We start from the raw sequence: 56,010 nt of genomic DNA on the forward strand, positions 1-56,010 counted from the left end.
TCTCGATGCTGAAGGGCGATCTCGGCCAGCCTCCGTCGGGATGGCCGGAAGCGCTGCAGAAGAAGGCTCTGAAGGGCGAGCAGCCCTATACGGTGCGTCCCGGCTCGCTGCTTGACGATGCCGACCTCGATGCGGAGCGCAAGGCGATCGAGACCAAGCTGGAGCGTGAGGTCAGCGATTTCGAATTCGCCTCCTACCTCATGTATCCGAAGGTCTTCACCGATTTCGCGCTGGCTTCGGACACCTACGGTCCGGTTTCCGTGCTGCCGACGCTTGCTTACTTCTACGGTCTTGCCGATGGTGAGGAGCTGTTTGCTGATATCGAGAAGGGCAAGACGCTCGTTATCGTCAATCAGGCGATGAGCGGCACCGACAGCCAGGGCATGGTTACTGTCTTCTTCGAGCTCAATGGCCAGCCGCGCCGCATCAAGGTACCGGATCGGGCGCATGGCGCTTCGGGCGCTGCCGCCCGCCGCAAGGCGGAGCCGGGCAATGCAACCCATGTCGGGGCGCCGATGCCGGGCGTCATCTCGCGCGTTTTCGTTGTGCCGGGCCAGGTCGTCAGTGCCGGTGACGTACTCGTCTCCATCGAGGCGATGAAGATGGAAACGGCGCTGCATGCAGAAAAGGACGGAACGATCTCGGAAGTCCTGGTCAAGGCCGGCGACCAGATCGACGCAAAGGATCTGCTCGTCGTCTATGCCGGTTAGAAAGACGACGGACGGTCTTTCCGACATCACCCGATTGTGTACGATCGATCCGATAAAAAGCTGATTTTCCCACGAGTTGGCAGCCTTCTCGCCTTGCCGGGCGAGGAGGCTTTCTCATAGACTTCAGCTCCCATCACCGCCCCAAGACCAATCAGGGATCATCTCATGAGCAAGTTGAAGATTGCCGTCATCATCGGCAGCACGCGTATTGGCCGTTTCGCCGAGCATCCGGCCAAGTGGATCGCGGGGCTCACCGGCCAGCGTTCCGATCTCGAAGTCGAAGTCCTCGATCTTCTTGACTACCCGATGCATTTCTTCGGCGAAGAGCGCGCCACCACGGCGGAAAGCGAAACGGCCGAGCGCTGGAAGAAGAAGCTGCGCGAATTCGACGGCTTCATCTTCACAGTCGCCGAATATAACCATGCTCCGACGGCTGTTCTGAAGAACGCGATCGATCTAGGCGAATTCATTCAGAAGCCGGTCGGCTTCGTCGGTTACGGCGGCGTCGGCGGCGCACGCGCCGTTGAGCAGCTTCGTCTGGTCTTCGTCGAAATGAGTGCAGCGTCCGTCAGGACGGGGGTTCACATCGCGTTCAGCGAATATCTTGCCGTTCTGAAGGAAGGCAAGAACCTCGGCGATTACGCGCATCTGAACGAAGCTGCCAAGAATATGCTCGATCAGCTGACCTGGTGGGGCAATGCGCTGAAGGCAGCGCGCGCCGTCGTCACGTCTGCCTGATCGGAATTTCTATATGCCGGGATGTTCACATCCCGGCATTGCCTCAGATATCATAGGTATGCGCGGCATTGATGGTCGAGATGAAGCGTTTGGTGCGCTCCTTCTCCGGCGTGTTGAAAATCGCTCTGGCGCTGCCGGTTTCCACCACGCTGCCCGCCTCCAGAAAAACCACGTCGTTTGCGATCTTGGAGGCGAGGCGAAGATCATGGGTTGCCATGACCATGGTCGTCCCTTCGCGGGCAAGCTGGCCCAGCACGTCCACCACTTCGGCCGAAAGTTCCGGATCAAGCGCAGACGTCGGTTCGTCGCAGAGCAGGACACGCGGCGAAGGCGCAAGAGCGCGGGCGATTGCCACGCGCTGCTGCTGGCCGCCGGAGAGCGTCGAGGGCCAGGCGTCGGTCTTGTGCGCCATGCCGACCTTGGTCAGCAGTTCCATGGCGCGTTCGCGCGCCCTTTCCCTTGGCCATTTCAGGACCGTAACCAGCCCTTCCATGACATTTTCGATCGCCGTCTGATGCGGAAAGAGCTGAAAGTTCTGGAAGACCATGCCGGTCTGGCGACGGATCTTCTGGATTGCCTGCCAGCCGACACGCTTGCCGGGCGTGAAAGAGAGCGTTTCTTCGCCAAGGCGGATGGTGCCTGCGGTCGGGATCTCCAGGAGATTGATGCAGCGAAGCAGGGTGCTCTTGCCGCCGCCGGAGGGGCCGACGAGGGCGGTGACACTGCCTTCGGGGATGCGGATACTGATATCCTTCAGGATGATCGCATCGCCAAAGCGCTTTTCGATAGTGGAAAGCTCGATCATGCATTTGCCTCCAGCATCCCACCATAACGGGCGAAGCGGCGCTCCAGCCGCTGCTGCAGCGCCGAGAGTACGGAGCTCAAGGCGAGATAGATCAGCGCCGCCTCGATATAAAGGATCAACGGTTCGTAGGTTGTCGCGACGATGCGCTGCGCGGCCTGGAAGAGTTCGGGCACTGTGATGGCCGCTGCGAGCGAAGTATCCTTGACCAGCGAAATGAAGGTATTCGACAGCGGCGGAACTGCGACGCGGGCGGCCTGCGGCAGGATGGTGCGGCTCATCGCCTGGCGCCAGCTCATGCCGATCGAATAGGCCGCTTCCCATTGGCCCTTGGGCACTGAGGAGATGACGGCGCGGATAATCTCGGAGCTGTAGGCGCCGATATTCAGCGTGAAGCCGATGAGCGCTGCCGGGAAGGCGTCGAGCAGGATGCCGATGCTCGGCAGGCCATAAAAGATCACGAAGAGCTGGACGAGCAGCGGCGTGCCGCGGATGACCCAGACATAGAAGCGTGCGATGGCTGCAACAGGTGCTGGCCCGAAAAGACGGGCGATTGCGGTGATCAGGCCCAGGATCAGCCCAAAGGCGAAGGAAAGTAGGGTCAATGGGATGGTGAAGATCAACCCCGCCAAGAGGAGCGAGGGAAGCGATTCCGCCATCAGTTGGAGCCAGTGCGGCAAGGGCGTGTCCTCAAGAAAAGACGCGTCCGGTGAGTGTTCACCGGACGCTTACACATGCAGCTATAAAGGATATGGGGGCAGCGCGAAACCGCCGGTCAGGACTTACTTGGAAACGTCCTGGCCGAAATACTTGTCGGCGATCTTCTTGTAGGTGCCGTCAGCCTTGATATCGGCGAGCGCCTTGTTGATCGCTTCGAGCAGCTCCGGTTCGCCCTTGCGGATGATGATGCCGGAGTAATCGGCATTTTCCTGCTGGGCGACGATCTTCACCGGAGCATCCGGCTTGTGCTTCTTGAAGTCCAGGAAGGAAAGGCTGTCGTTGATCGTGGCATCGGCGCGCTTCGTCAGGACGAGCTGGATCGACTGGTCGAAGCCGTCGGTGCCGACCAGTTCGGCGCCTGCTTCCGTGGCGAGCTTGCCGAAGTTGCTCGTCAGCGACTGGGCGGCCTTCTTCCCCTTGAGATCGGCGAAGGATTTGATGCTGTCGTCGCCGTCACGAACGATCAGAACGGCCTTGGAAGCAATATAAGGTTCGGAGAAGTCGTACTTCTGCTTGCGCGCGTCGGTGATGCCGACCTGGTTGATGACGGTGTCATAGCGGTTGGCGTCGAGGCCGGCGATCAGGCCGTCCCACTTGCCTTCGATGAACTGAGCCTTCACGCCGAGCTTGGCTGCGACTGCTTCGCCGATCTCGACGTCGAAGCCGACGAGCTTGCCGCTTTCGTCATGATAGGTGAAGGGCGCATAGGTGCCTTCCGTGCCGATCTTGAAGATGCCGGCAGACTTGATGGAGCTGAGGTTTTCGCCGGCATGGGCGGGCAGCAGGGCTGCAGCCTGAATGAGCGCGGCGGCGGCGACGGTTTTCAACCAGTTCATTGTTCTATCCATCCTTGGGAAGATTGTGTTCGGATGGTCGATACATCGCAGAAAATTGCGGTATCGAAAGCGTAGAAAACTGCAAATAAAAGCGGCAACTGCGAATATTTTTCTCAAGCTGCCGCGCTAACCCCGAATCCGGCTGAAACCGGTATCAAGCCGCGGCCCGACGACGCAATCTTTCGCTGACGAGGATGATCAAGCCCGCGCCAAGAATCATCATCGCACCAACGACGACATTCTGCGTGGGTATATCAGCCCAAATCAGATAGCCGAGAATGAAGGCCCAGACGAGCGATGTATATTCGAAGGGCGCGAGCACCGATACTGGAGCCTGACGCATGCCTTCAAAAAGGGCGAACTGGGCGCAGCCGGCGACGACACCGGTGCCGATGAGCAGGGCGAGTTGCGTGAGGGTTGGGGTCTGCCAGGTGTAGATCACGGCAATACCGGTCATGATGAGGAAAAAGACGTTGGAGACCGCAAGCTGGATGATCGTCTTCTCATGCAGCGAGGTCTTGCGCAGCAAGACCATGGCGGAAGCCCAGAGCACGGCTGCCTGCAGCGCCAGATAGACCGGCCAGGAGATCGTGAGCCCGACGGGATTGCAGGAGATAAGCACGCCGACGAACCCGACGCCGACCGCAAGCCAACGGGCCGGGGTGACCTCTTCCTTCAGGATGAACCAGGCGAGCAACGTGCCGACGACGGGAGCTGCGTAGTAGAGCGTTGTGACCTCGGCGAGCGGAAGATGGCTTGCGGCAGTGTAATATGAAAGCCAGGCACAGAGCAGAAGAATGCTGCGGGCAATCATCGGCTTGATGATCGGTGAGGTGACCGTCTGATGGACGAGCTTGCCGCGGCCATAGGCGAGGCAGCCAACAAGGATGGTGAGGCTGCGGAAAAACAGGATCTGCCAGACGGGAATACTCGCCGTCAAAAGTTTGACGATCGCATCATGCAAAGTGAACGCCATGTAGGCCGCGATCGTGAGCAGAATGCCCAGGCTGACGGAGTTTTTCACGGGGATGTACCAGTGGCGGCGGTGCCGGCGGGAAACGAGATGCCCAATCGATAGTCCTGCCCCCGGAGTCGGTCAATATGCAAGATTTCGCCCTAGTCGTGGAGCTTTGTTTCAAAGTGTCAGAAAACGTGTGGTCGTGCATGTTGCGTGCACGCTAATCAGTGTTTATGCCTGTTTTTAGATTTTTAAGGGCGAATCCGGTATAAACATGCAAGATTTCCTGTTGCGGGAACGCCAGACCGTCATTTCCGAGCGACTGAAGACGCATGGTCGCGTGCTGGCTGCGGAACTCGCAGTCGAATTCGGCGTCTCGGAAGATACGGTACGGCGCGATCTGCGCGAGATGGCGGCGGCAGGGCTCTGCGAAAGGGTATATGGCGGAGCATTGCCGATTTCGCCGGCGCGCGGAAGCCTGACCCAGCGCATGAGCTTTGCTGCCGAGCGGAAACAGGCGCTGGCCCGCGCCGCGGCAGAGGAAATCGTTGCAGGTACGACGGTATTCTTCGATGCCGGCAGCACCAATCTGGCGATTGCCAACGCTTTACCGGCCGATCTTGCGCTGACGGCGGCAACCAATGCTCCAGCGATTGCTGCCGCGTTGATCGAAAAGCCCGGTGTCAATGTCATCCTGATCGGCGGTCTCGTCGACCGCCAAACCGGCGGTTCGCTTGGTGCCAAAGCATTGCGGGACATGGAGCAACTGGCGCCTGACCTCTGCATTCTGGGCGCTTGTGGCGTCGATATCGAGGCGGGATTGACGACATTCGGCTTCGAGGACGCGGAGTTCAAGAGGTTCGCCACATCCAGGAGCAAGCGGGTCATGGTCGCTGCGACATCGGAAAAATTCGGGACGGCTGCGCCACATAGCGTCCTGCCGGTCGCGCATTGTGAATGCCTTGTCGTCGAGCACGATGCGGATGCTGCCATGCTCGAGCAATACCGTGCACGCGGGTGCCGGACGATCATTGCGGGCAAAACGGCTTGAGACCGTTCCGCCCTTTACGGGAATCGGCAGACAAGTCCGATCGAGAGGAAAGACAAGGAAATGGATAACAATGTGAGTGCAGCGCCGCGGGTACGGAGCGGCTTCATTACCCGGAGCAGAGCGGCGGTCTCGCTGCTATTCCTCATGAACGGTTTTGTCATCGGCTCTTGGGCGCCGAAGATTCCTGATTTCGCCGAACGGCTTGGACTTACCAAGTTCGAGCTCGGACTGATGATCCTCGTCTTCGGTTTCGGCTCGCTGGTCATGATGCCAATCGCCGGAGCGCAGATCGCCAGACATGGTTCACGCGTTGTCGTGCGGGTGCTCGCCGTCTGCTTGCTGCCGACGCTTCTGGCGCTGACGCTGGCTCCCAACGTGATCACAGGGGCGATCTCTCTCTTTCTGTTCGGCGGTTTCATTGGCGGGATGGACGTGGCAATGAACGCCAATGCCGTGGCGGTGGAAAAATCCATGCGACGCGCGATCATGTCATCCTGCCACGCCTTCTGGAGCCTCGGCGGCTTGATCGGCTCCGGCCTCGGCGGCCTAGTGATCTCCAGGCTCGGCATTCTCGGGCACGCGGAACTGGCGACCGTACTGGCTGCTGTCTTCCTTGCCGTCGCCTGGCCGATGGTTCTGGCCGATCCGCCGCATCCCGATACAAAGAAGGAGAAGACGAAGCTGCCGATGGTGCCGCTGCCGTGGCTGCTCGGTCTGATGGCGCTGTTCTGCATGGTGCCGGAGGGAGCGATCCTCGACTGGGGTGCGCTTTATCTCAGGCAGGAAATGGGGGCGTCGGTCGCCCTCTCCGGCCTCGGCTTTGCGGCTTTCTCGGCGGCCATGGCGATCATGCGCTTTGCCGGCGATCTGGTCCGCGATCGTCTCGGCGGGGTCAAGACGCTGCGCATCTGCACGCTGTTTGCCATCGTCGGCATGCTGCTTACGAGCCTTGCGCCGAATGCCGAAATCGCCATCATCGGCTTCGCGCTTTGCGGTATCGGTATTTCGAACATGGTGCCGATCGCCTTTTCGGCAGCGGGCAACATTCCCGGTCTGAAGCCCGGCATCGGCATCTCCGTCGTCACGACCCTGGGCTATTCCGGCATGCTGGTGGCGCCTTCGGTGATCGGCTTCGTGGCCGAGCATGTGGGCTTTGCCGCCGTCTTCATGGCGCTGCCGGTGCTGCTGCTCGTGGTTCTCGCATTCTCACGGCTCGCGCAATATGCCGATGGAGTCTCGGACGGCGGCCGGTGAGCCGCCTCCAAACAAAAGTGATATACGGGGCGGTTGACAAGCTCGCGGGCTTGATCCACCTGAAAGGCTCTGTCTTCCGGGTGTAAGAGCTCTTTATGTCTGCTTTCGATTTCGATCCGAAACCGCGCCGCGCTTCCGTTGCTGTCGATGTCGGCGGTGTCATCGTCGGCGGGGGCGCGCCGGTGGTCGTGCAATCCATGACCAACACGGATACGGCTGACGTGGATTCCACGGTTGCGCAGGTGGCTGCACTCCATCGCGCCGGTTCGGAGCTGGTGCGCATCACCGTCGACCGCGACGAAAGCGCTGCCGCCGTGCCGAGAATCCGCGAGCGGCTGCTGCGCCTCGGCATGGATGTGCCACTGATCGGCGACTTCCACTATATCGGCCACAAGCTGCTTGCCGATCATCCGGCCTGCGCCGAAGCGCTGGCGAAGTATCGCATCAATCCAGGCAATGTCGGCTTCAAGGACAAGAAGGATAAGCAGTTCGCCGAAATCATCGAGATGGCGATCCGTCACAACAAACCGGTGCGCATCGGCGTCAACTGGGGTTCGCTGGATCAGGAGCTGCTGACGCAGCTGATGGACAAGAACCAGGCCGAGGGATCGCCGCTTTCGGCCCGGCAGGTGACGCGCGAGGCGATCGTGCAGTCGGCGCTGCTGTCGGCACAGCTCGCCGAAGAGATCGGCCTGCCGCGCAATCGTATCATCCTGTCGGCCAAGGTCAGCCAGGTTCAGGATTTGATCGCCGTCAATTCCATGCTCGCTGAGCGCTCCAACCATGCGCTGCATCTCGGCTTGACCGAAGCCGGCATGGGTACCAAAGGCATCGTCGCCTCTTCGGCTGCCATGGGCTATGTGCTGCAGAACGGCATCGGCGATACGATCCGCATTTCGCTGACGCCGGAGCCGAATGGTGACCGCACCCGCGAGGTGCAGGTGGCGCAGGAACTGCTGCAGGTCATGGGTTTCCGCCAGTTTGTGCCCGTCGTGGCGGCCTGTCCCGGCTGTGGGCGCACGACCTCGACGGTCTTCCAGGAACTCGCGCAGAACATCCAGAACGACATTCGCAAGAACATGCCGGTCTGGCGTGAGAAATATCCGGGTGTGGAAGCGCTCAATGTCGCCGTCATGGGCTGTATCGTCAATGGACCGGGCGAGAGCAAGCATGCCGATATCGGCATTTCGCTTCCCGGTACGGGCGAGACGCCGGCTGCTCCCGTCTTCATCGACGGCAAGAAGGCCCTGACGCTGCGCGGCCCGAATATCGCCTCGGATTTCGAGGCGCTCGTCATCGACTATATCGAGAAGCGTTTCGGCCAGAAGACGGCAGCTGAGTAATCACTCGGCTTTTCGATGACCTTCTGCGGCAGGCTGGATGGACCTTCTTCTGTCTCAGCTCTTGCGTTCGGCCACAAACTGAGCCGTGGCGATCAGCACCGCGGCGCGCTCTCCATAGGGGGCGAGCAACTCTTCTGCGTCCTCGACATGCCGACGCAGCCGCTTCTCCGCCCATTCCATGCCGTGAAGCGCCACCAGCGTTCCCTTGCCGCGGGCGGCATCCTTGCCGGTCGCCTTGCCCATCGTCTTGATATCGGAGGTCAGGTCGAGAATATCATCGGCAAGCTGGAAGGCGAGACCGATTTTTTCACCGAAGCGGCGCAGGCGTTGACGGTCTTCGATAGACGCGCCGGCAACGATGGCGCCGGCCTCGCAGGCAAAGCGGATCAGCGCACCTGTCTTCATCGCCTGCAGGCAGATGATGCCAGCTTCATCGGGCGCCTGCGTTTCCGCTGCCAGATCAAGAGCTTGTCCGCCGGCCATGCCGCCGAGGCCTGCGGCGCGAGCGATCGCCAGAACGAGTTCTGTTTTGCTGCGGTCCGGCAGGTCGGTTTCCGGCGCGGCGATGATGTCGAACGCGTAGGTCAGCAGGCTGTCGCCGGCCAGAATGGCGGTCGCTTCGTCGAATTTGATGTGTACGGTCGGCTTGCCGCGGCGCAGGTCGTCGTCGTCCATAGCCGGCAGATCGTCGTGAACAAGGGAATAGCAATGGATGCATTCGAGTGCCGCACCGACGCGAAGTGCTGCCCGCCTGTTGCCGCCGAGAAGTGCTGCGCTTTCCACGACAAGGAAGGGGCGCAGGCGTTTGCCGCCGTTCAGAACGGCGTAGTGCATGGCGCTACGCAAGAGGTCGGGACGGGCGATCTCGTCGGACAGCACGGTAGGAGAGAGCAGGAGATCGAGCAGCGCCTCGATCTCGGCGGCACCGCTTTTCAACCGTGTCTCGAATGTTCCCCGCTTTGCGTCCATGCGCGCTCTTTGGCACGGCAGAACGGCTGCTGGCAACGGAATTGTCGATCATCGCGTCAAGATTTCCGCTGCACTCTGGCAATGCGGGTTTTCAGGCGGTATGACAACGACCAGGGCGAAATCGGACTGGGACATTGGATATAGCGCCGCAGACAGAGGAAAGCGTCGAGGCGCCGGTTCACCGGCGTTGGCTTGGAGACCGCCAGGTGCTGAAGCGCATTGTTCTTGCCGTTCTGGCGGCGCTGCTTTTGCCCTATGTGCTGATCCTTCTCTATCTGCTGCCCTTCATCCATCCGGTTTCGACGCTGATGCTGCGCGATCTCGTGCTTCTGCGCGGTTATGACCGGCAGTGGGTGTCGATCGACGATGTTGCGCCTGTGCTCGTGCAATCGGTGATGATGTCGGAAGACGGGCAATATTGCTTCCACGGCGGTGTCGACTGGGGCGAGATGCGTATGCTGGTCGAGGATACGCTGAAGGGCCAGGAGACGCGCGGCGGCAGCACGATTCCCATGCAGACGGCGAAGAACCTCTTCCTCTGGAACAGCCGCTCCTTCATCCGCAAGGGATTGGAACTACCGTTGGCCGTTGGTTCCGACTTCGTCTGGTCGAAGCGGCGGCTGATGGAGATCTATCTCAATATCGCCGAATGGGGGCCCGGTATCTACGGCATCGAGGCAGCGGCACAGTATCACTTCAAGGTGCCCGCCTCGAAGCTTACGCGCCGGCAGGCATCGTTGCTTGCGGTTTCTCTGCCGAACCCGATCGATCGCAATGCCGGAAAACCCGGGCGAGGCCTGCGCAGGCTTGCGGCGCTCATCGAACGGCGGGCGCAGGGCTCGGGCGATTACATCAAGTGTATCTATGATTGATATCAGAACTTGTCGTTGGAAGCGGCAAGCGTCATCTGACATTCTTGGTACTGCCATATGGGCGAATGCATCAGCCATCAAAACCCGAGTCGCCCATGACGCCAACGACACTTTCGCCCGAGCTCCTTCAGTATTCGAAGACCCATAATCCCATTCCGCCAGCGCATCTCGGTACCCGTTACCGCAAGGTCGGCGGTTTCCTGCCCGAACCCGGCAATACGGTCGTCTGCCACCCGCTCAAGGGATCGGAAACGCAACAGGTGCTGATCGAGGCACGTGAGAAATATCTGGCGATGCCGGAGGCGTCGCAGTTCCTCTTTACGCCGATCACCAGCATCCACATGACGCTTTTTGAAGGTGTTATCGAAGGTCGCCGCAAACAAGATTATTGGCCGGGCGATATTCCGCTGGAAACGCCGATTGAGGATATGACAGAGCTTATGGCGGCTCGGCTCGAAGGTTTCTCAATGTTTCGGCCCTTCAAGGTGGCGATCGTCAACGCCCGACCGTCCGGCCTGCTCGTCGAAGGGGCGACCGAAGACGATCGCAAGGTTATGCGCGCCTGGCGCGATGCGCTCGCTGACCTCTTGGGCTATCGTCAGCCGAACCATGACGATTACAAGTTTCATATGACCTTCACCTATGCGATCGAACGGTTGGAAGACGAGGCGCTGCCGCGTTGGCAGGCAATGCTTGACGAGGTGACAGAGGATATCCGCAGCAGGGCGCCTGTACTGGAACTCAGCCCGCCGGCCTTCTGCGTGTTCGAGGATATGAACCACTTCCACGAACTGCTGATCTTCGATTTCGAACCTTGACAGGAAGACACCGTGGACAAGCTGACGCTCTATATCGCCAACAAGAACTACTCTTCCTGGTCGTTCCGGCCATGGATGGCGCTGACGGGCGTCGGCATCGATTTTGAGGAGGTGTTGATCCCCTTCGATTATCCAAACGGCAATCCCAACATCAAGGCGGTCTCGCCGAGCGGCCACGTGCCTTTGCTGCAGCACGGTGCGCTGAAGATCTGGGAATCCTTTGCGATCATCGAATATGTGGCCGAACTCTATCCCGATGCCGGGTTGCTTCCGAAGGATCGTGCCGAGCGGGCGCTCGCCCGTTCGGTCTCCGCGGAGATGATGTCGAGCTTCCGGGCGCTGCGCAGCGCCTGCCCGATGAATATTCGCCGGCCAAAGGGCAAGATCGCGCTTCCTGACGGCGTCTCTGCAGATATTAGTCGCATCGAGACAATCTGGCGCGATCTTTTGCAGAAATCCGGTGGACCGTTCCTCTTCGGTGCATTCAGCGGAGCGGATGCGATGTTTGCGCCCGTCGTCAACCGCTTCGATATCTATGATCTCGTCAGCAGCGCCGATATGCTGGCTTATATGAGCGCGATGAAGGCGCATCCAGCCTGGCGGAAGTGGCAAGAAGCAGCCCGCGCCGAGGCGTGGATCGTCCCGGAAGACGAGGTCTGAGCGGAGAATCAGAGGCATCGCAAAAAATACATATGGGGACTGGTCAAGGCCGCCCCTTGCATGTATAAGCGCGCAAAATTCCGAAATCGCGACATGTCCGTTTCGGCCGCCAGTCTGGCCGTGGGAATGTTTTGCCCGCAAGTGGAGTAAGAGAAATGGCTGTACCGAAGAGAAAAACGAGCCCGTCCAAGCGCGGCATGCGCCGTTCGGCTGATGCGCTGAAGGCTCCGACCTATGTCGAAGACAAGAATTCCGGCGAACTGCGCCGCCCGCACCATATCGATCTGAAGACCGGTATGTACCGTGGCCGTCAGGTTCTGACGCCGAAGGAAAGCGCATAATTTTTATGCGGCTTTTCCGATGAGGCTTCGAAGGCCGGCTCGACGCCGGCCTTTTTTGTTTTCAAGATATTATAATCTTCAGTGCCTTGAAGTGAGGCGGTGATGTCAGGCAGTATTCCCTAGAGATCCGGGAGATATTTCTGCATGATTACCGCAATGCCGCTGATGGTTATTCCATTTATTCTTTACAATCTAGCGATGCTAGGCGTGATGGGTGGCGGCGGAATTCCCTCGCTCCAGCACGACGTGATCGTGCTATCCATGCTTTCTGGCGCAATCTGGAGCATGGCGCTCGGCGATCTCTTCATCGTCGTGGCGCTCGTCGTACTTTTCTTCGAGATCCTGAAGGCAACCCGGAATGGCTCCGGCAATCTCATCAATCATATGCTGTCGATGCTGGTCTTCATCGCTTTCCTGGTCGAGTTTCTGCTCGTCCAGGATGCAGCGACCCAGGTCTTCTTCATCATGATGATCATTGCGCTGATCGACGTGATCGGCGGCTTTGCAGTGTCGATCCGCAGCGCCGGCCGGGACGTTTCGATCGGCCTATAGGCTGTCGAGCTTGTTCTGCAGCGCGCGAAGCTGTTCCTTCAGCTCGTCGATGTCCTTGGCTTCCGCCTTGCGGCTTTCCTTTGGCGGCGGCGTCATAAAGGGTGAGAACATCTGCATGGCCTGCTGGAACATCTCGGTATTCCGGCGGACCTGCTCTTCGATCATCTGCATGGGAAGCTGCAGGTTCTTGCCGAGCGGCGTTTCGCCGAAGGCACGGTTTACCTGCTCACGGATTTGCGACTGCTGTTCCGTGAAGGCGCGCATGGAATGTTCCAGGAAGCTCGGAACGACCATCTGCATCTGGTCGCCGTAATAGGTGATCAGCTGACGCAGGAAGGAGATCGGAAGCAGCGTGTTACCAGTCTTCGATTCCTGCTCGAAAATAATCTGGGTCAGTACCGAATGCGTGATGTCGTCACCGCTCTTGGCGTCCTGGACGACAAAGTCCTCCCCCTTCTTCACCATCTCTGCCAGGTCTTCCAGCGTCACATAGGTGCTGGTGCCCGTATTGTAGAGGCGGCGATTGGCATATTTCTTGATTACGATCTGACCCTCAGTCTTCGCCATATCAGTCTCCCGAACCCCGTCTGATTGTATGGATACTCCTCCACCAGAGACTGTAGACGCAAAAGAAGGGCGGTGACAATCTCTTTGTGCGATGCGGCAAGCCCTTTCCCTGTACGGATAAATCCATTCGAGGGCGCTGCAGCAAATAGTGGAATAGGTCTTGGCATTTGACTTGCGCCTGCAGCTTTGTCAGTTTCCGCTTATATGTGTGACGAGAAACGAGGAAACCACCCCATGAGCAGTTCATCCGTCGTCATCGCCAGCGCAGCGCGCACCGCTGTCGGTTCCTTTAACGGTGCTTTCGGCACAATTCCCGCTCACGAGCTCGGCGCGGCTGCCGTCAAGGGCGCGCTGGAGCGGGCAGGTGTTTCTCCTGAAGACGTGGACGAGGTGATCCTTGGCCAAGTCCTGCAGGCCGGCGAGGGCCAGAACCCCGCTCGCCAGGCGGCGATGAAGGCCGGTGTTCCCAAGGAGGCGACCGCCTGGAGCGTCAACCAGCTCTGCGGCTCTGGCCTGCGCGCCGTCGCTCTCGGCATGCAGCAGATCGCGCTCGGTGATGCGAAGATCATCGTCGCCGGCGGTCAGGAATCCATGTCGATGGCGCCGCACGCCGCGCATTTGCGCGGCGGCGTCAAGATGGGCGACATGAAGATGATCGACACCATGATCAAGGACGGCCTCACTGACGCCTTTTACGGCTATCACATGGGCGTTACCGCTGAAAACATCGCGCGTCAGTGGCAGCTTTCCCGTGATGACCAGGACCAATTCGCCGTCGGCTCGCAGAACAAGGCTGAAGCCGCGCAGAAGGCTGGCCGTTTCAAGGACGAAATTGTTCCCTTCGTCATTCAAGGCCGCAAGGGTGACGTGACCGTCGATGCAGACGAATATATCCGTCATGGTGCGACGCTGGAGGCTATGGGCAAGCTGCGGCCTGCCTTCGACAAGGACGGCACGGTAACGGCGGCGAACGCTTCCGGTCTCAATGACGGCGCTGCCGCGGCGGTGCTGATGAGTGAAGCGGAAGCGTCGCGACGCGGTATCCAGCCGCTTGCCCGCATCGTGTCCTGGGCAACGGCCGGCGTGGATCCGCAGGTCATGGGCACCGGCCCGATCCCCGCCTCACGCAAAGCGCTGGAAAAGGCCGGATGGTCCGTCGGCGATCTCGATCTCGTTGAGGCCAATGAGGCGTTTGCGGCCCAGGCCTGCGCCGTCAACAAGGATCTCGGCTGGGATCCCGATCTCGTCAACGTTAATGGCGGCGCGATTGCGATCGGTCATCCGATCGGCGCGTCCGGTGCACGTGTCCTCAACACACTGCTCTTCGAGATGAAGCGCCGCGGCGCGAAGAAAGGCCTCGCGACATTGTGCATTGGCGGCGGCATGGGTGTCGCAATGTGTTTTGAGGCAATGTAAATAGCGTACGATGCATGTTTCATCAGGCCCAACCTAAGCGGGCTGACAACAACAGGGGAGCGGAACATGAGCAGAGTGGCTCTGGTCACTGGGGGTACGCGCGGTATTGGCGCGGCGATTTCGATGGCACTCAAGAACGCCGGCTATAAGGTTGCTGCCAACTATGCCGGCAATGATGAAAAGGCCAAGGCATTTCATGATGTTACCGGCGTGCCGGTCTTCAAGTGGGACGTGTCCGACTATGTTGCCTGCGGGGAAGGTATTGCGAGGGTCCAAGCCGAACTCGGCCCGGTCGAAATCCTCGTCAACAATGCCGGCATCACGCGCGACGCGATGTTTCACAAGATGACGGCCCAGCAATGGCATGAGGTGATCAATACCAACCTCACCGGCCTCTTCAACATGACACACCATGTCTGGAGTGGCATGCGTGACCGCAGCTTCGGCCGCATCGTCAATATCTCCTCCATCAATGGCCAGAAGGGCCAGATGGGGCAGGTGAATTATTCTGCCGCCAAAGCCGGCGACCTCGGGTTTACCAAGGCGCTTGCCCAGGAAGGTGCGGTCAAGAACATCACCGTCAATGCCATCTGCCCCGGTTATATCGGGACGGAGATGGTTCTTGCGGTGCCGGAAAAGGTGCTGAATGAGAAGATCATTCCGCAAATCCCCGTCGGACGCCTCGGTGAACCCGAAGAAATTGCGCGCTGCGTAACTTTCCTCGTTTCCGACGATGCCGGTTTCATTACCGGTTCGACATTGACGGCCAATGGCGGCCAGTTCTTCGTCTAAACCTATTTCTTGTGGCTGTGGGCGTAATTGTTCGGGAAGCTGCCGGCACCGTCATAAGGGCCGGCAGCGGCGCCATATGCTGCGACGGTAACGGTCATCAGGGCGGCGATTGCCACGACCTTGTTCATGGTCATATCTCTCTGCGGACGGGCGCTCGGATAATTGCTGTCGCGCGGCTGGTAATTGATGCTGTCATGTGTTTGGACGACGCCGTCCATTGGCTTTGACGGGCACTTTCTGAACGGCGCGGTCCTGGCCGTAGAGGGCAGCGACTGCCGTCGTGAGGAAAGCGGTGATCAGGATGGCGACGGCGAAATTCAGGAAAATCTGGGCCATGGTAGCGTTCCTTTTCGTTCACGGGCGGCACATGCTCTGCCCTTGCGATATTGAAAGGAATATGGGCTTGGACCTGGCGTCGCGGTAGATTTGACTTTAACGACCGATCGTCAACGCCGCATTGACAACAAAAGCGTGCAAGAAAAACGGGCGCAGAAGCGCCCGTTCAAAATTTCCGATGGGCCGGGATCGATCAGCGGCAACGTGCTTCGTAACGGCGGCCGTAGCGATCGCGATAGATGCAGTAGCCTTGGCGCTCGACCGAATGGCCGATGAGAGCGCCAGTCAGACCGCCGGCGACTGCGCCGACTGCCGCGCCACCCCAACTGTTGGAGACAGCGCCGCCGATGATGGCGCCCGTGCCCGCACCAATCGCCGTGCCCTGCTCCGTCGGGGTGCAGGAGGCGAGAGCGCCAATGAGAGCGCAGCTAAGGATGATCTTTTTCATGTCTAAACTCCCCAGGTTATCGGCCTTTAAATTCGGCCCATCAATACAAGAATGATAATGATGACGAGAACTAACCCCAAACCACCGGAAGGTCCATAGCCCCATCCGCGGCTATAACCCCAATTCGGCAAGGCGCCGATCAATAACAGAATAAGGATAATAAGAAGTATCGTGCCAAGCATGGTGTTGTCCTGCCTCATCCTCATTTCAACTGGACTATAAACACGTAGCCGCGATTTTTGTTCCCGGCTAAGCTCCTGGAATATTACGGTGGCGTTATCAGCCGCTGCGGAGGAGCCGACTTTAGCCGGTGCCCTACAAAGCAAGTCGGCGAAATAATATCGGGCATCTGTGATATGGTTAAAATTCTCTTTGAATACAATATGTTGCGGTGAACAAATCAAGAAAATGAAAATGTCTCCGATTCGTCAGCGATTCGTTCCGGCTTTGATCAGCCGCGACCCTTCATCGGCTCACCAATTCCGGATGCTTTAGACTCCGTAAATTCGGCATCCAGAGGATTAATGGGATCCGGCAGTTGGAACGGCTGCGGCAAACCCCAGATCCGTATCTTGGGTCGGTAGTGAAAACGCCCACGACATCTCGCCGTGAACGAAAAGGGAAAGCTTGGCGGTCAGCGATTCGTCTCCGATTCGTTCCGGCTTTGATCAAAGCGTTAATTTCGGGGTCGCGCTTTGCCGTTTTTGCAAATAGCAGGAAGCGTTAATCGCGGTTGCCGACATTCGTTTTCACGCAAGCTTTGCCGATTCAGCATCTAGTGGAAAAAAGTGATTCAAAGTCAATACTTAGCCGTGAACAAAAGCTGAATCAGCCGGAGTCAGTGATTCGTCTCCGATTCGTTCTCAAGCTGTTCCGAATCTTAAATCAAGGACTTAGCGGGCTGTAACTTCCGTGCGGGATGCAAAGTCTATTTCAAATCTGCCCTTGCGTTTGGAGCTTCGGCTGTCCATGTGTTCTCCTGCCTCATCCGCAGCTCCGACTTGACCCTGGGGCGTTACCGCCTCACTTGCATGGAATATGACCCTGACTTCGCAGCCGATAATACCGAGCGGGCGCGCCGTGACCGCGGTGCTCGGGCCGACGAATACCGGCAAAACCCATTACGCGATCGAGCGCATGGTGGCACACGGCACGGGTGTCATTGGCCTGCCGCTCCGGTTGCTGGCACGCGAAGTCTATACGCGTGTGGTCGAAAAGGTCGGCGCCCACAACGTGGCGCTGGTGACCGGCGAAGAAAAGATCTCGCCGCCGAACGCGCGTTTTTCCGTCTGCACGGTCGAAGCGATGCCGCGGGAAACCAAGGCAGCCTTCGTCGCCATCGACGAGGTGCAGCTCGCCGGAGATCTCGAGCGCGGCCACATCTTTACAGACCGCATCCTGCATCTGCGCGGCCGTGACGAGACGCTCCTGCTGGGCGCCGGCACCATGCGGCCGATCCTGCAGCAGCTTCTGCCGGGGATAACGGTCACGGAGCGGCCGCGGCTTTCTCACCTTCTTTATGCTGGGCAGAAGAAAATCACGCGGCTGCCGCAGCGCTCGGCGATTGTTGCCTTCTCGGCTGACGAAGTCTACGCGATCGCGGAACTGATCCGGCGCCAGCGCGGCGGTGCGGCAGTCGTGCTGGGGGCTCTTAGCCCGCGCACCCGCAATGCGCAGGTGGCGCTCTATCAGGAGGGCGATGTCGAATATCTCGTTGCAACTGATGCGATCGGCATGGGGCTTAACCTCGATGTCGACCATGTGGCCTTCGCGCAGGACCGGAAGTTCGACGGTTATCAGTTCCGCAATCTCAATCCAGGTGAACTCGGCCAGATAGCGGGCCGCGCCGGGCGCCATGTGCGCGACGGAACCTTTGGTGTAACCGGTCAGGTTTCACCATTCGACGAGGAGCTCGTGCGGCGCATCGAAGGCCACGAATTCGACAACGTCAAGGTTTTGCAATGGCGGACCAAGGATCTCGATTTCTCGACGATACAATCCCTGCGGGCAAGCCTTGACACCGGTCCGCGCTTACCGGGTCTGACGCGGGCATTGCCGGCGGTCGACCAGCAGGCGCTCGAACATTTGTCGCGTTATCCGGAAATTATTGATCTCGCCAATACTCCGGCGCGAGTCGAAAAGCTCTGGGAGGCTTGCGCTCTACCGGACTATCGGCGCATAACGCCTGCGCAACATGCCGATCTTATTTCTACCCTCTTTTCCGATCTGGTGCGCTATGGCACGGTGAACGAGCAATTTCTTGCAGAGCAGGTTCACCGTTCGGATCGTACAGATGGAGAAATTGACACGCTTTCGGCGCGAATCGCGCAGATAAGGACCTGGACCTATGTATCGAATCGGCCCGGCTGGCTTGCCGATCCGACACACTGGCAGGAAAAGACGCGGGAAATCGAAGATCGATTGTCCGACGCGTTACATGAAAGGTTGACGAAACGCTTTGTTGATCGCAGGACATCTGTGCTCATGAAGCGCCTGAGAGAGAATGCGATGCTGGAAGCTGAAATCAGTGTGAATGGCGATGTCTTTGTTGAAGGACATCATGTGGGGCAGTTGACCGGGTTCCGTTTTACGCCTGTGGGCGGAACGGACGGGCCTGACGCCAAGGCGGTTCAGTCTGCGTCGCAGAAGGCGCTCGCTCTCGAATTCGAAGCTAGGGCCGCACGCTTGCATGCCGCAGGCAATGCCGATCTGGCGATTGGCTCTGATGGACTCATCCGTTGGCTCGGCGATCCCGTCGGCCGCCTATCGGGCAGCGACCATGTAATGCGTCCGCGCGTCATCCTGCTCGCCGACGAGCAGCTTGCTGGCAATGCGCGCGACCATGTTGCCGCTCGTATCGAACGTTTCGTCAATCATCATATCAGCACGGTTCTGAAGTCGCTCGAGGACCTGTCGCGTGCTGAAGACCTGCAGGGCCTTGCCAAGGGGCTCGCCTTCCAGCTTGTCGAGAATCTCGGCGTGCTCTTCCGCCGCGACGTGACAGAAGAAGTGAAGTCGCTGGATCAGGACGCGCGCGCCTCCATGCGTCGCTACGGCATCCGCTTCGGCGCCTATCATATCTTCGTGCCGGCGCTTCTGAAGCCGGCGCCGGCGGAGCTTATCACCCTGCTGTGGGCGCTGAAGAATGACGGTCTCGACAAGCCGGGTTACGGCGATCTTATTCCGGTGCTCGCCGCCGGCCGCACCTCTGTGGTCACGGATCCGAGCTTCGAGCGAATGTTCTACAAGCTTGCGGGCTTCCGTTTCCTCGGTAAACGTGCCGTGCGCATCGACATTCTCGAGCGCCTGGCCGATCTCATCCGTCCGCTCCTGCAGTGGAAGCCGGGCCAGGGCACGCGTCCGGAAGGCGCCTATGACGGTCGCCGCTTCACGACGACGACGGCGATGCTATCCATTCTCGGCGCGACGCTCGAAGATATGGAAGAGATCCTCAAGGGGCTCGGCTACCGCGCCGACGCCGTGAAGACCGAAGAGGCAGCCGCATTCCTTGCGACACAGGATGCGGCGTCCGCTCCAGCTCCATCTGCCGCGCCGGAAACCGTGGCGGAGGAAGCGGCTGAAAAGGCCGACCATGACGACGCGGACGGCGCTTCGGAAGAAACGCCCGCCGCCGAAGCCGCACCTGTGTCTGTGGAAACGCTTGCAGCCGCCGAAGGTTCGGCGGAAGCCGGCGAGGCCGAGGCTGCAGAACCGAAGCCGGTCCTCTTGTGGCGCCTCGGCGGCCGTAACGAAAACCAGCGCCAGGCGCGCGGCCATGGCGACCGCCGTGGCGGACAGGGCCAGGCTCAGGATCGCGGTGAGCGCAACAACCGCCGTCAGGGCGGTGGTGAAGGCGGCGAGAGTAGGGACGGCAATCGCAATAACAATCGCAACCGGGATGGCGGCAATCGCGACGGGAACCGGGAAGGCAGCAATCGTGACGGCGGCAATCGTGATGGGGGCAGGCCTCAGCATGCGCGCAATGACCGCAACGAGCAGCGCGGCGACCGTCAGGACCGCGGTGACCGCAAGGATCGTGGCGATCGCAACGACCGTAACAACAATCGCGGCAATTCACAGCCGCTGCGCTTCGAGGCCAAGCCGCCGCGCAAGGAGAAGCCGATCGATCCGGATTCGCCCTTCGCCAAGCTCGCTGCGCTTAAGGAGCAGATGAAGAAATAATCATGGGTGGAGAGACACAGCCAGGAAGCGGTTCGCGCCAGCGCATCGATAAATGGCTGTTCTTCGCACGCATGGTGAAATCGCGCTCGCTGGCACAGAGCCATATCCAGTCCGGTCACGTCAGCATCAACGGGACGCGTTGTGCGCAGCCGAGTCAAACAGTCAAGGTGGGGGATCGCGTCGAGCTGACGCTGGAACGACGGGACGTCATTCTCGTCGTCCGGCTGCCCGGCGAGCGGCGTGGGCCCTATGACGAGGCGAAGCTGCTCTATGAGGATCTGTCGCCGCCAGCTGACGAGGCAAAACGCCTCACTCCCTATGAGCAGGCTATCCGGGGTCAGGGCTCCGGAAGACCGACGAAAAAGGAACGGCGCGCAATCGACAGGCTGATGTCGGACGAGGATTAGAAAACTCTTCCCGCCGGCAGCTTTTGGCAGATCGTTTGTCCTTGAAATCCTGCCGTAAAGCCGATACGTCACACACAACCTGCCGGGTAGCGTGCTTGCCTCCCAAGCCTGTCCACGCTTTCTCTCCGGCTTAGGGGATAGGCGCGACGTTCCAGGTTGCCCGCCCCGCCCGCATGGAAATCCTGGAGTTCTTCATGACCTATGTCGTGACCGACAATTGCATTCGCTGCAAATATACCGATTGTGTTGAAGTCTGCCCCGTGGACTGTTTCTATGAGGGCGAGAATTTCCTCGTTATTCATCCCGATGAGTGCATCGACTGCGGCGTTTGCGAGCCGGAATGTCCGGCCGAGGCGATTAAACCCGATACCGAGCCGGGTCTCGACAAGTGGCTGAAGATCAATGCAGAATATGCAGGCATCTGGCCGAACATCACAGTCAAGAAAGAGCCGATGGCCGGGGCAAAGGAATTGGACGGCGAGACGGGAAAATTCGAAAAATACTTTTCGGAAAAGCCCGGCAGCGGCGACTGAAACTCGGGCATGCAACGCCGTTGAAACCGCGTTCAGCGACAGGTTAAACGTTTCAGATTAAGCGTGAGTCACATGGGGGCTATGTGTTGCCCACATGACTCACGTTAAGCAAATTATTGATTTCCTCATATTTTTGTGATAGGTTCACCACACTGTTCCATTTGTGGCATGACGCATGCCCGAAGCCATCACGAAAGTAGAACAAATACCGTACCGCGGTTTCCGTGACATATCAATAACTTGAGCTGTCGGATCCCAAGATCGCGCGCGGGGATATCTTTTGCTTCTGTCTGGTGGAACCAGAGTGAAGTCACCCGACGGATTTAACCGTCTCATCCGGGCCTGACTGACCCGGCTCCGGCCGCCGCCGGAAGCGTAACAGGGAGTTTTTGATTAGAATGACCATCCAGCAGAAAAAACCTTCTACCGCACGCCACGGCTTCAAGACCGGTGAATCGATCGTGTACCCTGCTCACGGTGTCGGTACCATCACGGCTATCGAAGAGCAAGAAGTCGCCGGCATGAAGCTTGAACTTTTCGTCATCGATTTCGAAAAGGACAAGATGCGTCTGAAGGTTCCGGTGGCGAAGGCCATGAGCATCGGCATGCGCAAGCTTTCCGAGACCGACTTTGTCGAGCGCGCTCTCAAGGTCGTGCAGGGCAAGGCCCGCGTCAAGCGCACCATGTGGTCCCGCCGCGCCCAGGAATATGATGCCAAGATCAATTCCGGCGACCTGATTTCCATCGCAGAAGTCGTTCGCGATCTTTACCGTGCTGAGAACCAGCCGGAGCAATCCTACTCCGAACGCCAGCTTTATGAAGCTGCGCTCGACCGCATGGCTCGCGAAATCGCTGCTGTCAACAAGATGTCTGAAACCGAAGCCGTTCGCCTCGTCGAAACCAACCTCAACAAGGGTCCGAAGCGCGGCAAGGCAATCGAGGAAGATGACTCGCAGGATGAAGCCGCTTAATAGCGCATTGTTTATGCTGATAAAAAACCCGGCCCTCGTGCCGGGTTTTTTATTGGAACTTTTTCGCGATTACGACGTTGATAGGCAGTAATGCGGATTCCAACCGGCGCCCATAAAGCTCGGTTTGATTTCCGCCGAAGCTGTCAAATTCGATGAGGAGCGGATCATGTTTTCCAGAATTTGCCGTTCGGGCAATCTCGAGGAACAGACCCAGCTCTGCCGTCCTGCCGGCACACGATGAGAAATAGGGCCTCCTCCTGAAAAGTCCAGGAGGGGGCCTTCATGCATTCAAGATCCAGTTTGCTCCGGCGCAGTGGTGTCCGGAAACGGTGTTTGCTTGTTCATTTTCAGGGACGTGGCCCATTTAGGAGAGCAATATGAAGAACATGTCTGCAGATCGGCGCATGATCAAAATAGCAATGGCGGCTCCCTATCTAGCCCGTGAAGAAGAGCATAATCTGGCCATTCGCTGGAAGGATCATGAAGACCGAGGCGCCCGCAATCAGATCGCTATGGCGCATATGCGCCTCGTCATTTCCATGGCAGGCAAGTTCCGCAATTTCGGCCTGCCGATGAGCGATCTCGTACAGGAAGGTTATGTCGGGCTTCTGGAAGCCGCGGCTCGATTCGAACCGGCGCGCGATGTGCGCTTTTCCACCTATGCAAGCTGGTGGATCCGCGCCTCGATCCAGGACTATATCCTGCGGAACTGGTCGATCGTACGCGGCGGTACGAGTTCGGCCCAGAAGGCACTATTCTTCAATCTGCGGCGCCTGCGCGCCAAGCTTGCAAAGGGTGATACGCAGTTAACACTGCAATCCATTCATCAGGAAATCGCCGCTGCCCTCGGTGTCAGCCTTGCCGACGTGCAGACCATGGATGCGCGCCTTTCCGGCAACGACGCCTCGTTGCAGGCGCCTTCCGTCTCGGGTGATGCCGACAGTGCGGAAAAGATGGATTTCCTCGTCAGCGACGAACCGCTGCCGGATGAGCAGGTCTCCAACATGATCGACGGGGAGCGACGCCGCGTCTGGCTTGCGTCTGCCCTCAAGCATCTCAACGAACGCGAAATGAAGATTATCAGCGCGCGGCGCCTTGCCGAAGACGGAGCGACGCTCGAAGAGCTCGGCGCCGACCTCGGCATTTCCAAAGAACGCGTACGCCAGATCGAAAGCCGGGCGATGGAAAAGCTTCGTACGGCGCTCGTCAGCGCCGATCCGCATATGGCAGCCTATGCCTGACAGGAATTATCCCAGCAGCACAGACTGGCCCGGCATAAGCCGGGCCTTCTTTTACTCGGAAATAATCTTCACGCGGTCGCCGGGAGAAACGGCAGCACCCGTCGGTAAGGCGTTGATAAGCTTGAAGAGATCCAGCTTGCGATCGGTGCCCATCATGCGGGAGGCGAGCGTGGTGATGTTGTCGCCAGGGCGGACAATGACCACCCGCACACGCAACGGCTTCAGCGAAGCCGCTTCATCCGGCGTCATACGGCGGAAGCTTGCGCGCAGAACGTTTGCCGTCGGCTCCAGCGACGGGCTGCCTTTCGGCACCGCTGTCAGAAAGCGGAAGATCTGATTGTTGTTTCTAATGACCGTGACGTCGAAGTCCCAGCGGTCGGCAGTGGCGCGCGCGGTCGCAGCCTCCATGCCATTGACGTTGATTGGCTGGATGGTCGCCGGATCGAGGCCGGTAACCCAGCCGCTGGAAATGTAGTTCGTGAGGCTTTGGTTCTGGTTGTCGGCCACGCCGTCGAAGCGGACGGCGATATCGTTCGGGCCGGTTGCCATGACGGCTTCGACCTTGTTGTCGATGCTGAAGTCGGGCGGCACGTCGAAGCGTATGCCGAGGCCGCCGTGCAGGAAGGTCTGGCCGCGCACATAGCCCTCTTCCGGACTGTCGCCGTAGAGAAGGCCATCGATGCCATCGAGATAGTAGTCACGGCCCTTGTCGCCGACCGCGCCTTCCTGGCCGAAGGCGCGGGCATGGCTGCGGGCAAGCTCGATGCGCTGGGCGGAATTCGGATGGCTCGACAGGAAGTCCAAGCTCTGGTCGGCCTCGGGATCGACCGACATGAAGCGGCTGTACGCGGCCATGGAATCAAGGAAACGGGCGGCTGCATAAGGATCATAGCCGGCTTCGCCGAGCATGCGCACGCCGATGACGTCGGCCTGTAGTTCCTGCTGACGGGAGAAGGCAGCAAGACGCAGCTTGCCGCGGGCGAGCGCCTGTTTGCCGGCTATGTCGCTAGACAGCACTTCGGCGACGACGCGGCTGGCAATGACTTCCGCCTCTTCGCGCTTCTGTCGCTCGATGCCGTGGTTTGCGGTGACGTGACCCATCTCGTGCGACAGCACGGCCGCAACTTCCGAGGCGTCATTGGCAAGCGCCAGCAGGCCGCGGGTGACATAGAGATAGCCGCCCGGCAGCGCGAAGGCGTTGATGGCGGGCGAGTTCAGGATGGTAATGCGGTAGGACTGGCTCGGATTTTCCGACACGGCCGTCAGCGCCCCGGCGATGCGGGCCACGAGGCGCTCGGTCTTGGCATCCTTGTATTCGCCGCCATAGCTTGCAACGATGCGCGGATGCTCGCGGGCGCCCATGGCGGCGCGCGGGTCGTTCTTTTGTACTTCGTCGACGATTTGCGGATTAGACGAAGGGCCGACAGTCGGCTGATAGGATTGTTGAATCAACGACTCACAGCCGTTCAGCGCGACGGCGCAGGCCGACAGCAACAGGAAACGGCGCACCCAGCGGCGCGGCGCAAAAAAGGCATCACTGGAAAGCGCGGGCGATTTCCACGTCGTCATGCTGTCCAGTCTGTCTCTCCGCATCATTTTAAGTCGCCGGTCTGCCGCATCGTCGGGCCGGTCGTTGCCATGAAAATTCAATAGGCTTCCGCCTCGGTTCTCGCGCTGCACAATCGGCCGATCCAAGTCTTTGCTGTAGCCGATTTCCGCATGGGTTGCATAGCGAGACTCCATCTAAATGTGGCGCCGTTGCATTTCGGCAATGCCTCGCCTGTCGAGGCACTTTTCGCTCCAATGAAATTATGGCGAAAGTTCCATCGCGAGTGCAGATTCCGACGGCAGTGCGGAAAAAGTCGGTCAGAACGGCGACCGATGCGGGCAAGCGTGACATTCGCGCGAAGAATGCAATTAATGGTAGTGTTGTCGAGTGACTTACATTGAGGAGGCGCTGAGGGCGCGCATCCGTACTTACTCCGCGGCCTCTGGGGCGACGTTGGTCCGCCCGGTCTTGTGTTCGCCAGCGCGGGGGAGCTGCACCGGCTTCAGCATGATGGCGGCGACCAGACCGATCAAAGCAATGCCGCAGGAGGTCATGAACAGCGGCGAGAAGGCGGAGGCGTAAGCATTGGCCACCGCCTGGCGGCTGGCTTCGGGAAGTGCTGCCATCATTTTCGGCGTCAGTTCCTCGAGATTGGCTACACCCGATATGGAGGAACCGAGTCTGCCGAGCTGCGATGCGATGATCGCACCGTAGATGGAGATGGCAATCGATGCGCCGCCCATGCGCGACAGCGTCACCGAGCCGGTCGCAACACCCACATCGCGGGCTGGTGCGGCGTTCTGAACGCCGATGACTGGAACCTGCTGGGCAAGGCCGATGCCGATGCCGTGCAGCAGCATGATCGCGCCGATGAAGGCTATCGGCGTACCGGCATGAACCTGAGAGATCAGCGCAAAGGCGATGGCGCTGCAGGTCATGCTGGCGATCGCAAAAGGCTTGTAGCGGCCGGTCTTCGAAATGATGCGGCCGGCATTCAGAGAGCCGCAGACGAGACCGCCTGTCAGCAGAATGAAGAGCAGACCGGCGCCCGACGGCGAAAGACCTGTCGTCGTCTGCAGGAAGAGTGCGAGATAATTGACCATGCCGATAGCGATCGCACCGCCCATGATCGAGATCACCAGCAGCAGGCTGAAGGTAGAATTGCGGAAAAGCGGCAGCGGCACGATCGGCTCTGGCGCGCGGCGCTCGACGAATACCCAGGCGATGGCGCAAATCACGCCGACGGCGGCGATGCCAATGCTTTGCGGCGAGATCAGCGCACCGAAAAGCTCGCTGCTGTCGGTAGCAAGCACGATGCTGGTTGTCGTCAGCGCCAGCAGGAGTGCTCCGGCGTAGTCGATCTTCGGCCGGCGATGCGGCTTGCGGTACGGCAGCATGAAGGCGAGGCCGGTAAGTACGATGAAGCCGATTGGCACATTGACGAGGAAGATCGAGCGCCAGCCGAAGAGATCGCTCATCGTGCCGCCGAGGACAGGGCCGATGGCACCGGAGGCCATCAGCACCAGACTGGAATAACTCTGATAGCGGGCGCGTTCGCGCGGCTCGAAGAGATCGGCGTTGACGGCGAAGATCGAAACCATGATGCCGCCGCCGCCGAAGCCCTGCAGTACGCGGGCGGCAATCAGCGTGTTCATTGAGACCGCAAGACCGCAGACGGTGGAACCGACCGTGAAGATCGCGATCGCCGTCATCATCACATATTTGCGGCCGAAAAGATCGCCGAGCTTGCCGTAAAGCGGCATGACGGCGCTGAGTGCCAAGAGATAGGCCGAACCAACCCAGCCGAAGCGGTCGAGATGACCAAACTCACCCACGATGGTCGGCAGGGCCGTGGAGACGATCTGGTTATCCAGCGTCGCCATGAACATGGCGGTCATCAGGAAGAAGAAGAGGATGAGCCGCCGACGGGGATCCGTCACGAGCGGCGCGGGGGCAAGTTGCATATCCATGGGATGGGCCATTTCGTATATGCATACATTAGGTGCTAATGTCATATATTTGTCAACGGCACATTGCTGATATTGGCATATTTTATTTTTGGCGTCGGTCTGCTATGGTTTCGTCATGAACGAGACCTTGACGAAGACAAGAACGACCGAGCTTGATGATCCCTCGGACAGTGTGCCGCGCATCGGCCGCACGATGACGCGAATGCGAATGATGACAGGACGCCGGTTGATCGGTCGCCTTGCGATCCAGAGCGTGGCGCCGGATCTGGAACTCTCGCATCTCGACGTACTCGATGCCGTGCGCCGCGCGCAGGAAAACGGCGAGGTAACGGTCGGCGCCATTGCCGAGATGCTGCGAATCGACCCGTCGAGGGCAAGCCGCGTCGTGTCCGATATGGTGGGTCGCAACGTCCTGCGCCGTGAGGCTTCGCAGGCGGATGCGCGGCGCATCGTCGTCGTCATGACGTCGCTCGGGAAGAATCTACTGGCAGAAATCCGGGCCCAGAAACTCGCCTTCGTTTCCGAGGTCGTGCGGGACTGGCCACAGGAGGAGATCGACACTTTCTCGCTGCTGTTCGAGAAATTTATCGGCGGCTACGAGGCGATCTTCCTTTCCCGCGACAAGGATACACCGGGCTAAGAAAATAGTCCGAGCGTTTGATCTCGCTCAAGCCGACCCGTCCAAGGCAAGCCTAAGTCTCTCCTCGTTCGACGACATCAGGAGAGATTCACATGAAACATCATCCGCTTCGGCTGAAGGGTATTTTTGCCGCTATCGTTTTCGCATCCTTCGGGCATGCGGCGCTTTCGGCCGATCTGGCGCCTTCGGCAGGCTCGCCAATGGCCACGCAAAGCCCATGGCAAGTACGCCTTCGTGCGCTTGGCGTGATCACGCGCGACAACGGCTCGGTCGACGGTATTTCAGAATCCGGTCTTTCCTATTCGGACACGGTGATTCCGGAAGCGGATATCTCCTATTTCTTCACCGACAATATTTCCGCGGAGCTCATTCTCGGCACGACCTATGCTAATGTGCGTGGCGAAGGCTCGATTGCCGGCCTTGGCGAAATCGGCAAGACCTGGCTGCTGCCCCCGACGCTGACGCTGCAGTACCATTTCACCGATTTCGGCGCCTTCCAGCCTTATCTCGGTGCCGGTGTGAACTATACAGTCTTCTACAACCAGTCCGGCAAGAGCGCCGACAGCCTCGATGTGAAGAACACATTCGGCGTCGCGCTGCAGGCCGGCTTCGACTACATGTTCGATGAGCATTGGGGCGCGAACATGGATGTGAAGAAGATCTTTCTGCGCCCGGATTTTGATGCGACAGTCGGCGGTGCCGATGTCAGCGGGAAGGCGAAACTGGATCCCTGGCTGATCGGTGCCGGTGTCACCTATCGCTTCTAAAGCATTTGGTTGACGCAATTCCCGTCGCAAACCGCCGCACAGTTTTACGGGAATTGCTTTGAGGGAAGGCGCAGCATCTGCGGCGCCTCTTCCCCTTCACCCCCCGTTTGCGCTATGGGCAATGCCCATGAGCCAATCCACCTTCACCATCCTGCTCGGCGGGTCACTCAGCCTGACGGATCGTCTGCGCGACGCCGTGCGGGACAGCCGGTTCATCGCGGCTGACGGCGGCATGCGGCATGCCGCGGCGCTGGGCGTGGTGCCGGAACTGTGGGTCGGCGATTTCGATTCGACGCCACCCCATCTCGACGGTGCTTTTCCTGACGTGCCGCGTCAGCCCTACCCAGCCGCAAAGGCTGCAACGGATGGTGAAATTGCCGTTAACGAGGCGATCGAGCGTGGTGCGAAGCGCTTGATCCTTGCGGGTGCGCTGGGCGGCGAACGGTCCGACCACGCGTTGCAGCACTTGCTGTACGCCGTGGAGCTGGCGGAAGAAGGCTTCGACATGCTGCTGACCTCGGGCAATGAGGAGGCTGTGCCCTTGCTCCCTGGCTCGCTGGAGATCAATCTTCCACCGGGCAGCCTGTTTTCCGTGCCAGGCTTCAGCGAGCTGCGTGGCCTGTTCATCGAAAATGCCCGCTATCCGCTCGCCGACTTCGATTTGCCCTTCGGCTCGTCGCGCACCATTTCCAATGTGGCGAAAGGCCCCGTGCGCTTCTCGCTTGCCAGCGGCAGGGCCATCGTGCTCGCGCGGCCCTATGATCTTTCCGGAGTCTGATACTTGGCGCCACCCATTCTGAAACTCGACGACATTTTCCTGAGCTTCGGCGGCACGCCGCTCCTGGCAGGCGCTGCCCTGCAGGTCGAGCCCGGCGACAAGATCTGTCTTGTCGGCCGCAACGGCTCGGGCAAATCGACGCTTCTGAAGATCGCCGCCGGCCTCGTCGACGCGCAGTCAGGTGAGGTCTTCCGCCATCCAGCGTCCACGGTGCGCTATCTGGAGCAGGCGCCGGATTTTGCCGGCTTCGAGACCGTGCAGGCCTATGCCGAAGCCGGACTCGGACCGGGCGACGATCCCTATCGCGTCACTTACTTGCTCTCCCATCTGGGGCTCACCGGCGAAGAGAATCCGAATAACCTGTCCGGTGGCGAGGCGCGCCGCGCGGCGCTTGCGCGCGTACTGGCGCCGGAGCCCGACATTCTGCTGCTCGACGAGCCAACCAACCATCTCGACCTGCCGACCATCGAATGGCTGGAAGGCGAATTGCAGAAGACGCGCAGCGCGCTGGTGTTGATCTCGCACGACCGCCGCTTCCTCGAAAAGGTCTCGACGGCTACCGTCTGGCTCGACCGAGGCACGTCCCGTCGGCTCGACAAGGGCTTTGCGTTTTTCGAAGCCTGGCGCGATCAGGTGCTGGAAGCGGAAGAGCTGGAACAGCACAAACTCGGCAAGGCGATCGAGCGTGAGGAGCACTGGCTGCGTTATGGCGTGACGGCACGACGCAAACGAAATATGCGTCGACTCGGCGAGCTGCAGACGATGCGTTCGCAGTATCGTGGTCACAAAGGGCCGCAGGGAACGGTACAGGCAAGCGCTTCCGATGCGCAGGAATCCGGCAAGCTGGTGATCGAGGCCGACAAGATTACCAAGAGCTATGACGACCGGCCGATCGTCGCCCCGTTCTCGATCCGCGTGCATCGTGGCGATTGCATCGGTCTCGTCGGCCCGAATGGCGCCGGTAAGACGACGCTCCTGAAGATGCTGACCGGCCAGCTTGTGCCTGACAGCGGCACGGTGAAGCTCGGCACCAATCTTGATATCGCGACCCTCGACCAGAAGCGTGAGCACCTGAATCCCGATGATACGCTCGCCAACTATCTGACGGATGGGCGCGGCGAGAATCTCCTGGTCAATGGCGAGCAGCGGCATGTGACCGGATACATGAAGGAATTCCTGTTCCAGCCGGAGCAGGCGCGCACGCCGATCAAGAACCTCTCCGGCGGCGAACGTGCGCGGCTGATGCTGGCGCGCATCCTGTCACGGCCGACGAACCTGCTCATCCTCGACGAACCGACCAACGATCTCGACATTGAGACGCTTGATCTCTTGCAGGAGATCGTCACAGGCTTTGCCGGTACCGTCATCCTCGTCAGCCACGATCGCGACTTCCTGGACCGGACGGTGACCTCGACGATTGCGCCGGCCAATCCGGAAACGCCTGATGGACGCTGGATCGAATATGCCGGCGGCTATTCCGACATGCTGGCGCAGCGCAAAGGTGCGGCCGACGAGCGCCGCAGGGCCGAGAAGGCGGCGGAAAAGCCTAAGGCGCCTGAGACTGCTGTCGCCACTCCTGCCGCCTCGAAGGGTAAGCTCTCCTACAAGCAGAAATTCGCGCTCGAAAACCTGCCGAAAGAAATGGCCAAGGCGGAAGCAGAGATCGGCAAGCGCGAGGAGAGGATGGCCGATCCGAACCTCTTCACCAAAGATCCGGCGACCTTTAACCGGCTGGCGTCCGAGATGGAGAAGCTGCGCGAAGGCCTGACGAAGATGGAAGAGGAATGGCTGGAACTCGAAATGCTGCGCGAGGAGCTGGAAGGCTGATCCGATAAAAATTTCCTGGAATGTCGGATCGGGTGGTTTTTCTGCGTCCTTGGGCCGAGCGTGATCGACGGCATGGTGCCGCCACCCAGAACGGAGATTTTTCATGCGCATGATTTTCGTGAACCTGCCGGTCAAGGACCTCGTCAAGTCGAAGGAATTCTTCTCGGCGCTCGGCTTTTCCTACAATCCGAATTTTACCACCGACGATGCTGCCTGCATGATCGTCGAGGAAAACATCTATGTGATGCTGCTGACCCACGGTCATTTCCGGCAGTTTATCGAAGGTGAGATCGCTGATACGACGAAGGGCAAGGAAGTGCTGACCTGCCTTTCGGCCGGCAGCCGCGATGAGGTGGATGATTACCTCAAGAAGGCGCTGGCAGCGGGCGGCAAACCCTGGAAGCCGATCCTCGATATGGGACCGATGTATGGGTGCAGCTTCCAGGACCTCGATGGTCATGTCTGGGAGATCATGTACATGGACATGTCTGCTGCCGGTTGAGCCAGTTTTCTAAAGGTCGTTCGCGGACTCCGGCGCTTGGAATCGGATTGTCGGGGTCCGCTTTCCTCACTTTTCCTTGATTCGCTCGCGCCGTGTCATGCGGCATAGAGTACCGCTCCGGCAGCCGGGGATCGTGCCGATCAATGGCAATAAGGAAGGGTCACATGCCTCGCAAATCCTATACCAGAATATTCATCGCGCTTGCCGCCGGCAGCTTCGTCGTGCTCGGCCTTTCGCAGGCGGCGCGTGCGCAGGAAAACCAGCGCGTGCGGGTGCGTGGTACGATCGAGAGCCTCAATGGCGACACGCTAACCGTCAAGACCCGCGAGGGCAGTGATGCGACAGTGGCGCTCAAGTCTGGCTGGAAGGTCGCCGGTATCGGGAATGCTTCCGTCGATGATATCAAAGTCGGCGATTTCGTCGGTGTCGCCTCCTTACCGAAAGGCACAGGTCCCGATGGCGCGATCGAGGTGCTGATATTCCCGGCCGCAATGAAGGGCACCGGCGAAGGCAGCCGTCCATGGGACCTGCAGCCGAACAGCTCGATGACGAATGCGACCGTCAGCAATGCCGTCAAGGCCGTCGACGGCCACACGATTACGCTCATCTATCAGGGTAAGGAGAAGACCATCTCGATTGCAAAGGGTACTCCGATCGTTACTTTTGCTCCGGCAACAAAGCACGATCTGAAGCCGGGTGCCGGCGTGATCGTCATGGCGGAAAAGGCAGCCGATGGCAGCATCTCGGCCGCGCAGGTCGCCGTCGGCATCAACGGCGTGATGCCGCCGATGTAAGATTTTCCGGGGTTTCGTTCTCACACAATTTCGGGGGCAAAACCGCTATACGGTTTTTGCTGCAATTGCCCTAGAGTGCCGAGGCGGGGCTGCCGGGGCGCTCGATCCTGCAACGGAAGCTGCCGGTTCTTCGTCTGAATTCGATGGCAGCGCCTGCAGATGCAGTGTGCGCGGGTGCAGCACTTCCAGATAGGTTTCCGAACGGCCGATATAGATCATGCCGGTGTCCGGCATGGTAGCGAGCAGCTTCGTCATCGTGCGCTGCCATTCCGGCTCCATGCCTTCGAGCACTTCGTCGAAGACGACCCAGCGCGGCTTGACGAGAAGCAGACGGGCAAAGCCGATTGCCTTCTGTTCATCGGCATCGAGAAGCTTGTCCCAACGCGCGCGGCTATCGAGGCGGGCGACCAGCGAATGCAAACCGGCAGCCTCAAGCGCGGCTTCGATGGCCGCCGTGTCATAGTCTTCGGGTTTTTCGGGAAATGCGATCGCCTCGCGCAGCGTTCCGCCCGGCACATAGGCGACCTGCGGGATGAACAGCATGTCGTCGATCGGCGGCAGACCCATCGTGCCGTGCCCCGAGGGCCAGAGGCCGGCCATGGCCCGGAAGAGCAGGCGGCGGTTCACGCTGTGATCGCCATTTATCATGACCTTTTCTCCGGCCTTGATCGTCACGTCCGTCTCGCGCAGGCGGAAGCCGCCGCAATCTTCAATGTCCTCACCGAGCTTGGCAACAATCACCACATCCTTCAGCGTCAGCGTATCGGGCGTCGTTTCCTCATAGACAATGCCATCTTCGAACTTGAAGCCATCATCCATCTCCTGAAGCGCCTGGCGGAAGTCGGTCACACGCATCAGCGTGGCGCGCCATTCGGCAATCGGCCCGAAGTTGGCGACATACCAGCGCAGCGCCGTGTTGACTTGGTTGAAAGCGCCGACCGACATCATCAACTGGCCGAAGGTGAGTCCGCCGGAGAAGTATGCGGGCGCTGCAACGATGATCGGGATGACGATGACCAGCCAGCCATAACCCGCCGAGACCCAGGTCAGATTGGTATTGGCCATGGCAAGCCGCTTGATGACGGCAAGGACATTGCTGATATTTTCATTGATGCGTTTGCGCTCGTTCTCTTCGCCGTGCGCCACTGTTATTGCCGGCATATTTTCGTTCGCGTGCATCAGAGCGAAGCGCAGCTCTGCTTCCTGGGAGAAGCGATCTGCATTGAGCTTGACGAGCTTGCGGCCGACGACCTGGCTCAAGACCGACGCTGATGCGGCATAGAAGATTGCCGCCCAAACCATGTAGCCGGGAATTGTGAAGTTATAGCCACTGATACGAAAGATGAAGCCGCTTGAAAGCTCCCACAAAACGCCGATGAAGCTGACGAGAAGGATGGTCGACTGCAACAGACCGAGAGCAAGGTTGGTGGTGCTTTCGGCGAGGTTGCGGGAATCTTCATGCAGGCGCTGATCGGGATTGACGCCGATGATACCGATGGTGGAGAGCTTGAGGGCACGCTTGCGCTTGAACCACTGATCGACGAGATCGCGCGAGAGACCTTCGCGCATGTAGAGGGCCGTCATCTGGTTCAGCCATGCCTGCAGCACGTTGAGCAGCAACAGCGCGCCGGCGATCATCGCGAAGACTTCGAGCTGGCGGAAGAACTCGCCAAGATCACGACGCTCAAGGGAATCGTAGAAGGGGGCGTTCCATTCGTTGAGGATCACCTGTCCGTAGGCGGTCGCCAGGATGATGAGGACAAGCAGGATCGCAAGCCCCACGACCTTGCCGCGGACCTGCGAATTCCAGAATGCGGAGAACATCACTCCAAGCCGATATGTCAGGCTTAGATCATACCCTACGCGGTCCTGACCCTGGATACCCTTCCCCCCTTTTACGCTATTTGCCATTACAACTTTCCAAATCCGCCCATCGCACCATTAATAACATGGGGGCGTTACTGGTCCATCAACAGATTCCACCACCCATAAAGAAAGCGTGATGACTTGTGCAGCTGCCTCTATTGACAGTTGATTCGCGGCGCGACTGGCGCTATTTAAGACGCCTCGTGGTGATTTGGCCGGCCGGCTTGCAGCCACGTTAAATAAGTCGCTAAAGGGCCGCGTGCGGACCGGTAGCGATTCTTTCGCCGCCGGTTTTTTATTTTGATCGAGTTGACCGCAATGCCCATCAAGATCCCCGACACGCTGCCTGCCTTCGAAACCCTTGTGAACGAGGGTGTGCGGGTGATGACCGAAACGGTGGCGATCCGTCAGGATATCCGACCGCTGCAGATCGGGCTGCTCAACCTCATGCCGAACAAGATCAAGACCGAAGTGCAGATGGCGCGCCTGGTGGGCGCTTCGCCGCTGCAGGTGGAATTTTCGCTGGTCCGTGTCGGCAATCACAAGGCCAAGAATACGTCTGAAGAACACCTGCTCGCCTTCTATCAGACCTGGGAGGAAGTGAAGCACCGCAAGTTCGATGGCTTCATCATCACGGGCGCGCCGATCGAGACGCTGCCCTACGAAGACGTCACTTATTGGAAGGAAATGCAGCAGATTTTCGACTGGACGCAGACAAACGTTCATTCGACCATGAATGTCTGCTGGGGCGCGATGGCGGGGATTTATCACTTCCACGGCGTGCCGAAGTATGAACTGAAGGAAAAGGCTTTCGGCGTTTACCGGCACAATAATCTCAAGCCCTCCTCCGTTTATCTCAACGGTTTCTCCGACAATTTCGAGGTCCCGGTGTCGCGCTGGACCGAGGTTCGCCGGGCCGACATAGAGAAGGTCGACGGCCTCGAGATCCTTATGGAATCGAGCGAGATGGGCGTCTGCCTCGTCCACGAGCCGAAGGGCCGGCGGCTTTATATCTTTAATCACGTCGAATATGATTCCACGTCCCTTTCGGACGAATATTTCCGCGACGTGAATGCCGGCGTGCCGATCAAAATGCCGCACAACTACTTCCCGCATAATGATCCGGCGCTCGCGCCCCAGAACCGTTGGCGAAGCCACGCGCATCTGCTTTTCGGCAACTGGATCAACGAGATCTACCAGACAACGCCCTACGATATCGAAGAGATCGGCTCGGACATCTGAGCGTCACCGGTCCTGTTTAGAAATGCCGTCGCATTTCTGCGACGGCATTTTGTTTTCCGGCCCTGCCCGGTTGCGGTTTGCGGCGAATGGGGGCAGGTTCCGGTTCCTGAATTCTAGGGATGGAGTGAGCGTCGATCATGGCGGATAAATTGGAACGGGAAGTTTTCGGACAGACGAAGGATGGAGAGACCGTCCATCGCGTCGTCATCCGCGGAGGCGGACTGACGGTCAAGGTGTTGAGCTGGGGCGCGGTCATCCAGGATATCAGGCTCGAAGGGCATGATGCGCCGCTGGTACTCGGTTTCGAGGATTTCGCGAGCTACCTCGCTCATTCGCCTTTCTTCGGCGCGACGCCGGGACGCTGTGCCAACCGGATTGGCGACGGCAAGTTCAGGCTTGACGGCAAGGACTATCAGCTCGAACTGAACGAGAAGGGCGTCACGCATCTTCACGGCGGCAGCAATAATATCGGTACGCTCGTCTGGACGATCGTCGAGCACGAGACCGACCGTGTCGTACTGAAGATCGTCGATCCCGATGGCCGCGCTGGTTATCCCGGCAACTGCACGATCCAGGCGACCTACCGGGTGCATGGCAATGGCGAGCTATCCGTCAACTACGAGACGGTGACGGACCAGCCGACGATCGCCAATGTCTGCCAGCACTCCTATTTCAATCTCGATGGCCGGGAGGACGCGCTGGCGCATGACATCATGATCGCCGCCGACCACTACCTGCCGACGGATGAGAAGCAGATACCGACCGGCGAGATTCGCTCTGTCGAGGGCACCGCGTTCGATTTCCGCCCGATGGCGCCGATGAAGCGTTTCGCCGGGCAGGAGCAGGCGCTTTACGACCACAATTTCTGCTTTTCGAATGAGCGCACGGCCAAGCGCTCCGTCATACTTGCCCGCAGCCTGCATTCCGGCGTCTCGCTGGAAGTGCGTACGACTGAGCCAGGCGTACAGTTCTACGCCGGCTTCAAGCTCGCTGTGCCGGTGCCGGGTCTCGACGGCCGCAAATATGGCCCGTTCGCCGGCTTCTGCCTGGAAACGCAGATCTGGCCCGATGCTATCAATCACGCTGATTTTCCGAACGCGGTTCTGCGTCCAGGTGAGGTACTGCGGCAGGAAACGGATTACATCTTCATGAAGAACTGAGTTCAGCTATCCTGTCAGGATCGATGAAACCCTCGCAACGTATCGCGAGGGTTTTCTTTTTGTTGAAGCGAATCCGGCTTGCCGATTGGTTCTAAATAGGTTCTATTATGCGTCCATGGATAGAACCAGTCTGATAGCGGAACTGAATGGCCGTGGGCTGCGCGATGAGGCGGCAACGGGGCCGCTTTACAAGCGGCTGGCTGTTGCGCTCACGGGTCTCATTCAGGAGGGCCTCTTGAAGCCCGGAACAGCGCTGCCCGGCGAACGCGATCTGGCGGAGGCCCTGAAGCTTGGACGCGTGACGGTTCGGACAGCCTATCGCAATCTCATGACATCAGGGGCGCTGGAATCGCGCCACGGCAGCGGCACTTTCGTTTCCAGCAGGGTGGAGCGCATGGAGCAGTCGCTATGGCGGCTTTCCTCCTTCTCGGCGGACATGCGCTCACGCGGCCGCTCGCCGGCGGCGAAGATCCTGTCGCGTACCATCAACAATCCGTCTCCGGAAGAATCCTTCCTGCTCGGTCTCGGTGTCGATGAGCCTGTGCTCCGGCTCGACCGCCTTCGTCTGGCCGACGGGCTGCCCCTCGCCATCGAACGCGCCGTCGTGCCGGTCAAGTTTCTCGGCGAGGATGCCGGCGGCGAGGGCTCGCTGTATGACGCGCTTGCCCAGAGCGGCCACAAGCCGGTGCGCGCTATGCAGCGCCTGACCGCCGTCACGCTCGATCCCTCATCGGCGGCTATCCTCGACGTCAAGGCCGGTGCGCCGGCGCTTCTGATCGAACGCGTTTCACGCCTGGAAGACCAGCGTGTCGTTGAATACACCCGCTCGCATTATCGTGGTGACGCTTATGATTTCGTCGCCGAACTGAGAATTGGAGATGACCTATGAGTGAGAACCAGTCGTTGATGCTGCAGGAGGCGGGCCAATCGCCCGACGTGGTCGCTACCCTGCTCCAAAAGGAAAAGCCGGTCTTCGCAGAAATAGCCCGGCTGTTCTCGTCCGCCCGCCCGTCCGTTGTGACGACGGCTGCGCGCGGTTCGTCCGATCACGCCGCGACCTTCTTCAAATATCTGTTCGAGATCACCTGTGGCGTGCCGGTGGCTTCGATAGGCCCGTCTATCGCCTCTGTTTATAACGCGCCCCTGCATCTGAAGGGCGGCATCCATTTCACCGTTTCCCAGTCGGGCGCGAGCCCTGACATCGTGGCGCTGCAGGATGCGGCCAAGAAGGGCGGCGCAACGACGATTGCCGTGGTCAATGTCACAGACAGCCCCCTTGCGAAACAAGCCGATATCGTCCTCGGCCTCAATGCCGGCGCCGAAAAGAGCGTTGCAGCAACCAAGTCCTTCATTGCATCTGTCGCCGCCCTCACCGGCGTGACGGCTGCGATCGGCAGCAAGGCCGATCTGCAGGCGGCGCTCGAAAAACTGCCGGCCGCACTCGCTGCGACATCGGGCATCGATACGGCTGCTGCCGAGGAGGTTCTGTTCAACGCCGCCTCGCTCTATACCGGCGGCCGTGGCACCGCTTTCGCCATTGCTCTCGAAGCTGCGCTGAAGGCCAAGGAGACTGCCGGCCTCCATGCGGAAGCCTTCTCTCTTGCGGAACTGATGCACGGCCCGATGCGTCTGGTGCAGCCGGGCTTCCCGATCGTCGGCTTCGTGCCTGAAGATGCGGCCTTCGACAACAACGTGAAGGCACTCGACCGGCTTCAGAAGCTCGGCGCTACGACCGTGCCCTTCTCGACGAAGCCGCTTGCCGGCGTCAATCTGCAGGTTCCGACAACAGGCAATGGCCTTATCGATCCCCTGGTTTCGCTGCTCGTCTATTATCGGCTGATCGAGTCCGTCACTCGCCGCAAGGGTTTCGATCCGGACAAGCCGGCAAATCTGCTCAAGGTGACGGAGACTGTCTGATGACGCGCAAGATCTTCACCGGCGCACGAATTTTCGACGGCGAGCGCTTTCATGACGAGCGGGCGCTGATCGTCAAGGGCGGACATGTCGAGGCAATCGTCGGCACGAATGATCTGCCCGACGGCGAGGTCGTAACTCTTGCCGGAGGTGTGCTGTCTGCCGGCTTCATCGATGCGCAGGTCAATGGCGGCGGTGGCCGCATGCTGAACGACGAGCCGTCACCGGACTCGATGTACATGATTGCCGACGGACATCGGCCGTACGGAACGACGGCGCTGCTGCCGACGTTGATTACCGATACGGCAGAAGCGACGGCTGCAGCGATCGAGGCGGCAAAGATTGCGGTGAAGACGAACCGCGGCGTCGCAGGCCTGCATCTCGAAGGTCCGCATCTGGCCCCGGCCCGCAAGGGCGCCCATCTCGCCGAGTTGATGCGTCCGGTCGAGGACAGGGATGTCAAATCCTTCATCGCCGCGCGCGAGGAAATCGGCACACTGCTCGTCACCATGGCCGCGGAGCAGGTGACGGTTTCTCAGGTGCGCGAACTCAGCGAAGCCGGCGTCATCGTCAGTATCGGCCATTCGGACTGCACGAGCGAGGCAGCCGAGGCGCGTTTCGATGCAGGTGCACGCGGTGTGACGCATCTTTTCAACGCCATGAGCCAGCTGGCGCACCGCGCGCCGGGCCTCGTTGGTGCTGCGATCGATCATCCGGCGGTCTGGTGTGGCATCATCGCCGACGGCCATCACGTCGATCCGAAGGCGTTGCGCACGGCGCTGCGTGCCAAGCGCGGCGAGGGCAAGCTTTTCTTTGTGACCGACGCCATGTCGCTGGTCGGCTCCGAGATGGATACGTTCACGCTGAACGGCCGCACCGTGCGGCGCGAAAGGGGCGGCTTCTGCTCCAAACTCGTGCTGTCGGATGGCACGCTGGCGGGTTCGGATGTCGATATGGCTTCGACGATCCGTTACGGCGTCACCTATCTGGAGCTGACGCTTGCCGAGGCACTGAGGATGGCGACGCTCTATCCGGCGCGCTTCCTGAAGTTTACTGATCGCGGCCACCTTTCGCCAGGCGCGCGCGCCGATCTCGTCCATTTCACCGATGCGATCGAAGTGACAGCGACCTGGCTGAACGGCGAAGCGGTGTGAAGGAGAGTGGCCGATGACTGACATTACGGACGCCTATTTCTCCAATCTCATCGGCCGGCTTGAAGAGTTGAAGCGGGCGCTTGCCGCGCCGATGGCGCAGGCTGCCGCTGTAATCCTCGAGGCCGCCCGTGGCGACAAGCGCGTTTACGTCTTTGGCACCGGCCATTCGCATATGCTGGCGGAAGAAGTGCATTATCGGGCAGGCGGGCTTGCTTTCACGGTGCCGGTTCTCGTCGGCTCGGCCATGCTGCATGAGGGGGCGGTCATCAGCTCGGTCTATGAGCGCACGCAAGGTCTGGTGCGACCGATGCTGGAGCGTTACGGCATGCAGCCGGGAGATGTCATTATCATCGCCTCCAATTCGGGCGTGAACGCTGCGCCGATCGAGGCGGCCGACTACGCGCGCGAGATTGGCGCAAAAGTCATCGCCATCACCTCGATCGCCTATTCGACGGCAATTGCCAATGACCGCCGGCGGCTTGCCGATGTGGCCGATGTGGTGCTTGATAACGGGCTGCCGCCGGGTGACGCCGTCCTTGATCTCGAGGGCACGGGTCTTCGTGTCGGTCCGGTGTCTACGGCCGTCGGGGTGACGGTCATCAACGCCATCTGCGCAGAAGTTGCTTCGCAGCTTTCGAAATCCGGTGACGCGCCCGTCTATCTCAGCGCCAACATGCCGGGTGCGGCCGAGATCAATCAGAAGCTGGTGAAGAAGTACCGGCCGCGTAATCCCCATCTCTGAGCAAATGGGCCGGCATGTTGCCGGCCGATTTTCCGTCTCGCCATCGGGCAAAATAAAAACGGCCCGAAGCGTGTGCTTCGGGCCGTTTGAACTCCGAAAACTGACGCAATCAGTCCTTGGCGCGCTCGACGTAGGAATTGTCTTCCGTTGCGATGACCACGCGGGTACCGGCATCGATATGCGGCGGGACCGACGTACGGATGCCGTTCGACAGCATTGCTGGCTTGTAGGAGGAGGAAGCCGTCTGGCCCTTGACGACCGGTTCGGTCTCGACGATTTCGAGGGTGACGTGGCGGGGCAGTTCGAGCGCCAGCGGAACGCCTTCGTGGATCGACAGAATGCAGGTCATGCCTTCCTGAAGGTAGGCCTTCTGGTCACCCATGGTTTCGGCGCTGACGACCACCTGGTCGTAGGTGGCCGGGTTCATGAAGTGGAAGCCTTCGCCGTCTTCATAGAGGTACTGGAAGTTCACGTCTTCGACGAAAGCGCGCTCGACCTGCTCGGTCGTGCGCCAGCGTTCGGAAACCTTCACGCCATCGACGATGCGGCGCATGTCGACCTGTGTGACCGGCGTGCCCTTGCCTGGGTGGAAATTCTGTGCGGTGAGAACGACGTAGAGCTTGCCGTCGACATCGAGAACGTTGCCCTTGCGGACCGAAGAGGCGATGACCTTGACCATAAGACTTCCTTGTAAGTCGGCTTTCGGCGTCGTAGAGGACAGTCAGAATAGTCCTGAAGACGCAAAATGTTTTTTCTTCGGGGCGGCACTAACCTAAAATCGCGGAAATAGCCACCCCCAACACGGCTGAATCCGGCGAGGAACACGCTGAATGACCCTCACGAGCGCCAAAGCGTCTCCCTGGTGGACACCACCCGTGCATGCCGATCGCCGCCCGTTCCTCATCGGACGCAACGCGATCCAGGCGGCGCTGCGCGGCTACTTTGCGCGCGAGGATTTCATCGAGGTTGATACGGCCACACTGCAGGTCTCTCCGGGCAACGAGGCTCACCTGCATGCCTTTGCCACCCAGGCGCTGACGACGGACGGACAGGCCGCGCCCTTCTATCTGCACACATCGCCGGAATTTGCGTGCAAAAAGCTTTTGGCCGCCGGTGAACAACGCATTGCCTGCTTTGCGCATGTCTATCGCAACCGCGAGCGCGGGCCGCTGCACCATCCTGAGTTCACGATGCTCGAATGGTATCGGGCGGGCGAAAGCTATGAGAGCCTGATGATGGATTGCGTGCGCATGCTGGCGCTCGCTGCCGAGACGGTTAAGACCGAAATGCTCGTCTATCGCGGCGCTGAGTGCGATCCCTTCGCCGGGCCGGAGCGTATCAGCGTTGCAGAGGCGTTCGATCGCCATGCCGGCATCAATCTTCTGGCTTCGGTTTCCGCTGACGGCTCGACGGATGGCGCGCATCTCGCCGCCGAGATGCGGCGGGTCGGCATGCGCGTTGCCGATGACGATCATTGGGCTGATCTCTTCAGTCGGGTGCTGGTGGAAAAGGTCGAGCCGCATCTCGGCTTCGGCCGTGTCACCATTCTCGACGAATATCCTGTTTCTGAAGCGGCTCTCGCGCGGCCTTCGGCGCGCGATCCGCGGGTGGCGGAGCGCTTCGAGCTCTATGCCTGCGGGGTCGAGCTTGCCAACGGCTTTGGTGAACTGACCAATGCCGCAGAGCAGCGGCGGCGTTTTGAGATCGAGATGACCGAGAAAATGCGGGTCTATGGTGAGACCTATCCGCTCGACGAAGATTTTCTGGCGGCGCTGACGATCATGCCGGAAGCGAGCGGCATCGCGCTCGGCTTCGATCGGCTTGTGATGCTGGCGACGGGAGCGTCGCGGATCGATCAAGTGCTCTGGGCGCCTGTTGCGGAGTATGGCCGATGAATGTCATGCGTCCGATCAAAAGTGTCGACGATCTCGTCAGGACAGGCCTGATCGAGGAGGCTGAGCGACTGGCGCTCGATGAGGTTGCTGCACGCTATGCCGTTGCGATGACGCCCGCCATGGCAAGGTTGATCGATCATGCCGATCCAGCCGACCCGATTGCCCGGCAGTTCGTGCCCGACGCGGCGGAACTGGTGACCACGCCGGAGGAGCGGGCCGATCCCATCGGCGATCATGCGCATAGTCCGGTGGAAGGTATCGTGCATCGCTATCCGGATCGCGTGTTGCTGAAAGCTGTGCATGTCTGCCCGGTCTATTGCCGCTTCTGCTTCCGGCGCGAGATGGTGGGACCGCAGGGGCTCGGCACTCTCGAGCCGGCCGCGCTGGCTGCAGCCTTCGACTATATTCGCGGCCACAGCGAGATCTGGGAGGTGATCCTGACCGGTGGCGATCCGCTGGTGCTTTCACCACGTCGTCTCGGCGACATTCTAAGCGAGCTTGCGGCAATCCAGCATGTGAAAATTGTGCGATTCCACACACGGGTGCCGGTTGTCGACCCGCAGAAGATCGATGCGGAACTGATCGCGGCACTGAAGGCGAGCGGCAAGACAGTTTATGTCGCGCTCCACGCCAATCATCCTCGTGAGCTGACGGCGGAAGCGCGCGCCGCCTGTGCCCGCCTGGTGGATGCCGGCGTCGTCATGGTCAGCCAGTCGGTGCTTCTGAAAGGTGTCAACGATGATCCCGATGTTCTGGCGGGACTGATGCGAGCCTTCGTCGAGGCACGCGTGAAGCCCTATTATCTCCACCATCCGGATCTTGCGCCCGGCACCAGTCATTTCCGGCTGTCGATAGAGGAGGGGCAGAAGATCGTCTCCTCGCTTCGCGGCCGTATCTCCGGCCTTTGCCAGCCCACCTATATCCTCGATATTCCGGGCGGCTACGGCAAGGCCGTGATCGGCGAAACCGCCGCGCAAGCGACCGGCGAAGGTTGTTATTCGATTTCGGATTATCGTGGCAACGAGCATTCCTATCCGCCCGCAGATTAGCGTACCAGCAGGCTCCTGGCGTACCATTTCTGCACTTCGCACGACTCGAGCGACTTGCTGCCGGTTTTCTCGGGCTATATCAAACTATTGATAGAAATGAAGTATTAGGCCTCAGCTAAGCATGATCCGTAAAATGCAAAGTATGAGTCTTAGTCATATTTAACTAATTATATTAGCGGAATGTTCTGTTTTCCCTACTAAAAGCACTCCATGAAAAGGCGATGAATGCCGGTTCAGGATCATGAAAATCTGGAGTGAATGGGATGAACAAGACAATCCGCGACCTCGTAGCCAAGTTCGGTAAGCTTCCTGTATCCGTTGATCAGGTTGCCGACGATGCGGATCTCTACGCCGCGGGTCTGACGTCCTTCGCTTCCGTGCAACTCATGCTCGGCATCGAAGAGGCCTTCGACATCGAGTTTCCCGATAATCTCCTGAACCGCAAGTCCTTCGCGAGCATCTCGGCGATCGCCAACACGGTCGATCTCATCCGGGATGGCCGAAAGGTCGCCTGATGAATTTCCCGGTCAAGATCACGGAAGACAGCTTGGTCGCAAGGGCTGCCCGCGTCTCCGAAATTGCGGCGAGACATGCGGATGCCGTCGATTTCGAAGGCCGGTTCCCGCAGGAAGCCGTCAACGCGATGAAGGCCGAGCGGCTGCTCGGTATCCAGATCCCCCGCCATCTTGGTGGCGAGGCTGCTTCCACGACCGATATTGCCGAATTGTGCTCGATGCTCGGCCAGGCCTGCGCGGCAAGCGCGATGGTCTTTGCCATGCACCATATCAAGCTTTCGAGTCTCGTCGAACACGGCGTCGACAGCGAATGGCATAGCGCCTTCATGCGCCGTATCGCTGCCGAACAGCTTCTGATCGCTTCCGCCACCACCGAAGGTGGGATCGGGGGCAATCTGCGCAACAGCATCTGCGCGATCGAAATCGATGGCGATATCTGCAGGCTGCAAAAGGATGCGACCGTCATTTCCTATGGCTCGCATGCCGATGCCATTCTCATCACTTCGCGCAGCCATCCGCAGGCCGCCTCCTCCGATCAGGTCCTGACCGCCTTCCTGAAAGATCAGTACACGCTCGAAAAGACGCATGCCTGGAACACGCTCGGCATGCGCGGGACCTGCTCCGACGGCTTCCTCTTCAAGGGTGAAGCACCGGCCGCACAGATCCTGCCGAAGCCATTCGCTGAGATTGCAGCGCAGTCGATGCTTGCCTCTTCGCACCTGCTCTGGAGCGGCGTGTGGTATGGCATCGCGGTTGACGCCGTTTCCCGCGCACAGGCTTTCGTGCGCGCCGCTGCCCGCAAGTCTCCCGATGCTACCCCGCCCGGCGCCCTTCGCCTCGCTGAGGTTTCCAACCTCCTGCAGATGGTGAAGTCGAATGTCGTTGCCGGCCTCAAGGCCTATGAGGACGCCAAGGCTGACGGCGACAAGCTTTCCTCAATGGGCTTTGCCGTGGCGATGAACAATGTGAAGATCGCCTCGTCTGAGACGATCTTGGAAATCGTCAATCATGCCATGCTGATCTGCGGCATCATGGGCTACAAGAACGGTACCCCCTTCAGCCTCGGACGCCATCTGCGCGATGCCCATTCCGCACAGCTCATGATCTCGAACGACCGCATCCTCGGCAATACGTCGAGCATGCTCCTTGTCCATAAGCAGGACACTAGCCTACTGGGGTAAAGCCATGGATATGCAGACTTCGTTTCTGGACCGGCTCTTCGAGTCCGGCCTGCTGATCGATACCGGCGTTGACGGTCTTTACGGACGCAGCGGCCAGTTCGAAGACGTCATCGCCGCTTTTGAACGGCTGATCGACAGGTTCGGTGGCGCCGATGGCGCCGAAGCGATGCGCTTTCCGCCCGGCATGAACCGTGCGCTCTTCGAAAAGAGCGGCTATATGAAGAGCTTCCCGCAGCTCGCCGGCACGGTGCACAGCTTCTGCGGCAGCGAGCTCGACCATATGAGCCTGCTGCAATGCATGGAAGTCGGCGAGGACTGGACCAAGGATCAGAAGGCAACCGATATCGTTCTGACGCCGGCTGCCTGCTACCCGCTTTATCCGACAGTTGCCAAACGCGGCAACCTGCCGGCGAAGGGCGGCCTCTTCGATCTCCAGTCCTACTGCTTCCGTCATGAGCCTTCCAAGGATCCGGCGCGCCAGCAGCTGTTCCGCATGCGCGAATATGTCTGCATGGGCACCGAGCAGCATGTGACCGATTTCCGCCAGAGCTGGATGGACCGCGGCGTCGAAATGATGACGCAGGTCGGCCTCGACGTGACGATCGACGTTGCCAACGACCCGTTCTTCGGCCGCGCCGGCAAGATGATGGTCAACAACCAGCGCGATCAGAATCTGAAATTCGAGCTCTTGATCCCGATCACCTCGTCGGCGAACCCAACGGCCTGCATGAGCTTCAACTACCATCAGGACTCCTTTGGCGTGAAGTGGGGCCTGAATCTTGAAGACGGCAGTGTGGCGCACACGGCCTGCGTCGGTTTCGGCCTGGAACGCATCGCGCTCGCGCTCTTCCACACCCACGGCCTTGACATCAAGGAATGGCCGGCAAGCGTACGGAAAGTCCTGTGGGGCTGAGCGACTCGATGACATCGGTTTTTGCGGGTATCGATCCTGATGTCTACAAGCCGCATGCGCTGCATGCCGGCGAGCGCATGTGGCCGGAGACCAATTGCTATATCGATCTCTGGATTGAGGTGCTCTCGACTTTCGGCGTCGCACCCGAAGCGATGCTCGGCTTTACGCTGACGCAGGATTTCGAGGGCGACCAGTTCACCTTCTTCAAGGTGCCGCTGGAAGATCTCGAAGCGCTCTATGGCATCCGCACTACCGAGCTTGCGATCTACGACCGCGTCGAGCGGCATGTCGAGGTGCAGATCGCCCGCGGGCGGCTCTGCCTGATCGAGATGGATTCCTTCTTTATGCCGGATACGCGCGGCACCGCCTACCGGCAGGAGCACGGCAAGACCACAGTGGCGATCAACCGGCTGGACTTTGCCGGCAAGCGCGTCGACTATTTCCACAATGCCGGTTATTTCCGCATCGAGGGCGAGGATTTCGACGGGCTGTTTCAATCCCATCTGACGGATGAAGATGCGCCGTTCCTGCCCTATACGGAATTCGCCAAGTTCCCGGAACGCCCGGTCGGTGAGGCGCATCTGCGCGAAGTTTCCCGCCGGCTCCTTGGCTTTCATTTCGCCCGCAGGCCGGGTGCCAATCCGATCCTCGCCTTTGCGGAAGTCTTCCCGCTGCAGGTCGAAGGGGTGGCCGACCGGCCGTTTGGCTTCTTCCACAAGTATGCCTTCAACACGCTCAGACAGGTGGGTGCGAATTTCGAACTCGCGGCCGATCATCTGGCCTGGCTTTCAGCCGACGAGTTCGGCGTCGCGATCGAGGAAGCACGCCGGATCTCGGAGGTGGCGAAGTCTGTTCAGTTCCAGCTGGCGCGTGCTGTCACCCGCCGCAAGTTCGAGCCGTTGAAAGCGGCTCTTGATCCGGCTGCCGATGCATGGGATTCGATGATGGCATCGCTCGCGGAGCGAGCCTGAAGCCGGAGATCAGACATGCGGGGGCGGTTGGCAAGCATAGGGGCTGAGGAAAGCCTGCTTTCCGAAGGCTGGAATCTGGTTCTGACCGAGCCTGACGCCTGCGCGACACCCCACGATATCCATCTTTCGGCGCAGTTCATTCCCGCACCTGTTCCGGGCACTGTCGCAGCGGCGCTCGAAAAAGCAGGGCTGTTCGACCGGGAAAATCCACAGCCGCTGAACACCAAGGATGCCTGGTATCTGACCCGCCTCTTCGATGCGGAGCCAGGCGAGGCGCTCCTACGTTTTCAAGGGCTGGCGACGATCTGCCATGTTTTTCTGAACGGCGTTGAGATCCTTTTCTCCGAGAGCATGTTCACCGCTCATGAGATACCGGTGACGCTCGCGGGCGGCGATGAACTGGCGCTCTGCTTTCGGGCCCTCGCTCCCCGCCTTGGCGAACCCGGACCGCGAGCCCGCTGGCGCCCGCAGATGATCACGCCGCAAGGGCTGAAGAATATCCGCACGACGCTGCTTGGACATATGCCCGGCTGGTGCCCTGAAATCCATGCCGTCGGGCCGTGGCGGCCGATCTCGCTCGTGCGCCGGGGCGTTGCCTCGGTCGACAATGTCACGGTGCGTGCTGTTCTGGAGGAAAGCGGGGCGGGACGGCTCAGCGTTTCTCTTCATGCCGATGGCGAAGAGCCGGTTATGCTTCTGCGCTGCGCCGGTATCGAGCAGGGTTTCGAGAAGATCGGCGACAGGCATTATTCGGTAATCCTCAAGCTGCCCGAGGTCGAGGCCTGGTGGCCACATACGCATGGCGCGTCGCATCTCTACGATGTGACGCTGGTTCTTGACGGCGAGGAACATTCGCTCGGCAAGACAGGATTTCGGCGTGTCGAGGTTGACCACGGCGCTGACGGCAGTGATTTCACGCTTTGCGTCAATGGCGAACGGGTCTTCTGCCGTGGCGCGGTCTGGACGACAGCCGACATAGCGCGGCTGCCGGGGGAGCGGGCTGACTACGAGCCGTTCCTGCGGCTTGCTGCCGAGGCCGGCATGAACATGATCCGCATCGGGGGAACCATGGCGTATGAAACGCCGGAATTCTTCGCGCTCTGCGACGAATTTGGGCTGATGGTCTGGCAGGACTTCATGTTCGCCAATTTCGACTATCCGAAGAACGACAAGACCTTTATCGGCCATGTGCATGCCGAGGTGGAGGAATTCCTGCACGGCGTACAGCTTTCGCCGTCGCTCGCCGTGCTCTGCGGCGGCAGCGAAATCCACCAGCAGGCGGCGATGTTCGGCCTGCCCTCGGATTTCTGGAGCGGGCCGATCACCGACGAGATCATCCCGGCGATCTGCCAGCGCATGCGGCCTGACGTCCCTTACGTGCCGAATTCGCCCTACGGCGGGGCGATGCCCTTTTCGCCCAACGCTGGCGTCACGCATTATTACGGCGTCGGTGCCTATATGCGGCCGCTCGAGGATGCGCGCCGCGCCGAGGTACGCTTTGCGGCGGAAAGCCTCGCCTTCGCACATGTACCGCAGCAAAGGACCTTACAGCGGCATCTCGACGTGCCTTCAGTTCACAGTCCGCTCTGGAAAGAGCGGGTGCCGCGCGACCGCGGTGCTTCCTGGGATTTCGAGGATGTCAGGGACTTTTATCTCGGACTTCTCTATGACGTCGACCCCGCCAAGCTCCGCCGTGAAGACCCCGAACGTTATCTCGACTTGTCGCGCGCTGTTACGGGTGAAGTGCTGGAGGAAACCTTTGCCGAATGGCGGCGCAAGGGGTCGACCTGCAATGGGGCGCTCGTCTGGACCTTGCAGGATCTGTTGCCAGGTCCCGGCTGGGGCGTGATCGATTCCGCCGGCGAGCCCAAACCTGTCTGGCATGCGATGCGCCGCGCCTTCCGTCCTGTGCAGGCAGTTTTTACGGACGAGGGGACGAATGGCCTCCATGTCCATGTCATCAACGAGACCGACAAAGTGGTGGCTCTCGAACTCGATGTCGCCTGCCTCCGCGAGGGGCGCCAGCAGGTCGCGAGCGGCAGCAAGGCCTTCAATCTCGACCCGAGGAGCGTGGAGCGTATCGCTTGCACCGATCTCTTCGGCGGCTTCTTTGATGCGGCCTATGCCTTCCGTTTCGGTGCGCCATCGCATGACGTCAGCGTTGCCTGGCTGCGGTCGACGATGGACGGCGCGCTGTTGGCGCAGGCTTTCCATTTCCCGAGCGGCCGAGCCAGAGCCTTCCACGACGCGACGATCGAGGCGTCCTTCATCCGTGAGGGCGATGGTTGGTTCATCACGCTTGCGGCCGACAGGCTGGCTCAATCCGTGCATATCGATGTCGAAGGCTACCGGGCTGAAGAGGACTGGTTCCATCTGGCACCAGGTCCTGCCAAGCGAGTGAAGCTCATCGCTGCTGCGGGCATTGATGGCGATGCGTTGCCGGCGGGCGAAATCAGGAGCGTCGGCGCCTTGCGCCGTTTCGCGCTTTAAGGACCAGGGAGCGGTCATGACGATCAGGGTGCAGGCGGAAGAGGCTTTGCGGGGCGTTTATCGAAGCGTGCGCGGGCATCTGCTGCAGCGGCTGATTGTCAAATCACGGCTTGCCTTCAATCCGCGCCGACCGGTCGAGATTGTCGGTTATCTGTCGATGGCAGCAGGTGTGGGCGAATCGGCGCGGCTTTGCGCTGCCGCGCTTTCGCAGGCAGGCCGTGAGATCATGCTTGCGGATGTCAGCACACATCCGGACGAAGGCAAGCTGGTCGAATGGGCGTCCGAGCAAATGTCCGGCGGCCAGCCGGGAAGCCGCATATGGCACCTCAATCCGCCCATGCTGCCGCGCGCGATCCTGAAGAAAGGTCTCGGCAATTTCACCCGTGCCTTCAATATCGGTTACTGGGCATGGGAGCTGGAAGTGGTGCCGGCGGAATGGCGCAATGCCATGCACTATATGAACGCCGTCTTCGTTCCCTCGGAATTCGCCAGGAGGGCAATCGCACCACATACGACTGCACCTGTCATTGTCGTGCCGCACCCGGTGACCGAGCGGTCGGCGGCTGACGGTATCCGGCAGAAATTCGGAATTGCCGAGGATGCTTTCCTCGTATCGTTCGTCTTCAGCGCCGGTTCCTCGATCAACCGCAAGAACCCGCAGGCGGCGATCGAGGCCTTCAGGCTCTTCAGCGCCGAATGCCCCCATGCCTTCCTGCTGATGAAGGCGAGCGGCAATCCGGTCCGGGACGAGGCACTTCGCGCGCTCATGCAGTCCGTGGAAGGCGACCGCAACATCAGGATCGTTACCGATAATCTGGCGAGTTCGGAGATAAACGGCATCATTCGCGATTCCAATGCCTATCTTTCGCTGCATCGTTCGGAGGGTTTCGGCCTGACGGTGGCTGAAGCCATCATGCATCGCACGCCCGTCGTTTCGACAGAATGGTCGGGCACGGCTGACTTCTGCGATCCCGACAATACCTGGCTGGTCGTGCCGTCGCTTATTCCCGTCGTCGATAGCCATCCGGAATTCGCTGATCTCACGAATGCCGTCTGGGCCGATCCTTCACCCGCGACCGCGGCGGCGCATTTGAAGAGTATTTATTCCGATCCCGAGGCTGCGAAGCAGAAAGCAGAGGCGGCGCGGGCCTATCTCGTGCGTCATCTCGCCGAGCACAGCTACGACAGGGCGCTTTCACGGCTTTCTGCGATGCAGGCGAGCTAAGCTGAGCGCTTTACTCCCCTTTATTTTAACATTTCCAATTTAGAGATGACTTGTTTTCGGCCGCGCTGCGGCTTCTGGCGGATGGACGGATGTCGAAGGGCATTATTGCAAATTCGGTGATGAATGCGGCGGCGGGTATGCTGCTTCTGGTGACGGGGTTCGCGTCCTCGATCATAACTGCACGCCTGCTCGGCCCCGAGGCCAACGGTATCGTCGCCTTTTCACTCTGGCTCGTCGTCACAGGGGCCTCGATTGCTGAGCTCGGCTCCAGCATCACGCTTCTGAAGACACTGCCGCAGCTTTCGGCGCAGGGCTACAGCTTCGAGCAACGCAGAGGATTTGCCTCGATCCTCGTCACCTTCATGGTCTGCTCCACGTTGGTGCTACTGGGGCTTTATGCTCTGTTCTTCCTGACATCGGAGGAAATGCATTGGGCCGACACCGCACCGTCGGTGGCGCTTGTGACAGGCATCCTCTTCTTCGTCCAGGCGATCGGCTCTTTCGTTAAATTTTACCTCATTGGCGAAAAGCGGCTCGGCACGTTCTTCCAGCTGACGCTGATCGTCTCGGTTTTCCAGCTTGTGGGCGTCGCGGTCGGTGCCGTCTTTTACGGTGTGCAGGGCGTGCTTGTCGGCTATGCGCTCGGCCAGCTCGTGCTTTTCGTCGCTACCTTGCCGATCCTCTTTGCTCGTCGTGACCGCTGCGGTGTCTCGCTCAAATATCTGGCGTCGTCGTCGGTCATCCTGTCGATGCAATTCATCATCGATTCGATCTTCCTAAACCGTATCGAACTGCTTTTCCTGCAGCAGTTCTGGTCGGTGGAAATGGTCGGCTTCTACGCTGCCGGCCTGTCGATCGCCAATATCGCGCTGCAGCTTCCGATCCAGATGAGCGGTAGCCTGCTCCCCTATTATTCGGAACGACGGCACACCAGCGCCGACTCGAAGTTCCCGGTCGACGCCTTTGCCGCTGTCATCCGCAGCATGGCCTATATCGTGCTGCCTATGAGTCTGGGGCTTGCCGCGATCTCTACCGAACTTGTGCATGTCGTCTTCGGCGAAGCCTTCGACCGAAGCGGTGGAGTGGTCGCTCTGCTTGCGCTTGTCGCGCCTGCCTACACTCTCATGCAGGTTCTCAGCCTGTACCTGCTCTCAATCGACAAAGCCAATGTACGGTTGAAAATCAGTGTGATAGGTGGCCTTCTTATGGTAGTAGGTTGTTTACTCATCGTACCTAGTCTGGCCGCCGAGGGTGCCGCGCTTGTGCGCATAGCCGTATTCGTTGCGATGTCGGTAATGATGGTCAGACAAACGGGATTCGGAACGCAGCTTTCGGGTCTTTATCTCAGCCTTACGAAGATTACTCTCGCGGCGGTATTTTGCGCCTGCGGTGCGATTACTGCACTTGAGCTCGTCCAGGGGCTTGTCGGCCTTGTCGCGGCGATCATCGCTGGTACATTTGCGTATTTTGCTGCGTTGAAAGTCCTCCGTGCCGTTCCTGCCGAAGATATCCAGGTGCTGCGCTCGATCCTCGACAAGATGCCCGCATTGCTGCAGGGACCGGCAAGACGCGCGGTCAGTTTCATCACTGCGCCGACCCCAGAAGGAGAAGAGAAGAAGCCTGATAACGAAGAGTTCTCGCGTGAACCGGCGGAAGGCGCCGGCCGCTCCGCTGCTCTTCCCGTTGTCTTTGATGGCACGATTGGTCTTTTCATGCCGGAAAAGGCTGACGTTGCAAAACGCTCGGCTGCTGTCCTGTTCGTCAGCCCCTGGGGTTTCGAGGAAATGTGCACGCGGAAATTCTATCGCGTCGCGGCGGAGCATTTCTCCGACGTTGGCGTGCCGAGCCTGCGTTTCGACTACACGGGTACGGGTGATGCGCTCGATTTTGGCGATCAGACACCCAGTCTGGAAATCTGGAAGAATTCCATCCGCGCAGCCGCTGCAAAATTGAAGACGCTCAGCGGTTGCTCGCAGATTATTCTTGTCGGCCAGGGTCTCGGCGGCACGCTTGCTCATCTCACCGGCCACACGATCGAGGGCGTCGACAGTATCGTGCTGCTTGCGCCTGTCCTCAGCGGCAGGGGGCATCTGCGTGAAATCAATATGTGGTCGCGGATCATCCATGCCGACCTCGGTCTCGGCAAGGAGCATGCACCAAGCGCCCAGGTTCAGATCGCCGGCCTGACCCTGCCAGACGCGATTGCTGCGGAAATCGGCAAGCTCAATATCAGTTCACCGCAGGAGCTTTCGGCGCCGAATTACCTGATCCTCGAACGCCCGGTTCGGGTTGATGATATGGCCTTCGCTGACTCCCTGAAGGCACTTGGCGGTAACGTCGAGCAGCGGGTTTTCGAAGGCTATGACGAGCTGGTCACGAACCCGCTCTTTGCCAAGACGCCGATGGCAGTCATCAAGCTGCTTGCCGAATGGCTTGTCGAGACAACCGCGCCTGCTGGGTCCGTCGGTCACTCTTCGCAGGAGGTCGAAAACCGGCCGCTCGCAGGTGACGGTTTTGAGGAGATTCCGGTTCGTTTCGGCGCGTTCCAGCATCTGATCGGCGTCGTCAGCCGGCCTCAAGGCGAGATCAAGGGTAACGCCGTGCTCTTCATGTCGACGGCCTATGACCGGCATGCCGGCTGGGGCCGGACGACTGTCGATATGGCGCGCGAGCTCGCTCGCCAGGGCGTCGTTTCGCTGCGCTTCGATTCCGCCAACGTCGGCGACAGCGTCCCCCGCCCGGATGCGCCGGAACAGGTTCTCTATTCCGCGACACAGACGGAAGACGCGCTCGCCTCGCTGGATCTTTTGGAAAGCTTCGTTGCCGGACCGATCATGGTCGCGGGTCGCTGCAGCGGCGGTTATGTAGCCCTGCGCGCCGGCATCGAGGATGAGCGGCTGAAGGCGATCGTTTCCATCAATCCCTTCGTCTACTACTGGGATCCCGAGATGCCGGTGCGACGCGAACATGTCGTCTCAGTTCCGCGCAGCGTCGACGATTACGGTCAGCGGATGATGCGGCTCGACACGGTCAAGCGGCTGTTGCGCGGCGAGGTCGATGTCTTTGCGGCCCTGCAGAACATCTTCATCGCGATCGGTCGCCGGCTTTCGCCGCGCATCGCGCCGCTCGTGGAACTCATTCCGGGCCGCCGTCATATCGCACGCCAGGTGCGTCAGTCTTTTGCGGCACTCGGCAAACGCAAGGTGCCGCTGACGCTGATCTACAGCGAAGGCGATGTCGGTCTCGACCACATGTATTTCCACTTCGGCCCGCGCGGCCACAAGTTTGCCAAGCACCCGAATGTGCGGTTGGTGATGCTGCAGGATGCCGATCACAATCTGACGCCGCCGGAATCGCGCAAGCTGGTGCTGGAGGAGATCGTCCGGCTGGCGAAAGCCTGAGAATTTCCTGATCTTTTAAGTGGCAATGCCGATTGAGCGGTAGAGGTCCATATACCGTTCCGCAACGGCATCCCACGAATAGGCATGGGCGGCTTGCATGAGGCTCTTCCGTAAGGACGAACCCTCGACGGTGACGTTGCGATAGGCTTTCTCGACCGCATCCGCCGCCAGTTCCGGCTTCGTGAAGTCGGCGAGGATGATTTCCTCATGCCGCCGGGCGAGCGCGCGATAGGCCTCGTTGGTGTTGAGGACCGGTTGCAGGCCAGCGCTCATCGCTTCCAGCGCAACGATTCCGAAACCTTCATATTCCGATGCCGAAGCCATGAGTGATGCCTTGGCAATGATGCCGCGGATCGCGTGATCGTCCGGCGAAACGGTCAGGGTTACGGATGCTTGCAACGATCTTGAGGCAATCTCCCGCCTGACGTCAGCGGCATCAAGATCGGATTCGGCGCCGATAATGTCGAGATGCCAGTCGGCATGACGTTTTAGGAGTGCGGCCATCGCGTCCAGCAGAAGATCGAGCCGTTTGTTTACGGAGAAGCGGCCGATCGTGACGATGCGCCGCTCGGGCGTGCGCGAGGCGGCATCGGCGAATTTGCCGATATCGGCACCATTCTCGATGGTCATGCCATCGGGGACGATCTGGACGAACTGGCTGAGATCCGACGCGCTGCAGCAGACGACGCGTCGATAGGCGATCGCCGAGAGCCGCGTCAGCGTTCTGAACCAGACTTTCTTGATGACAAGGAATTTCTTCGTGTGAAAGAAACCGCCGTGGGTCGTGACAACCATGGGCTTGCGGTGCAGGAATCTGCCCCAGGCGAGGGCATCGAAGAAGAAGTCGATTGCATGGACATGGATGAGATCGGCATCGCCGATATGGCGGAAGACCTGTGGTGCTATCGGATAGCGGCTGCTGCCGGACCAGGGGATGCGGACAACCTCGATGCCGTCGATGGTTTCGCGCGCCGGAAGCTTGTCGTCAGGAGCGGTAAAGAGCGAATCGAGCGTGACGACACGGACGCGGTATCCGCGTTTCAGGGTCTGGCGGGCGAGATTGGCGACCACATCCTCAAGGCCGCCGCGGTTGGGCAGAAACTGCCGTACGACGTGCACGATGAGGGGCGCAGCTTTCGGCTGCGGGCTGTTCTCGACGGTCTCTACCACGGAGAGGGACATTTCCCACCTGTTCTCTATGGGAATGACCAGCCATACCGAGCCTTAAGGTGCGGTATATGAGGAAGTGATCCTTCCGGCTTTATTGGTGGGATGGTTAATCGCTTCAGAATGCCTTGAAGGTCAATGTCGTCAGCGAGCGAACGATGCCGGGGATGTTGGCAATGTTGTCGTTGATGAACTTGCCGATATCCTGACCTTCCTCGATGTAGACCTTGAGCAGCAGGTCGTAGTTGCCTGACGTCGAATAGAGCTCCGAGACCAGCTCGGTCTTGTAGATGGCGTCGGCGACCTCGTAGGTCTTGCCGGGCGCGCACTGGAGCTGGACGAAAATCGGCTTCATGGGAATTTCCTGCATCGAATTCTGATGGCGCGCATAATGGTCGAAAGCGCGGCTGCGATGCAAGCCTTCCTTACGTTTCAGAACCCGAACGGGCTTCGGAGACGATCCAATCACGGAAAGCGGCAAGCGGGGCGTAATCGGCACGTTCCGGCGGAAAGGCGAGATAATAACGCTCGCGGCTCTCCATCTCGCGGTCGACGGCTGCGACGAGATCGCCGCGCTTCAGCTCTTCCTGGATGAGGAAAGTCGGCAGCAGGGCGACACCGAGGCCGGCGATCGCCGCCTGTGCTGCCGTCGCAAACTGGTCGAACAGCATGCCGTGGACGCTTTCGAAGGTGACGCCGTTATCGGCAAACCAGCGCTCCCAGGCATCAGGCCGCGTCGTCAGATGCAAAAGGGGCATCGTCAGCAGGTCTTCCGCGCGGG

The 56,010-nt window shown here is 59.8% G+C and carries 55 protein-coding genes and 1 riboswitch (2 of these 56 only partly in view); of the genes, 38 read left to right on the forward strand and 17 right to left on the reverse strand.

The window, feature by feature from the left end; all coding sequences use genetic code 11:
- Positions 1-710 carry the 3' portion of a pyruvate carboxylase gene (gene pyc, locus FHT78_RS27940; protein WP_183749797.1) on the forward strand. The gene continues 2,755 nt to the left of window position 1, outside the view, so 710 of the gene's 3,465 nt are visible here — the last part of the coding sequence; its start codon lies beyond the left edge, outside the window; the stop codon is at positions 708-710.
- A 165-nt stretch (positions 711-875) separates the two neighbouring features.
- Positions 876-1,448: an NAD(P)H-dependent oxidoreductase gene (locus FHT78_RS27945; RefSeq protein ID WP_183749798.1), complete on the forward strand. Its 573-nt coding sequence runs from the start codon at positions 876-878 to the stop codon at positions 1,446-1,448.
- Between the two features lie 43 nt (positions 1,449-1,491).
- Here FHT78_RS27945 and FHT78_RS27950 read toward each other — a convergent pair whose 3' ends face one another.
- The 4 genes from FHT78_RS27950 to FHT78_RS27965 form a co-directional block, all read right to left on the reverse strand.
- Positions 1,492-2,253, reverse strand: coding sequence for an amino acid ABC transporter ATP-binding protein (locus FHT78_RS27950; protein ID WP_183749799.1), 762 nt, complete (start codon positions 2,251-2,253; stop codon positions 1,492-1,494).
- Positions 2,250-2,930 (reverse strand): amino acid ABC transporter permease, encoded by a 681-nt coding sequence (locus FHT78_RS27955; RefSeq protein WP_183749800.1) that lies wholly within the window; start codon positions 2,928-2,930, stop codon positions 2,250-2,252. Before FHT78_RS27955 ends, FHT78_RS27950 begins: the two co-directional genes overlap by 4 nt.
- Positions 2,931-3,032: 102 nt before the next feature.
- A complete protein-coding gene (locus tag FHT78_RS27960; RefSeq protein WP_183749801.1) occupies positions 3,033-3,806 on the reverse strand; it encodes an amino acid ABC transporter substrate-binding protein in 774 nt (257 codons plus the stop codon).
- A 154-nt stretch (positions 3,807-3,960) separates the two neighbouring features.
- Positions 3,961-4,830 carry a DMT family transporter gene (locus tag FHT78_RS27965; RefSeq protein ID WP_183749802.1) on the reverse strand — a complete coding sequence of 290 codons (870 nt, stop codon included), beginning with the start codon at positions 4,828-4,830 and terminating at the stop codon, positions 3,961-3,963.
- A gap of 208 nt (positions 4,831-5,038) precedes the next feature.
- Between FHT78_RS27965 and FHT78_RS27970 the strand changes: the two genes are divergently transcribed.
- The 3 genes from FHT78_RS27970 to ispG all read left to right on the forward strand — a co-directional run bounded on the left by FHT78_RS27970 (position 5,039) and on the right by ispG (position 8,412).
- Positions 5,039-5,815, forward strand: coding sequence for a DeoR/GlpR family DNA-binding transcription regulator (locus FHT78_RS27970; RefSeq protein ID WP_183749803.1), 777 nt, complete (start codon positions 5,039-5,041; stop codon positions 5,813-5,815).
- A gap of 60 nt (positions 5,816-5,875) precedes the next feature.
- Positions 5,876-7,069 (forward strand): MFS transporter, encoded by a 1,194-nt coding sequence (locus FHT78_RS27975; protein WP_183749804.1) that lies wholly within the window; start codon positions 5,876-5,878, stop codon positions 7,067-7,069.
- Positions 7,070-7,164: 95 nt separating this feature from the next.
- The gene (ispG, locus tag FHT78_RS27980; protein WP_183749805.1) at positions 7,165-8,412 is read left to right on the forward strand and encodes a flavodoxin-dependent (E)-4-hydroxy-3-methylbut-2-enyl-diphosphate synthase; all 1,248 of its coding nucleotides are present in this window, start codon (positions 7,165-7,167) and stop codon (positions 8,410-8,412) included.
- 54 nt (positions 8,413-8,466) lie between these two features.
- Here the strand turns inward: ispG and FHT78_RS27985 are convergent, their stop codons facing one another.
- Complete coding sequence (locus FHT78_RS27985) at positions 8,467-9,381, reverse strand: polyprenyl synthetase family protein (RefSeq protein WP_183749806.1); 915 nt, start codon at positions 9,379-9,381, stop codon at positions 8,467-8,469.
- 134 nt (positions 9,382-9,515) lie between these two features.
- Here FHT78_RS27985 and mtgA point away from each other — a divergent pair, with 134 nt between their 5' ends.
- The 5 genes from mtgA (at position 9,516) to FHT78_RS28010 (ending at position 12,624) form a co-directional block, all read left to right on the forward strand.
- Positions 9,516-10,253: a monofunctional biosynthetic peptidoglycan transglycosylase gene (gene mtgA / locus FHT78_RS27990; RefSeq protein ID WP_183749807.1), complete on the forward strand. Its 738-nt coding sequence runs from the start codon at positions 9,516-9,518 to the stop codon at positions 10,251-10,253.
- A 95-nt stretch (positions 10,254-10,348) separates the two neighbouring features.
- On the forward strand, positions 10,349-11,071 hold the full coding sequence (locus FHT78_RS27995) for a DUF1868 domain-containing protein (RefSeq protein ID WP_183749808.1): 723 nt from the start codon (positions 10,349-10,351) through the stop codon (positions 11,069-11,071).
- 12 nt (positions 11,072-11,083) lie between these two features.
- Positions 11,084-11,731, forward strand: coding sequence for a glutathione S-transferase family protein (locus tag FHT78_RS28000; protein WP_183749809.1), 648 nt, complete (start codon positions 11,084-11,086; stop codon positions 11,729-11,731).
- Positions 11,732-11,886: 155 nt separating this feature from the next.
- Entirely contained in the window at positions 11,887-12,072 is a 186-nt protein-coding gene (gene rpmF / locus FHT78_RS28005) for a 50S ribosomal protein L32 (protein WP_003543812.1), read from the forward strand.
- A 144-nt stretch (positions 12,073-12,216) separates the two neighbouring features.
- Positions 12,217-12,624, forward strand: a complete 408-nt coding sequence (locus FHT78_RS28010) for a hypothetical protein (RefSeq protein ID WP_183749810.1) — start codon at positions 12,217-12,219, stop codon at positions 12,622-12,624.
- On the opposite strand, the gene phaR is transcribed toward FHT78_RS28010, so the two are convergent.
- A complete protein-coding gene (gene phaR, locus FHT78_RS28015; protein ID WP_183749811.1) occupies positions 12,619-13,191 on the reverse strand; it encodes a polyhydroxyalkanoate synthesis repressor PhaR in 573 nt (190 codons plus the stop codon). The two genes, FHT78_RS28010 and phaR, sit on opposite strands and share 6 nt — an antisense overlap.
- A gap of 234 nt (positions 13,192-13,425) precedes the next feature.
- Between phaR and FHT78_RS28020 the strand changes: the two genes are divergently transcribed.
- Entirely contained in the window at positions 13,426-14,607 is a 1,182-nt protein-coding gene (locus FHT78_RS28020) for an acetyl-CoA C-acetyltransferase (RefSeq protein WP_183749812.1), read from the forward strand.
- A gap of 66 nt (positions 14,608-14,673) precedes the next feature.
- Entirely contained in the window at positions 14,674-15,399 is a 726-nt protein-coding gene (locus FHT78_RS28025; protein WP_183749813.1) for a beta-ketoacyl-ACP reductase, read from the forward strand.
- Between the two features lie 2 nt (positions 15,400-15,401).
- Here FHT78_RS28025 and FHT78_RS29715 read toward each other — a convergent pair whose 3' ends face one another.
- The 4 genes from FHT78_RS29715 to FHT78_RS28040 all read right to left on the reverse strand — a co-directional run bounded on the left by FHT78_RS29715 (position 15,402) and on the right by FHT78_RS28040 (position 16,365).
- Positions 15,402-15,533, reverse strand: coding sequence for a hypothetical protein (locus FHT78_RS29715; RefSeq protein WP_281412888.1), 132 nt, complete (start codon positions 15,531-15,533; stop codon positions 15,402-15,404).
- 58 nt (positions 15,534-15,591) lie between these two features.
- Positions 15,592-15,735, reverse strand: a complete 144-nt coding sequence (locus FHT78_RS28030; protein WP_183749814.1) for a hypothetical protein — start codon at positions 15,733-15,735, stop codon at positions 15,592-15,594.
- A gap of 193 nt (positions 15,736-15,928) precedes the next feature.
- The gene (locus FHT78_RS28035) at positions 15,929-16,183 is read right to left on the reverse strand and encodes a YMGG-like glycine zipper-containing protein (protein WP_183749815.1); all 255 of its coding nucleotides are present in this window, start codon (positions 16,181-16,183) and stop codon (positions 15,929-15,931) included.
- Between the two features lie 26 nt (positions 16,184-16,209).
- Positions 16,210-16,365: a DUF3309 family protein gene (locus tag FHT78_RS28040; RefSeq protein WP_017962528.1), complete on the reverse strand. Its 156-nt coding sequence runs from the start codon at positions 16,363-16,365 to the stop codon at positions 16,210-16,212.
- Between the two features lie 856 nt (positions 16,366-17,221).
- Here FHT78_RS28040 and FHT78_RS28045 point away from each other — a divergent pair.
- The 5 genes from FHT78_RS28045 (at position 17,222) to FHT78_RS28065 (ending at position 23,517) form a co-directional block, all read left to right on the forward strand.
- The gene (locus tag FHT78_RS28045) at positions 17,222-20,365 is read left to right on the forward strand and encodes a helicase-related protein (protein ID WP_183749816.1); all 3,144 of its coding nucleotides are present in this window, start codon (positions 17,222-17,224) and stop codon (positions 20,363-20,365) included.
- Between the two features lie 2 nt (positions 20,366-20,367).
- Positions 20,368-20,772, forward strand: coding sequence for an RNA-binding S4 domain-containing protein (locus FHT78_RS28050; protein ID WP_183749817.1), 405 nt, complete (start codon positions 20,368-20,370; stop codon positions 20,770-20,772).
- A gap of 194 nt (positions 20,773-20,966) precedes the next feature.
- Complete coding sequence (gene fdxA / locus FHT78_RS28055; protein WP_183749818.1) at positions 20,967-21,305, forward strand: ferredoxin FdxA; 339 nt, start codon at positions 20,967-20,969, stop codon at positions 21,303-21,305.
- A 398-nt stretch (positions 21,306-21,703) separates the two neighbouring features.
- The gene (locus FHT78_RS28060; RefSeq protein ID WP_113299540.1) at positions 21,704-22,276 is read left to right on the forward strand and encodes a CarD family transcriptional regulator; all 573 of its coding nucleotides are present in this window, start codon (positions 21,704-21,706) and stop codon (positions 22,274-22,276) included.
- Between the two features lie 377 nt (positions 22,277-22,653).
- The gene (locus tag FHT78_RS28065; RefSeq protein WP_007825441.1) at positions 22,654-23,517 is read left to right on the forward strand and encodes an RNA polymerase factor sigma-32; all 864 of its coding nucleotides are present in this window, start codon (positions 22,654-22,656) and stop codon (positions 23,515-23,517) included.
- Positions 23,518-23,568: 51 nt separating this feature from the next.
- Here the strand turns inward: FHT78_RS28065 and FHT78_RS28070 are convergent, their stop codons facing one another.
- Both FHT78_RS28070 and FHT78_RS28075 read right to left on the reverse strand, forming a co-directional pair.
- Positions 23,569-25,113 (reverse strand): M48 family metalloprotease, encoded by a 1,545-nt coding sequence (locus FHT78_RS28070; RefSeq protein WP_183749819.1) that lies wholly within the window; start codon positions 25,111-25,113, stop codon positions 23,569-23,571.
- Positions 25,114-25,494: 381 nt separating this feature from the next.
- The gene (locus FHT78_RS28075) at positions 25,495-27,036 is read right to left on the reverse strand and encodes an MDR family MFS transporter (protein WP_183749820.1); all 1,542 of its coding nucleotides are present in this window, start codon (positions 27,034-27,036) and stop codon (positions 25,495-25,497) included.
- A gap of 115 nt (positions 27,037-27,151) precedes the next feature.
- On the opposite strand from FHT78_RS28075, the gene FHT78_RS28080 reads away from it, so the two are divergent.
- The 6 genes from FHT78_RS28080 to FHT78_RS28105 all read left to right on the forward strand — a co-directional run bounded on the left by FHT78_RS28080 (position 27,152) and on the right by FHT78_RS28105 (position 32,344).
- Positions 27,152-27,676 carry a MarR family winged helix-turn-helix transcriptional regulator gene (locus FHT78_RS28080; protein WP_183749821.1) on the forward strand — a complete coding sequence of 175 codons (525 nt, stop codon included), beginning with the start codon at positions 27,152-27,154 and terminating at the stop codon, positions 27,674-27,676.
- Between the two features lie 92 nt (positions 27,677-27,768).
- Positions 27,769-28,443 carry an OmpW family protein gene (locus FHT78_RS28085; RefSeq protein ID WP_183749822.1) on the forward strand — a complete coding sequence of 225 codons (675 nt, stop codon included), beginning with the start codon at positions 27,769-27,771 and terminating at the stop codon, positions 28,441-28,443.
- A 121-nt stretch (positions 28,444-28,564) separates the two neighbouring features.
- Positions 28,565-29,221 carry a thiamine diphosphokinase gene (locus tag FHT78_RS28090; protein WP_183749823.1) on the forward strand — a complete coding sequence of 219 codons (657 nt, stop codon included), beginning with the start codon at positions 28,565-28,567 and terminating at the stop codon, positions 29,219-29,221.
- A 3-nt stretch (positions 29,222-29,224) separates the two neighbouring features.
- Entirely contained in the window at positions 29,225-31,048 is a 1,824-nt protein-coding gene (locus FHT78_RS28095) for an ABC-F family ATP-binding cassette domain-containing protein (RefSeq protein ID WP_183749824.1), read from the forward strand.
- 103 nt (positions 31,049-31,151) lie between these two features.
- The gene (locus tag FHT78_RS28100) at positions 31,152-31,550 is read left to right on the forward strand and encodes a VOC family protein (protein ID WP_183749825.1); all 399 of its coding nucleotides are present in this window, start codon (positions 31,152-31,154) and stop codon (positions 31,548-31,550) included.
- Positions 31,551-31,714: 164 nt separating this feature from the next.
- Entirely contained in the window at positions 31,715-32,344 is a 630-nt protein-coding gene (locus FHT78_RS28105) for a hypothetical protein (RefSeq protein ID WP_183749826.1), read from the forward strand.
- Positions 32,345-32,389: 45 nt separating this feature from the next.
- Here FHT78_RS28105 and FHT78_RS28110 read toward each other — a convergent pair whose 3' ends face one another.
- Entirely contained in the window at positions 32,390-34,255 is a 1,866-nt protein-coding gene (locus tag FHT78_RS28110) for an ABC transporter ATP-binding protein/permease (protein ID WP_183749827.1), read from the reverse strand.
- 148 nt (positions 34,256-34,403) lie between these two features.
- Positions 34,404-34,481, forward strand: a riboswitch (SAM riboswitch).
- A 47-nt stretch (positions 34,482-34,528) separates the two neighbouring features.
- On the opposite strand from FHT78_RS28110, the gene metA reads away from it, so the two are divergent.
- The 6 genes from metA to FHT78_RS28140 all read left to right on the forward strand — a co-directional run bounded on the left by metA (position 34,529) and on the right by FHT78_RS28140 (position 40,422).
- Positions 34,529-35,452 (forward strand): homoserine O-succinyltransferase, encoded by a 924-nt coding sequence (gene metA, locus FHT78_RS28115; protein WP_183749828.1) that lies wholly within the window; start codon positions 34,529-34,531, stop codon positions 35,450-35,452.
- Positions 35,453-35,589: 137 nt separating this feature from the next.
- Positions 35,590-36,612 (forward strand): aldose epimerase family protein, encoded by a 1,023-nt coding sequence (locus tag FHT78_RS28120; RefSeq protein ID WP_183749829.1) that lies wholly within the window; start codon positions 35,590-35,592, stop codon positions 36,610-36,612.
- 115 nt (positions 36,613-36,727) lie between these two features.
- Complete coding sequence (locus FHT78_RS28125) at positions 36,728-37,501, forward strand: GntR family transcriptional regulator (protein WP_183749830.1); 774 nt, start codon at positions 36,728-36,730, stop codon at positions 37,499-37,501.
- The gene (locus FHT78_RS28130) at positions 37,498-38,529 is read left to right on the forward strand and encodes an SIS domain-containing protein (RefSeq protein ID WP_183749831.1); all 1,032 of its coding nucleotides are present in this window, start codon (positions 37,498-37,500) and stop codon (positions 38,527-38,529) included. The genes FHT78_RS28125 and FHT78_RS28130 overlap by 4 nt, the downstream gene beginning before the upstream one ends.
- A complete protein-coding gene (gene nagA / locus FHT78_RS28135; protein ID WP_183749832.1) occupies positions 38,529-39,680 on the forward strand; it encodes an N-acetylglucosamine-6-phosphate deacetylase in 1,152 nt (383 codons plus the stop codon). Before FHT78_RS28130 ends, nagA begins: the two co-directional genes overlap by 1 nt.
- A gap of 13 nt (positions 39,681-39,693) precedes the next feature.
- Positions 39,694-40,422, forward strand: coding sequence for an SIS domain-containing protein (locus FHT78_RS28140; protein ID WP_183749833.1), 729 nt, complete (start codon positions 39,694-39,696; stop codon positions 40,420-40,422).
- Between the two features lie 109 nt (positions 40,423-40,531).
- Here FHT78_RS28140 and efp read toward each other — a convergent pair whose 3' ends face one another.
- Positions 40,532-41,101, reverse strand: a complete 570-nt coding sequence (gene efp, locus FHT78_RS28145) for an elongation factor P (protein ID WP_011427226.1) — start codon at positions 41,099-41,101, stop codon at positions 40,532-40,534.
- Between the two features lie 151 nt (positions 41,102-41,252).
- Here efp and epmA point away from each other — a divergent pair, with 151 nt between their 5' ends.
- From epmA to FHT78_RS28190, 9 genes are all read left to right on the forward strand, one after another.
- The gene (epmA, locus tag FHT78_RS28150; protein ID WP_183749834.1) at positions 41,253-42,317 is read left to right on the forward strand and encodes an EF-P lysine aminoacylase EpmA; all 1,065 of its coding nucleotides are present in this window, start codon (positions 41,253-41,255) and stop codon (positions 42,315-42,317) included.
- Positions 42,314-43,366: a lysine-2,3-aminomutase-like protein gene (locus FHT78_RS28155; protein ID WP_183749835.1), complete on the forward strand. Its 1,053-nt coding sequence runs from the start codon at positions 42,314-42,316 to the stop codon at positions 43,364-43,366. Before epmA ends, FHT78_RS28155 begins: the two co-directional genes overlap by 4 nt.
- A gap of 263 nt (positions 43,367-43,629) precedes the next feature.
- Positions 43,630-43,881, forward strand: coding sequence for an acyl carrier protein (locus FHT78_RS28160; RefSeq protein ID WP_183749836.1), 252 nt, complete (start codon positions 43,630-43,632; stop codon positions 43,879-43,881).
- Positions 43,881-45,062 carry an acyl-CoA dehydrogenase family protein gene (locus FHT78_RS28165; protein WP_183749837.1) on the forward strand — a complete coding sequence of 394 codons (1,182 nt, stop codon included), beginning with the start codon at positions 43,881-43,883 and terminating at the stop codon, positions 45,060-45,062. Before FHT78_RS28160 ends, FHT78_RS28165 begins: the two co-directional genes overlap by 1 nt.
- 4 nt (positions 45,063-45,066) lie before the next feature.
- Positions 45,067-45,975: an amino acid--[acyl-carrier-protein] ligase gene (locus FHT78_RS28170; RefSeq protein ID WP_183749838.1), complete on the forward strand. Its 909-nt coding sequence runs from the start codon at positions 45,067-45,069 to the stop codon at positions 45,973-45,975.
- Positions 45,976-45,983: 8 nt separating this feature from the next.
- Positions 45,984-46,946: a DUF1839 family protein gene (locus tag FHT78_RS28175; protein WP_210289951.1), complete on the forward strand. Its 963-nt coding sequence runs from the start codon at positions 45,984-45,986 to the stop codon at positions 46,944-46,946.
- Positions 46,947-46,961: 15 nt separating this feature from the next.
- Entirely contained in the window at positions 46,962-49,436 is a 2,475-nt protein-coding gene (locus FHT78_RS28180) for a glycoside hydrolase family 2 protein (RefSeq protein WP_183749840.1), read from the forward strand.
- Positions 49,437-49,482: 46 nt separating this feature from the next.
- Positions 49,483-50,661, forward strand: coding sequence for a glycosyltransferase family 4 protein (locus FHT78_RS28185; protein WP_183749868.1), 1,179 nt, complete (start codon positions 49,483-49,485; stop codon positions 50,659-50,661).
- Positions 50,662-50,750: 89 nt separating this feature from the next.
- Positions 50,751-54,062, forward strand: a complete 3,312-nt coding sequence (locus tag FHT78_RS28190) for an alpha/beta fold hydrolase (protein WP_183749841.1) — start codon at positions 50,751-50,753, stop codon at positions 54,060-54,062.
- A gap of 15 nt (positions 54,063-54,077) precedes the next feature.
- Here FHT78_RS28190 and FHT78_RS28195 read toward each other — a convergent pair whose 3' ends face one another.
- From FHT78_RS28195 to FHT78_RS28205, 3 genes are all read right to left on the reverse strand, one after another.
- Positions 54,078-55,244 (reverse strand): glycosyltransferase family 4 protein, encoded by a 1,167-nt coding sequence (locus FHT78_RS28195; protein WP_183749842.1) that lies wholly within the window; start codon positions 55,242-55,244, stop codon positions 54,078-54,080.
- Positions 55,245-55,347: 103 nt separating this feature from the next.
- Complete coding sequence (locus FHT78_RS28200) at positions 55,348-55,584, reverse strand: Lrp/AsnC ligand binding domain-containing protein (RefSeq protein WP_007825394.1); 237 nt, start codon at positions 55,582-55,584, stop codon at positions 55,348-55,350.
- Positions 55,585-55,654: 70 nt separating this feature from the next.
- A protein-coding gene (locus FHT78_RS28205) for a LysR family transcriptional regulator (RefSeq protein ID WP_183749843.1) crosses the window boundary here: on the reverse strand, positions 55,655-56,010 show its 3' portion. It continues 553 nt past the right edge of the window; only the last 356 of its 909 coding nucleotides appear in the window; its start codon lies beyond the right edge, outside the window; it ends in the stop codon at positions 55,655-55,657.

It is taken from the genome of Rhizobium sp. BK196, assembly GCF_014193255.1.
Lineage (GTDB): Bacteria > Pseudomonadota > Alphaproteobacteria > Rhizobiales > Rhizobiaceae > Rhizobium.

What these genes read in the sequence shown, in the direction of transcription:
- FHT78_RS28090 (WP_183749823.1), top strand. Translation starts at nt 28,565, where the DNA reads ATGCCCATGAGCCAATCCACCTTCACCATCCTGCTCGGCGGGTCACTC.
- FHT78_RS28030 (WP_183749814.1), bottom strand. Translation starts at nt 15,735, where the DNA reads ATGGCCCAGATTTTCCTGAATTTCGCCGTCGCCATCCTGATCACCGCT.
- phaR (WP_183749811.1), bottom strand. Translation starts at nt 13,191, where the DNA reads ATGGCGAAGACTGAGGGTCAGATCGTAATCAAGAAATATGCCAATCGC.
- FHT78_RS28195 (WP_183749842.1), bottom strand. Translation starts at nt 55,244, where the DNA reads ATGTCCCTCTCCGTGGTAGAGACCGTCGAGAACAGCCCGCAGCCGAAA.
- FHT78_RS28160 (WP_183749836.1), top strand. Translation starts at nt 43,630, where the DNA reads ATGAACAAGACAATCCGCGACCTCGTAGCCAAGTTCGGTAAGCTTCCT.
- epmA (WP_183749834.1), top strand. Translation starts at nt 41,253, where the DNA reads ATGACCCTCACGAGCGCCAAAGCGTCTCCCTGGTGGACACCACCCGTG.
- FHT78_RS28045 (WP_183749816.1), top strand. Translation starts at nt 17,222, where the DNA reads ATGACCCTGACTTCGCAGCCGATAATACCGAGCGGGCGCGCCGTGACC.
- FHT78_RS28080 (WP_183749821.1), top strand. Translation starts at nt 27,152, where the DNA reads ATGAACGAGACCTTGACGAAGACAAGAACGACCGAGCTTGATGATCCC.
- FHT78_RS28130 (WP_183749831.1), top strand. Translation starts at nt 37,498, where the DNA reads ATGAGTGAGAACCAGTCGTTGATGCTGCAGGAGGCGGGCCAATCGCCC.
- FHT78_RS27960 (WP_183749801.1), bottom strand. Translation starts at nt 3,806, where the DNA reads ATGAACTGGTTGAAAACCGTCGCCGCCGCCGCGCTCATTCAGGCTGCA.
- FHT78_RS28025 (WP_183749813.1), top strand. Translation starts at nt 14,674, where the DNA reads ATGAGCAGAGTGGCTCTGGTCACTGGGGGTACGCGCGGTATTGGCGCG.
- FHT78_RS28125 (WP_183749830.1), top strand. Translation starts at nt 36,728, where the DNA reads ATGGATAGAACCAGTCTGATAGCGGAACTGAATGGCCGTGGGCTGCGC.
- FHT78_RS28050 (WP_183749817.1), top strand. Translation starts at nt 20,368, where the DNA reads ATGGGTGGAGAGACACAGCCAGGAAGCGGTTCGCGCCAGCGCATCGAT.
- FHT78_RS28190 (WP_183749841.1), top strand. Translation starts at nt 50,751, where the DNA reads ATGTCGAAGGGCATTATTGCAAATTCGGTGATGAATGCGGCGGCGGGT.
- FHT78_RS27985 (WP_183749806.1), bottom strand. Translation starts at nt 9,381, where the DNA reads ATGGACGCAAAGCGGGGAACATTCGAGACACGGTTGAAAAGCGGTGCC.
- FHT78_RS28180 (WP_183749840.1), top strand. Translation starts at nt 46,962, where the DNA reads ATGCGGGGGCGGTTGGCAAGCATAGGGGCTGAGGAAAGCCTGCTTTCC.
- FHT78_RS28085 (WP_183749822.1), top strand. Translation starts at nt 27,769, where the DNA reads ATGAAACATCATCCGCTTCGGCTGAAGGGTATTTTTGCCGCTATCGTT.
- FHT78_RS28040 (WP_017962528.1), bottom strand. Translation starts at nt 16,365, where the DNA reads ATGCTTGGCACGATACTTCTTATTATCCTTATTCTGTTATTGATCGGC.
- FHT78_RS28100 (WP_183749825.1), top strand. Translation starts at nt 31,152, where the DNA reads ATGCGCATGATTTTCGTGAACCTGCCGGTCAAGGACCTCGTCAAGTCG.
- FHT78_RS28060 (WP_113299540.1), top strand. Translation starts at nt 21,704, where the DNA reads ATGACCATCCAGCAGAAAAAACCTTCTACCGCACGCCACGGCTTCAAG.
- rpmF (WP_003543812.1), top strand. Translation starts at nt 11,887, where the DNA reads ATGGCTGTACCGAAGAGAAAAACGAGCCCGTCCAAGCGCGGCATGCGC.
- nagA (WP_183749832.1), top strand. Translation starts at nt 38,529, where the DNA reads ATGACGCGCAAGATCTTCACCGGCGCACGAATTTTCGACGGCGAGCGC.
- FHT78_RS27995 (WP_183749808.1), top strand. Translation starts at nt 10,349, where the DNA reads ATGACGCCAACGACACTTTCGCCCGAGCTCCTTCAGTATTCGAAGACC.
- FHT78_RS27945 (WP_183749798.1), top strand. Translation starts at nt 876, where the DNA reads ATGAGCAAGTTGAAGATTGCCGTCATCATCGGCAGCACGCGTATTGGC.
- FHT78_RS28175 (WP_210289951.1), top strand. Translation starts at nt 45,984, where the DNA reads ATGACATCGGTTTTTGCGGGTATCGATCCTGATGTCTACAAGCCGCAT.
- ispG (WP_183749805.1), top strand. Translation starts at nt 7,165, where the DNA reads ATGTCTGCTTTCGATTTCGATCCGAAACCGCGCCGCGCTTCCGTTGCT.
- FHT78_RS28140 (WP_183749833.1), top strand. Translation starts at nt 39,694, where the DNA reads ATGACTGACATTACGGACGCCTATTTCTCCAATCTCATCGGCCGGCTT.
- FHT78_RS27950 (WP_183749799.1), bottom strand. Translation starts at nt 2,253, where the DNA reads ATGATCGAGCTTTCCACTATCGAAAAGCGCTTTGGCGATGCGATCATC.
- FHT78_RS27970 (WP_183749803.1), top strand. Translation starts at nt 5,039, where the DNA reads ATGCAAGATTTCCTGTTGCGGGAACGCCAGACCGTCATTTCCGAGCGA.
- FHT78_RS28110 (WP_183749827.1), bottom strand. Translation starts at nt 34,255, where the DNA reads ATGGCAAATAGCGTAAAAGGGGGGAAGGGTATCCAGGGTCAGGACCGC.
- FHT78_RS28070 (WP_183749819.1), bottom strand. Translation starts at nt 25,113, where the DNA reads ATGATGCGGAGAGACAGACTGGACAGCATGACGACGTGGAAATCGCCC.
- FHT78_RS28035 (WP_183749815.1), bottom strand. Translation starts at nt 16,183, where the DNA reads ATGAAAAAGATCATCCTTAGCTGCGCTCTCATTGGCGCTCTCGCCTCC.
- FHT78_RS28065 (WP_007825441.1), top strand. Translation starts at nt 22,654, where the DNA reads ATGAAGAACATGTCTGCAGATCGGCGCATGATCAAAATAGCAATGGCG.
- FHT78_RS28120 (WP_183749829.1), top strand. Translation starts at nt 35,590, where the DNA reads ATGGCGGATAAATTGGAACGGGAAGTTTTCGGACAGACGAAGGATGGA.
- FHT78_RS28010 (WP_183749810.1), top strand. Translation starts at nt 12,217, where the DNA reads ATGATTACCGCAATGCCGCTGATGGTTATTCCATTTATTCTTTACAAT.
- FHT78_RS28105 (WP_183749826.1), top strand. Translation starts at nt 31,715, where the DNA reads ATGCCTCGCAAATCCTATACCAGAATATTCATCGCGCTTGCCGCCGGC.
- metA (WP_183749828.1), top strand. Translation starts at nt 34,529, where the DNA reads ATGCCCATCAAGATCCCCGACACGCTGCCTGCCTTCGAAACCCTTGTG.
- FHT78_RS29715 (WP_281412888.1), bottom strand. Translation starts at nt 15,533, where the DNA reads ATGACCATGAACAAGGTCGTGGCAATCGCCGCCCTGATGACCGTTACC.
- FHT78_RS28075 (WP_183749820.1), bottom strand. Translation starts at nt 27,036, where the DNA reads ATGGATATGCAACTTGCCCCCGCGCCGCTCGTGACGGATCCCCGTCGG.
- FHT78_RS28165 (WP_183749837.1), top strand. Translation starts at nt 43,881, where the DNA reads ATGAATTTCCCGGTCAAGATCACGGAAGACAGCTTGGTCGCAAGGGCT.
- FHT78_RS28170 (WP_183749838.1), top strand. Translation starts at nt 45,067, where the DNA reads ATGGATATGCAGACTTCGTTTCTGGACCGGCTCTTCGAGTCCGGCCTG.
- FHT78_RS28155 (WP_183749835.1), top strand. Translation starts at nt 42,314, where the DNA reads ATGAATGTCATGCGTCCGATCAAAAGTGTCGACGATCTCGTCAGGACA.
- FHT78_RS28200 (WP_007825394.1), bottom strand. Translation starts at nt 55,584, where the DNA reads ATGAAGCCGATTTTCGTCCAGCTCCAGTGCGCGCCCGGCAAGACCTAC.
- fdxA (WP_183749818.1), top strand. Translation starts at nt 20,967, where the DNA reads ATGACCTATGTCGTGACCGACAATTGCATTCGCTGCAAATATACCGAT.
- efp (WP_011427226.1), bottom strand. Translation starts at nt 41,101, where the DNA reads ATGGTCAAGGTCATCGCCTCTTCGGTCCGCAAGGGCAACGTTCTCGAT.
- FHT78_RS27975 (WP_183749804.1), top strand. Translation starts at nt 5,876, where the DNA reads ATGGATAACAATGTGAGTGCAGCGCCGCGGGTACGGAGCGGCTTCATT.
- FHT78_RS28020 (WP_183749812.1), top strand. Translation starts at nt 13,426, where the DNA reads ATGAGCAGTTCATCCGTCGTCATCGCCAGCGCAGCGCGCACCGCTGTC.